Below are 56,188 nucleotides of genomic sequence, written 5' to 3'. Positions count from 1 at the left end.
CGACATCAACGTCACGCCGCTCGTCGACGTGATGCTGGTGCTCCTCATCATCTTCATGGTGACGGCGCCGACCCTCTCCTATCCGATCGACATCGACCTGCCGCAGAAGTCGCTCAACCCGCCGCCGCAGACCAAGGAACCGCCGGAGCCGATCAAGCTCCGCATCGACGCCTCGGGCCAGGTCTACTGGAACGAGTCGCCGCAGCCGGTCACGGCGCTCAAGAGCCTGATGGAAGTCGAGGTCCAGCGCGATCCGACCAACCAGCCCCAGCTCGAAATCGACACCAGCCCGGACGCCGATTACGGCGTGCTGGCCAAGGTCCTCGCCAGCGCGAAGAACGCCGGCATGATCAAGATCGGTTTCGTGCAGCCGCAGGGCTGACGCAACACACGAATATCCAGCACGACGCTTCTGTCGACGCCGCCTCCGGGCGGCGTCTTTTTTTGTGCGGTGCCGGTGATGCGATCAGCCGCCGTGCGCGATCGCTTCGAGATACCGCTTCACCGTCGCATCGAGCCCGCGATACAACGCATCTCCGATGAGCGCGTGTCCGATCGACACCTCCAGCACATCGGGCACGCCGCGCAGGAACGTCGGCAAGTTCGCTTCGCTCAAGTCATGCCCCGCGTTGACGCCCAGGCCGGCCGCTTGCGCACGACGCGCAGTCTCCGCGCAGGCAGCCACGGCATCGGCGCAATCGCCGCGCGCGAACGCTTCGGCATACGGCCCCGTGTACAACTCGATGCGTTGGGCACCAACGTCGGCGGCGCGCTCGATCACCGGGCACCCTGCATCGACGAACAAACTCACGCGGCAACCCAGTTCGCGCAACTCCGCGATGCGCTCGCGCAACGAGCCGAGATCGCCCATGAAATCGAATCCGTGGTCCGACGTGATCTGCGCATCCGAATCCGGCACCAGCGTCGCCTGCGCGGGGCGCGTTTCCGCGCACAGCGCCGCGAACCCCGGATAGCCGGCGCGCGGCGGGGCGAAAGGATTGCCTTCGAGATTGAACTCGACGCCGCGCGAACGCGTCAGCACGGACAGCGCATACACGTCTTCGGCGCGCACGTGGCGCGCATCGGGACGCGGATGCACGGTGATGCCGTGCGCGCCGGCATCGAGGCAGGCGCTCGCGGCCTGCACGACATCCGGTTCGGTGCCACCGCGCGAGTTGCGCAGCACCGCGATCTTGTTGACGTTGACGCTGAGGACGGTGGCCATGCGCGCAGCTTACCGCGCGTGATGCGGGCTCACGCCACCGGCGGCTCGCCGGATTGCTGCTGCTGCGCGGCGAGCTTGCGGGCTTCTGCCTGCTCGCGCAGGCGGCGCAACTCGACCGGATCGATCATCGCGGTCTCGTCGCGCGAACGCGCGCCGGCCCGCGCCGAATACAGGCCCAGGATCCAGCCCAGCAGGAACAGCAGGGCGAAGATCAGGCATAGCGCCATCAGCCACGTGGCCGTGGTGTTGAACGCCACCGCGAACGCGGCGACCGCCAGTCCCAACAACAACCAATGCATCGTCGACTCCCGCGGGTCCGCTCCGGCTGCGCTCGAGTGTACGACGATCCCCGCCGCCGACAATCCCGCCGGGCGGGACGGCGCGCACGTTCGCGCGAATCAGAGCAGGGGAGAGAGCAATCGCGCGACGGCTTCGGGCAGCCGCACCGTCCACAGCGGACGCGGCCGGTCCTCGCGCACGCGTGGCGAATGCGCCAGGTCGCCCTCGATCACCCGCTCCAGCTCGCTGGCCAGGCGTGCGTCGTGGAACACCAGCGCGACCTCGAAATTGAGCCGGAAGCTGCGGTAGTCGAAGTTCGCGCTGCCGATGCTCACGACATGGTCGTCGACCAGCAATGCCTTGCTGTGCAACATGCGCGGCCCGTATTCGTAGACGCGCACGCCGGCGGCGAGCAGCTGGTCGAAGTACGACCGTGCGGCAAGCGTCACGATCATCGAGTCGCTGACCTTCGGCACCAGCAGACGCACGTCGAGCCCGCCCAGCGCCGCCGAGGTCAGCGCCATCAGCGCCGCTTCCCCGGGCACGAAGTAGGGCGTGGTCAACCACACGCGCCGCTGCGCCGAGTGGATGGCCGCCACGAACATGCGGTGGATCGCCTCCCAATCCGAATCCGGGCCCGACGCGACCGCCTGCACCGCGTAAGACCCCGGCTCGGTCTCCTCCGGCGCGGGCGGCAACACCGGCGCGTGCCCGGTGGCGTACGCCCAATCCTCGACGAACAGCACCTGCAGCGAGCGCGCGATGCGGCCTTCCAGGCGCAGGTGCAGGTCGCGATACGCATCGGGCCGCAGGGACTCGTCCTCTTCGTCCGTGACGTTGATGCCGCCGGTGTAGGCGATGTGCCCGTCGATGACCGCGATCTTCCGGTGCGTGCGCAGGTTCAGCCACGGCCGACGCCACACGCGGCCGAAGCGCATGGGGTGGAACCACGCCACCGCGCCACCGGCAGCCACCAGGGGCGCGAAGAATTTGCGCGGCGTCTTCGACGAGCCGACCGCATCCACCAGCAGACGGATGCGCACGCCGGCGCGCGCCCGCTCGATGAGCGCGTCGCGCACTGCGGTGCCGGTCGTGTCCGCGAGGAAGATGTAGTACTCGATGTCGATCGAATCGCGGGCCTGCGCGATGTCGGCCAGCAACGCGGTGTATTTCGCGTGCCCGTCGACGAGCATCCGCACGTCGCGCGCGGTGCTCGGAGGCAGGCTCGTCGTCGCAAGCCCCAGGCGCGAGAGCTCGCGCGCGATCGGATCGTCGGCGGCCGACGGCGGCAGGCTCGGCGCCTTGCTGCGCGCGCGCCGGATGCGATGCCGCGTGATGCGCTGCGGCCCGAGGTAGTGATAGACGATGAAGCCGACGTAGGGCAGCAGCGCCAGCCCGAGCAGCCAGCTCACCGTGGCCACCGGCTCGCGCTTCTGCAACACGATCCAGCCGCCCAGGCCCAGGACGTAGGCCACGTAGAGCAGCGTCATCCAGAACCTGACGTCATGGATGTCCGCCACGCGGTGCCACGCATCCTGGAAGGCTTCGACCATCGGAGTTCAGGTTCCGTAGCACGCCGTGCGACGGCGGAGCGTAACCTAGGCGCGTGGAAGACGCGCGCAAGGCAACCGCACCGATCAAGGGCCGTGGCGCCGCCTCGAAAATCACGGGGCGGTACGAGAAGACCGTGCGCCACGGCGAAGACGACGGTTGGGGTTCGGTTTACGACACGAGCGCGGACGGCAGCGACGACACGCCCGCACCGCTGCAGACGCATGTCACCGAGGAGCGCGCGCGCAGCATCCTGACGCGCAACCAATCGCCCGACGTCGGCTTCAACCTCTCGCTCAATCCGTATCGCGGCTGCGAGCACGGTTGCGTCTACTGCTTCGCGCGTCCCTCGCACGCCTACCTCGACCTCTCGCCGGGCCTGGATTTCGAAACGCGCCTGTACGCGAAGACCAACGCGGTCGAACGCTTGCGGGAAGAACTCGCCAAGCCCGGCTATGTCCCCGAACCGTTGATGCTCGGCATCAACACCGATGCCTACCAGCCGATCGAGAAGCGCTACCGCATCACGCGCGAGATCCTCGAGGTGCTGGCGGAAACCAGGCACCCGGTGAGCTTCGTCACCAAGGGCGGCGGCATCGAACGCGACGTCGATCTGCTGTCGCGCATGGCGCAGGACAACCTCGTCAGCGTGCACTTCTCGATCACCACGCTCGACAACCGCCTGGCCACGCGCATGGAACCGCGCGCGACCGCGCCGCACGGAAAATTGCGCGCAATGCGCACGCTCGCCGAGGCCGGCGTGCCGGTCGGCGTGATGGTCGCGCCCGTGATCCCGATGATCACCGACCACGAGCTCGAACACATCCTGGAAGCGGCGAAGGACCATGGCGCGCGCTCGGCCGGCTACACGCTGCTGCGCTTGCCGCATGAGCTGAAGGACATCTGGCGCGAGTGGCTGGAGCTGCACTATCCGGATCGCGCGAAACACGTGATGAGCCTGATCAACCAGATGCGCGGCGGGAAGGATTACGACAGCCGATTCGGGACGCGCATGCGTGGCGAAGGGCCATTCGCGCAATTGCTGAAGATGCGCTTCGACAAGGCGCATGCGCGCCTGGGCTTCGGGCGCTTGCCGCCCCAGGACGCGAGCCGTTTCGTGGCCCCGCGCAAACCTTCCCCGCAGGCGGAGCTGTTCTGACCGAACCGCGCTGAAACTCCCCGCGCGGTGAAAGCGCACGCCCCGGCGCGGTTGCGTACACTCGGGCCAACGTCGCCGCTGGTCCCCCACCGTGCACGACATCGACGCCCTGCTCGCCGAATGCACCGCGCTGCGCCACGATCACGCCGTGCTCGCGCTCGGCCTGTCGCACGACATGCGCGCGCCGCTGCGCGCCATCGACAGCTTCGCCTACCTTCTCGAACAACGCTGCGCGCAGGACCTCGACGACACCGGCCGCGACCATCTCCAACGCATCCGCGACGCGAGCGCGCGCATGGGCCGCCTGGTCACGCGCCTGCAGGCGTATCTCCAGGTCGGCGGCGCACCGCTGCACGCGGACGACATCGACCTCACGCTGCTTGCCGACTGGTGCATCGCCGAACTGCGCGATGCGCATCCGCAACGCGAGGCGCACGTGGAGATCGCGCCGAACCTGCGCGCGCATGCCGACGAGCGCCTGGTCAAAACCGCCGTCGCCGAACTCGTGCACAACGCGTGGCTCTACACGCCCGAGGATCGCCCGGTCCGCATCGGCATTGACGCGGACACCGACGCGCTTGGCACGACGTTGCACGTGCGCGATGCAGGCGCCGGTTTCGATCCGGCCCGTGCAGCGCGACTGGGCGAACCGTTCCAGCGGTTGCACGCCGACACGCATCCCGACGGCAGCGGCCTGGGCCTGGCCATCGCGCGCCGCATCGCACAACGGCACGGCGGCACGCTGCGGATCACGGGCCGGGAAGGGCAGGGCGCGGTCGCGAGCCTCCACCTCCCGCACGCACCGGAGGCGCGATGAGCCTGGCGCCGGTGCTGCTGATCGAAGACAACGCCGACGACATCGAGCTCACGCGCCTGGCGTTCGCGCAGGCCGGCATCGACCATCCCCTGGTTGTCGCCCGCGACGGCGCGATCGCGCTGGACTGGCTGCAGGCGCATCGCGACGGCCTGCCCGCGCTCGTATTACTCGACCTCAACCTGCCGAAGCTCGACGGCCGCGAAGTCGTGCAGGCGATCCGCGCCGATCCGGCGATGCGCCACCTGCCGGTCGTTGCGTTGAGCAGCAGCGGCGAGCCGAACGACATCGATGCCACCTACGCGTGCGGCGCCGACAGCTACCTGCAGAAACCCGTCGACTTCGTGCGCTTCATCGACGACGTCCGCCAGCTGCGCGCGCGCTGGCTCGCGGACTAACGCCGGAACAGCGTTTCGGCGCGCTGGAAGAGGATCCAGCCGGTCGCGATGAACTTGTCGCCGCCACGCGGGCGATTGCCGCGATGCGTATGCGTGAACGCCGTCGGCGCGATCAGCAGGTCGCCCGTGCGCGGCGCGATGCTGCGGCGCTGGAAGAGGAACTCGGTCTGCCCGGCCTCGAATCCGTCGTTGAGATACAGCGTCCACAACAGATGGCGATGCAGCGTCTCGCATTGCGGATCGCGCGGATACAACTCGCAGTGCCAATACGGATAACCGCCGCTGTCGGCGGTGTACCACTGCAGGTTCGTCAGCCCCGGGCGTAGCGAGGCGGCCGCGAGCGCGCCGAGCGCTGCGTCGTCCATCGCGGCGATATCCTCCGCGGTGAGCCTGCGGGGCGAACCATCGTCCGCGGCGACCTGCATCATCAACGGCGCCACGATGGCCTGCGGATACTTGCGCAGGTAAGCGAGCAGCCCGGCGAACACCACCGAATGCAGGCGCTGGTCGATGTCCTCCCATCCCGCACGCCCGCCGATGCCCAGGTCGCGGCTGTCCTTCAGTTCCGGAAACACGCCACCGCCGACGCGGCCGGGCTGCAATGCATCGCTGCCTTGCATGCGCGCGACGATCGAAGCGCACGTCCGCGCATCCAGCGCGCCTGGAACGACTTCGATGAAGTCGGGCGGCGCGTCGTTCGCGTCTGCGTCGGTCACGCCGCGGTCTGCGCCTGTGCGTCGTGCGCGAGATGGTATTCCGTCGCCTTCGCCACTTCGTCGCGCGAGCCGAGGAACACCGGCACGCGCTGGTGCAATTGCGTGGGGGCCAAGTCGAGGATGCGCGTGCGGCCGTTCGTCGCCGCGCCGCCGGCCTGCTCGACGAGATAGCTCATCGGATTGGCTTCGTACATCAGGCGCAGCTTGCCGGCCTTCGACGGGTCCTTCTTGTCCCACGGATAGATGAAGACGCCGCCGCGAGTGAGGATGCGATGCACGTCAGCCACCATGCTGGCGATCCAGCGCATGTTGAAATTCTTGCCGCGCGGGCCGGTTTCGCCGGCGAGCAGGTCGCGCACGTAGTCCTGCATCGGCGTTTCCCAGTGGCGCTGGTTCGACATGTTGATCGCGAATTCCTTCGTCGACGCCGGCACGGTCATGCCGCGCGTGGTCAGCACGAACGACCCCATCTCGCGATCGAGCGTGAAGGCATGCGTGCCCTGGCCGATCGACAGCACGAGCATCGTGCTCGGCCCGTAGATGCAGTAACCGGCGGCGACCTGCGTCGTGCCCGGTTGCAGGAAGTGCGAATCGTCCGGATGCGTGACGCCCTCGGGGCAGCGCAACACGGAGAAGATGGTGCCGACCGACACGTTGACGTCGATGTTGCTGCTGCCGTCGAGGGGATCGAACAGCAACAGGTAGTTGCCGCGCGGATACACATCGGGGATCGGCTGGCAGTGGTCCATTTCCTCCGACGCGCACGCGGCGAGATGCCCGCCCCAGGCGTTGGCTTCGAGCAGTACGTCGTTGGCGATGACGTCGAGCTTCTTCTGCGCCTCGCCCTGGATGTTGCCGCTGCCCGCCTCGCCGAGCACGCCACCGAGCGCGCCCTTGCCGACGGACACGGAGATCGACTTGCACGCGCGTGCGACGACTTCGATCAGCAATCGCAGGTCCGCGCCGATGTGGCCGGCGCGCTCTTCTTCGATCAGGTGGCGGGTCAGGGAGATGGAGCCGGACTTGTCGAACTCGGACATGGCGGGGCGGGGATCGGCGGCGGGAAGACGCGTATTGTCGCCCACCCGGCGTCAGCGGCGGGACACGCGGAAGAACGTCCGCCCCTGCCACGGCGCCCCCAGCGGGGAAGCCTCATGACCCGCGGCGCGGACCCGGGCGAGCACCTGCGGGAACGTCCCGGCCTTGCAGATCCAGATCGCCCCGGCCTCATGTTCGTCGAGCTCCTGTTCCAGCAGCTCGTCGTAGACACGGTCGAACTTCGACTGCGGCACCGGATACAGCGCGATCTTCTCGATGTGCGTCGACAGGCCGAGCTCCAGGTGCAGCCCGTAACGCGTCATGTCCTCGACGAACACCACTTCGTGCACGGGCTGCCCGCCGGCGCGCCGACGGATCTCGTCCGCCCACACCGACGCGTCCTTGTGCGTGCGCCAGAACCCGAGCCCAAGCTGCAACGCGAGCACGATCGCCACCCACGCCGCGATCCATGCCCATCGGACCGACGCGCGGCCTTCGCGCAGGCGCTGCAACCCGACGAGCAACGCGAGCGGCGCGAACAGGGGCAACAGGTACAGCGGCATGCGCGAGCGCGCCAGGCAGAACACCAGCAGCGGCAGCGCGATCCACAGGGCGAGCAACAACCCCGGCGCATCGGCCGCGCGTTGCGTCGGCGTGCGCCAACCGCGCACCGTCGCGGGCAACGTCCTGCACCAGCGCAACAGCGCCGGCGTCCAGGGCAGCGTGCCGAGCAACAACGTCGGCACGTACACGACGAGGAAGCCGTACCACTCGCCGTGGCGCGCGAAATCGTCGCTCGCCACGCGCGCGATGACTTCGCTGCCGAGGAAGTGCTCGAGCAGGCCCGGATTTTCGCGCACGACCGCGAGGTACCAAGGCAACGCGACGACCGGGAACAACAGCGCGGACCAACCGAACACGCGCGGCCGCTGCGCGCCCGGCGACAACAGATCGAAGGCCACGACGCCGAGCAGCGGCAGCAACGTCGGCGGCCCCTTCGTCAGGAACGCCAGGCCGAAACCGATCCACAGCGTCGCGATCCACCAACGCCGATGCGTGTCGCCGAATCGCGCCTGCACGAACCCGTGCATCGCGAACGTCGAGAAGGCGGTGAGCAGGAAGTCGGTCGTGATGTATTGCGCCGCGCCGATGGGCACCAGCATCGTCGCGAAGGCAAGCGCGGCCGTCGCTTCGCTGCCCGGTGCGAGCCGCCGGGCCATGCGCCACACGAGCCACACGCACAACAGGTACGACAGCGCCGAGGGCAAGCGCGCGGCCCATGGATTGGTGCCGAACATCGCGACGCTGGCGCCGATGGCCCAGTACGTCATCGGCGGTTTGGTCCAGTGTCCGATCTCTTCGTTGCGCTTCGGATTCAGCCAGTCGCCGCTGTCGAGCATGTTGAGCCCGACGTTCGTGTAACGGCCTTCGTCGGGGTCCCAGGTGCCGCGATGCCCCAGCATCAGCAGCGACAGGCAGACCGCGATGAGTGCGACGTAGAACGCCGGCTTGCGCAGGATGTCCATCAGCCCCGTGCGATCTGCGAGAACCATTCCTGCAGATTGTAGTGGTCGCTCACCCGGCAGATGCGACCCTCCCGGAGGCCGAAGAACGCGGCGCCCGGCATTCGGTATTTCTGGTTCTGCGCGGGCGGCATGCCGATGTCGTCGGCGACGTACTCGCCGTCGACGACATATTCGGCGGCGCCGTGCACGCCATCGGCAGAACACAGCAGCCGGATTTCCGACAGGCGTTCGCGGTAGCAGAACTCCATGCGCTGGAGGAACTCGCGGAACGCCGCCTTGCCGACTTCGCGCGGGCCCTGGTTGAGATCGTGCACGACGTCATCGGTGAGCAGCGCGACCGCGGCGTCCGGATCGTGGCGATCGAGCGCGTCGTAATACGCGCGCAGCGTGGCGAGCGCGCGCGCATGCGGCGTCGCGTCGGCGGCGGTCATGCGCGGCCTTTCGCGAACAGCGCTGCGATATCGTCGAGGTCCACGTTGCCGCCCGAGAGGATGGCGCCGACGCGCAGGCCCGCGAAGCGGTCGCGATGGCGCAACAGGGCGGCGAGCACCGTGGCCGACGAGGGCTCGATCACCTGCTTCATGCGCGACCACGCCAGGCGCATCGCCTCGACGGTGTCGGCGTCGTCGACGACCAGCGTCTCCACGTCGTGCGCGCGCAACAACGCGAAGTTCGGCTCGCCGAGCGTGCCGCGCAGGCCGTCGCAGATCGTGTCGGGCACGAATTGCGTGACCCGCTCGCCCTGCGCCAGCGATGCGGCGGTCTCCGCCGCGCCCGCCGGTTCGGCGAGGAACACGCGCGCGCCCGGCAGCATCGCCGCGACCGCGAGTGCGGTGCCCGACGCCAGGCCGCCACCGCCGACCGGCACGATCACCGCATCGAGCGCGCCGTCGCACTGGTTCATCAGCTCGAGCGCGGCCGTGCCCTGGCCGGCGATCACGCGCGCGTCGGTGTACGGATGCACGAGCATCGCGCCCGTATCGCGCTGCACGTCGGCGCATGCGGCTTCGCGCGCTGCGATGTTGGCGGCGCAGTGGTGCAGCGTCGCGCCGTAGGCTTCGATGGCGGCGAGCTTGGATTTCACCGCGCCGTCGGGCACGACCACGTGGCAGGCGATGCCGCGCGTGCGCGATGCGAGCGCGAGCGCCGCGCCGTGGTTGCCGGAGGAATGCGTGACCACGCCGCGCGCGGCCTGTTCGTCGGTCATCGACCACACCGCGTTGCACGCGCCGCGGAACTTGAACGCGCCGGCACGCTGCAGATGCTCGGCCTTGAAGGAGACGGACGCGCCGACCAGCGCATCGATGGCGCGCGAACGCAGGACGGGGGTTGCGTGGGCGTGGGGCGCGATGCGCGCGGCGGCGGCGAGCACGTCGCCGAACGTCGGCAGGACCTGGGCGGGCGGATTCATGCCGGCATGCTAAACGCTGCGCGAACGGTTCAGCGAGTACAACGGACGTCCAGGAGAATTAAGCGGCAATTCAATGCGGCGGGTGGAATCTCGCCGTATCCACAGGGGATGACCATGGCCATGCAGCGCTTGATCCTGCTCGCCGCCGCCGCACTGCTCGGCGGCTGCGTGACGGGCTACACCTACCACCAGCAAGGCGGTGGCGATTACTACACCGGCGATCCCTACGTCGACTATCACTACGTGCCGTCGGCCAGCTTCTGGTACGGGTATCCGGGCGCCTATTACGGGCCGTACGGCGGCTGGGGCGGCGGATACGGTTACTGGGGCGGCTACCCTGGCTACTACGGTGGTTATTACGGCCATGGATACGGCGGTGGCTATCGCGGCCCGTACAAGCCGCGACACCCGCACAATCCGCCGCCGCCGCCGACCGACCCGGGTGGCGGCAACAACAACCCGCCGCAACTGCGCGACCATCGCGAAGTCGAACGCTTCGGCCCGCGCGGCGGCAACCCGCCGGTGATGCCGCACGTGCGCCGCCCCGCGACCGTCAACGGTGGCATCGCACCGCCGCCGACCTCGCGCCCGCAAGTCCGCACGCCGTCGAACGCCGTGCGGCCACCACCGCCGTCGCGGCCCGTGACGCCCGCGCCGCGGCCGACGGTGACGCCGTCGGTCCGACAGGAACGCGCGACGGATCGTGCGGGAACCAAAAGTGGGGCGCGCGGCACACCCTGAGGTGTTGCGCTCCCGGTAGCGGGGGCGCACAGTAGGCCACGAGTGACGAGTTGCGTCGCTTTGCGACACGACTCGCGGCAGGCACCGACCATGTCGACGCCCCCGGGGAACCCACGGATCCCCCCTGTTCCGCACCTCGCGGGGCGTCGGCCACCCAATCGGGCATAAAAAAAGGGGCCGAACGTCCCCCGACATTCGGCCCCTGCGCTTCCCCGGCGTGTACTCGCCAGCCCCTGTTCCAATCCGGCGGCGCCTTGAAGCGCCTGCCACCCCGGGTGCAATGGAGATGTCGCAGGAAGCGTGCCAACTTCGGCGCGCGCTCGTTCATGTGCCCGAACAACTAAAATGACCAGCGCTATGTCGACCTTCTTCCGCCACGACGTCATCGTCATCGGCGGCGGCCACGCGGGCACCGAAGCCGCGCTCGCCGCCGCGCGCACCGGTGCACGCACGTTGTTGCTCACGCACAACGTCGAGACCGTCGGCGCGATGAGCTGCAACCCGGCGATCGGTGGCATCGGCAAGGGCCACCTGGTCAAGGAAATCGACGCACTCGGCGGCGCGATGGCGCGCGCGGCCGATGCCGCGGGCATCCAGTGGCGCACGCTGAATGCGTCGAAAGGCCCCGCGGTGCGCGCCACGCGCTGCCAGGCCGACCGCGCGCTGTACCGCGCCGCGATCCGCCGCATGGTCGAAGCGCAGCCCCACCTCACCGTGTTCCAGTCTGCGGTCGACGACCTCATCATCGACGGCGACACCGTGCGCGGCGCGATCACGCAGACCGGCCTGCGGTTCGAAGCGCCCGCGGTCGTGCTGACGGCCGGGACCTTCCTCGCCGGCAAGATCCACGTCGGCGAAACGCAATACGCCGCGGGCCGCGCCGGCGATCCGCCGGCGACGACGTTGGCGGCGCGGTTGCGCGAACGACCCTTCATCGTCGATCGCCTGAAAACCGGCACGCCGCCGCGCATCGACGGCCGCACGCTCGATTACAGCGTGATGGAAGAACAACCCGGCGACGATCCGCGCCCGGTGATGTCCTTCATCGGTTCGCGCGACGACCATCCGCGCCAGGTCTCGTGCTGGATCACCCACACCAGCGAGCGCACGCACGCCATCATCCGCGGCGCGCTCGATCGATCCCCGCTCTACACCGGCCAGATCGAAGGCATCGGCCCGCGCTACTGCCCGTCGATCGAAGACAAGGTGGTGCGCTTCGCCGAGAAGGCGTCGCACCAGATCTTCGTCGAACCCGAAGGGCTCGAGGTCGCGGAGATCTATCCGAACGGCATCTCGACGTCGTTGCCCTTCGACGTGCAGCTCGACCTGGTGCGTTCGATCCGCGGTTTCGAGCACGCGCACATCACCCGCGCCGGGTACGCGATCGAATACGACTTCTTCGATCCGCGCGGCCTGAAGGCCTCGCTGGAAACCAAGGCCGTCGCCGGCCTGTTCTTCGCCGGCCAGATCAACGGCACCACCGGTTACGAGGAAGCCGCGGCGCAGGGCCTGCTCGCGGGCCTCAATGCCGCGCGCTTCGTGCAGGAGCGCGATGCGTGGTCGCCGCGCCGCGACGAGGCGTATCTCGGCGTGCTCGTCGATGACCTCATCACGCACGGCACCAACGAGCCGTACCGCATGTTCACCTCGCGCGCCGAATACCGTCTGCAACTGCGCGAGGACAATGCGGACCTGCGCCTGACACCGGTCGGACGCGAACTCGGGCTCGTCGACGACGCGCGCTTCTCGCGCTTCGAAGCCAAGCGCGAGGCGATCGCGCGCGAAGAAGACCGCCTGCGCGCCGCGTGGGCTTCGCCCGGCAACGCGCTCGGGCGCGAACTCGAAGCCACGCTGGGCGTCGCGCTCACGCGCGAGGCCAACGCGCTCGACCTGATGAAGCGTCCCGAACTCGATTACGGGAAGCTCATGCAGTTGCCGTCGCTCGCCCCGGGCGTCGAGGATGCGAAGGTCGCCGAGCAAGTCGAGATCGGCGTGAAGTACGCCGGTTACCTCGGCCGCCAGCGCGACGAGATCGCACGCCAGCAACGCCACGAACACACGTCGATTCCGGCCGCGTTCGACTACGCCGCCGTGCGCGGTCTGTCGGCGGAAGTGCAGCAGAAGCTCGCGCGCGTGCGGCCGGAAACCATCGGCCAGGCCCAGCGCATCCCGGGCATGACGCCGGCCGCGATCTCGCTGCTGCTGGTGCACCTGGCGCGCGTGCGCGACACCCGCGTCGCCTGACGATCGGTACACGCGCCCTCGTGCGCGGCGGGAGTACGCTCCGCGCATGAACACGACCCTCCGCCTGCTGTCCCTCGCGCTGCTCGGCGCACTCGCCGCCTGTTCGCGTTCGCCCGGGCCCGACGCCGCGCAACCGCGCACGGCCATCGCCGCCGACGCCGCCTCCGGCCTCATCGTCAACGAATGGGCGCTGCCCGTGCCCGACGGCGCCGCGCAGCCGGACCTGTCCGTCGGCCCCGAAGGTCAATTGCTCGTGAGCTGGGTGCGCAAGCAGGGCGACCGCAACGCATTCCAGTACGCCGCGTACCTCGGCGACGACAGTTGGGAATCGGCGCCGAAGACGATCGCCGTCGGTCGCACGCTCACCGCGAACTGGGCGAACACGCCGCACATCCTGATGACCGACGACCGCGCGCTGTGGGCGCACTGGTTGCAGACGCCCGCCGACGGGAAGTCGCCGCACGCCTCGGACATCATGTTGACGCGCTCGCCCGACAACGGCGTGCACTGGGCTCCGCCCGTCGCGGTGAACGACGACGCGACCGGCACCGAGCACGGATTCGTGTCGATGTGGCCCGCGGGGCAGGACGCGATCGGCATGGCGTGGCTCGACGGCCGGAAGACCGCCGGCGCGATGCACATGCACGATGCGACGAAGCACGATGCAGGCGCCGCCGGCGAAATGACGGTGCGCGGCGCGCGCTTCGACGGCGCGCTCCAGCGCAGCGGCGAAGCGGAAATCGACGCCTCGACGTGCGACTGCTGCGGCACCGACGCCGCGCTGACCGATACCGGCCCGCTGCTGGTCTATCGCGACCGCAGCGACCAGGAGATCCGAGACATCTCCGCCACGCACCTGCGCGTGGGCAAGTGGGATGCGCCCAAGCCCGTGCACGCCGATGGCTGGAAGATGACAGGCTGTCCGCTCAATGGTCCGTCGGTGGGTGCATGGGGCCCTGCGGTCGCGGTGGCCTGGTACACCGCGCCGAACGATAAGCCCGTGCTGCGACTGGCGCGCAGCAAGGACAGCGGCAACACCTTCGATGCCCCCGTCGATGTCGATTCCGGCGCCGCCCTGCAGGGGCGGGTCGATGTCGCGAAGGACGGGGACGCGACTTGGCTGGTGTGGCTGCGCGAAGACGGGAAGGGGCAGACGGTGCAACTGGCGCGTTACGCGAACGCCGGCGGCGCACCCCGGACGACGAAGCTTGCGACGCTCGCCGGTCGCGGCCGCGGCACGGGCTTCCCGAAGATCGCGGTCCGCAACGGCGTGGCCTTCGTCGTGTGGACCGACATCGTGGAAGGGCGCCCGCGCCTGGTCGGCGCGAAGGTCGCACCGCGTGGTTGAGGCCTCTGCGACGGCGCGCAAGAAAAGTGTGACTTGCACCCCACAGTGACACTTTTTGCGCATTCGCCTGCTGCACCGCACAAACGGGCCCGTGGACGGCGCGTGAAGCCGCAACCCGCGCTGCTGCGCCGCAATGCACGAAAAACCCAATGAAAAGCGGCCCTTACCCGCGCCGTACTGCCGCGTTGCGGAAAGCTTCCGTTCAGGTAGCCGGAAAGCCGAAACCGTTTTCGCTTTGACGAACCCGCGAATGACCCCCTAGCGTCCGACGACCGCTCTGCGCACATGCGCTCGGCGGTGGTCCGAGCGACGCAGGTCCACGGCAGGAGTGGGACCGACGACAGGGGCCGGATTGCAACAACTGCACGGAACGCAGGCCGCGAAAACAAAAAGGACGCGGTCCATTTTTCAATCCATCTTTCGGGGGTACCACTTCGTGAATCGTCACCACCGCCTGGCAGCACTCGCGGCTGCCACCACCCTTGCGCTCACCGCGCAGGGTGCGCTCGCCGCACAACGCACCGATCTGCATCGCCTGAACGTCTCGCAGGTCAATGCGCAGTCCAGGGCTGTCGCCGCTCGCACGGGCCTCGCCCTGCAGGCCCGCGAACGCCATGCCGAAATGCTCAACATGGACGTCGATTCGAACCTGCGCGAGCTGCGCACGAACATCGACAAGGACGGCACCCGCCACATCCGCTACCAGCAGACCTTCCGCGGCCTGCCGGTGTTCGGCGAGCACGTCGTGGTCACCGAAGGCAAGGACGGCAACGTCCGCAACATGTTCGGCCGCCTGGTCAATGGCCTGGCCGGCGAACTCCCCGCGGTCAAGGCGTCGATCACGCCCGCCAATGCGCTGGCGCTCGGCAAGAGCGCGGGCCTCGGCAACCGCGTCGGCTTCATGCGCACCGAGAACGAGAAGTCGGAACTGTCGATCTTCGTCGACGACAATGACCGCGCCCACCTGGCGTATGTCGTGTCGTACTTCGCCGACACCGCCAATGGTGGTTCGCCGACGCGTCCGTTCGTGATCGTCGATGCGCGCAGCGGCCGCGTGCTGAAGCAGTGGGACGGCCTGACGCATGCGCTCGTGGGCACGGGCCCCGGCGGCAACGTCAAGACCGGCCAGTACGAATATGGCAGCGGTGGCCTGCATCCGTTCCTCGACGTCGCGCAGAGCGGCTCGACGTGCACGATGAACAACACCGCCGTGAAGACCGTGAACCTCAACGGCAGCACCGGCGCGAGCACCACCGCGTACGCCTACACCTGCCCGCGCAACACGGTGAAGACCATCAACGGCGCGTACTCGCCGCTCAACGACGCGCACTTCTTCGGCGGCGTGATCCAGAACATGTACAACGCCTACACCGGCACGAACGCGCTGACGTTCCAGCTGGTGATGCGCGTGCACTACGGCACCAGCTACGAGAACGCCTTCTGGAACGGCTCGTACATGTCCTTCGGCGACGGCGCCAGCACGTTCTATCCGCTGGTCAACGCCGACGTCTCGGGTCACGAGGTCTCGCACGGTTACACCGAGCAGCACTCGAACCTGACGTACTCCGGCCAGTCCGGCGGCATGAACGAAGCCTTCTCCGACATGGGCGGCGAAGCGACCGAGTACTACTGGAAGGGCACGAACGACTTCGACGTCGGCCGTGAAATCTTCAAGTCGGCGAACGGCGCACTGCGTTACATGTGCACCCCGTCGGCCGACGGCGGCTCGATCGACAACGCATCGCAGTACACCTCGGGCCTGGACGTGCACTACAGCTCCGGCGTCTACAACAAGGCGTTCTGCACCCTGGCCAAGACGGCGGGCTGGGACACGGTGAAGGCGTTCAAGACCTTCGCGCGCGCCAACGCCAACTACTGGACCCCGAGCAGCACGTTCAACTCGGGCGCGTGCGGCGTCGAAACCGCGGCGCAGGATCTCGGCTACAACAAGGCCGACGTCACCGCGGCGTTCACCGTCGTGGGCGTGTCGTGTTCGGGCGGTGGCGGCGGCGGCACGCCGGTCGCGCTGACCAAGGGCGTGGCGGTCACCGGCATCGGCGCGAGCACGGGCAGCGAAAAGCTGTACACGCTCGTCGTCCCGGCCGGCGCGTCGAACCTGACGTTCACGACCTCCGGTGGCACGGGCGACCTCGACATGTACGTGCGCCGCGGCTCCGCGCCGACGGACACCACGTACGACTGCCGTCCGTACAAGTCGGGCAACGCCGAAAGCTGCACGTTCGCCGCGCCCACCGCGGGCACGTACTACGTGCGCCTGAAGGCCTACTCGACGTTCTCGGGCGCGACGCTGCTCGGTGACTACTCGACGGGTGGCGGTGGCGGGTCGACGCAGACCTACGCCAACGAGACGGACTTCAACATCCTCGACAACGCGACGATCAACAGCCCGGTCTCGGTGTCCGGCCGCAGCGGCAACGCTCCGACCAACGCCCAGGTCGCCGTCAACATCACGCACACCTACAAGGGCGACCTGAAGGTGGACCTGGTGGCGCCGGATGGCTCGGTCTACGTGCTGAGCAACCGTGCCGGCGGCAGCGCCGACAACATCATCCAGACCTTCACCGTGAACCTGTCGTCCGAAGCGCTGAACGGCACGTGGAACCTCCGCGTGAACGACAACGCCGCCGGCGACACGGGCAAGCTGAACTCCTGGAGCGTGACGTTCTGATCGAACGCGCGTGATGTCTCCCGCGGTCTTCCCCAAGGGGACCGCTTGAACCCCGGCCGGCAACGGCCGGGGTTTTTCTTTTTCGCAGTACGATTCCGCGTTGACCGCGCCTATTTCTCCTTGCGCCAGTTCAACGATCCGCGGTTCTCGATGGTGCTCGACTCGATCTCGACATCGAAGCCCTTGCGCAGCAGGTACTTCAGCGTGAGGACCTGCCCGGTGCCGAGCAGCGAAACGCCGTAACCGACGTACAGCTTCGGCGAAAGATATTTGCCGACGCCGAACACGTTGCCGCCGAGTGCGCGCGAATCCATCACGCCCGCATCGTCGAACCCAAGTCGCGTCGCGAGTTGCGAAGCCAGCAATCCGCCGCCCGCCGACAACGCGGCAGAGGCCGCGTCGAGTTGCCGGCCTTCTTCGCTGCTCGCGCTGCTGAGTGGACGGCCGAGTGCGAGATAGGCGAGCGCCTCGGACTCGTCCATCGCAGGGTCCGCCCACACTTCGGCCTGCGGCGACGTCGCATGGCCGCGCACCTGGATACCGGCGGTGACATCGCCGACTTCGCGCTCGGCGCGCACGTCGAGCAGCGGATCGACGATCGGCGAATTGCTCCAGATCAGCTCACCGCGGGAGACGGACAACTTCTGCCCGTAGGCCTTGTACGTGCCCGCGACCTCGAGCGTGCCGTTGCCGATCATTTCGCGACCGGGACGCTGGCGCACGCGCAACTGGCCGCCGAGCGTGCCGTCGAGTCCGAAGCCCGCCAGCGCGACCGAACCCTCGGGCAGGACGAGCGTGAGGTCGAGCGCGAGCGGCGAGCTCGCGGTGCGCTTGGGGTCGACCGGATCGAGCACGACGACATCCGGCGACGTCGTCGCGCCGCCTTCGAGCCCTTCGAGCGCAATGCGCGCTTCCTGCACCGTCACCGTGCCGGTCACTTCGATGGGCTGCGTGGCCGCGTATCGCACGACGACGTTCGGCGCGATCACCGCGTGCAGATCGCGCGTATCGGCGGCGAGCACCTTGTCGCCTGTGACGTTGAGCACCAGCGGCGTGTCGGCGCCGCGCCAGCCCAGCGAACCGTCCACGCGGAGCGTGCCTTCGCCCGAGCGGATCGCACCGGCGATGCGGGCCGTGCCGTCGGGCAACGCGTCCAGCCGTACGTCGCCGTCGTGCAGCTCGAGCGCGAGCGATGGCACTTCCGTGCGGAAGTTCGAAAGGTGCGCCTGGCCGCCGAGCGTCGGCTGCGCGCGCGTGCCGCCGAGCGCGACATTGCCTTCGATCAGGCCCGTGGGCTCGACGATGTCCGGCGACAGCAACTCCATCCACGTCAGGGAATCGGTGCGCAAGGTCACCTGGCCGGCAAGCGGCGCGTAGTCGTCCCAACCGGTGGCGATGCGCGCATCGACGCGGCCGTCGTCGTTGAACGTCGTGCCCAGCGTGCCGGAGATCGTCCGTGGATCGAATTGCGCTTCCAATTGCAGTCCGTTGTAGGAAATCAGATCGCGGCGCGACCGCTCGCTGTTCTTCAATCCCCCCTCGGCCGAGGTCACGCGCACGTTGCCGCGCCATGCGTCGCCGACGGGACGCAATTGCCCGGTCAGTTGCAGATCGCCGTGCAGCAGCCACGGCCGCCCGTCGTCGCGCGGCGGGAGCCAGGGCGTGGCGAGCGTGAGCGGCAGGCGGTCGGCACGCACGTCGAGCCCGTGGCGCGGCCAGTCGGCGCTCGCGCACAACGCGCCGCCATCGGACGTGGAGAGACACGCGTTCGACAACGCGCCGTTGCGGCCGTCCCAGCGCCACGTGGTCGCGCGATCGAGCGCCCATGGCGCGCCTTTCATCGGGGCGAGGCGCAACGTCGACACCGTGCCGCCCCACTGCGCACCGCGCTTCACCGCATCGCCCGACAACGCCGCGCCACCGTACGCGGTGTCGGCTGTCGCATCGAGCGACAGGCGTTCCATGGCACCGCGCGCATCGACGACGATGCGCGAGATCGCGAGCCCGGCTTCGACATCGCGCGCTTCCACATGCAATGCGCCGCTGCCGGTGCGCCAGGGTAGCTTGCCGCTCGCGCGCAGGGACGCCGCGCGGTAATCGCCCCAATGCAGGCCCTCTCCCGTGAGGTCGGCCATGATGTCCGGCGTTTCGCGCGGACCCCGCAACGATGCGGTGCCGCGCAGCACGCCGCCCGCGCCGGGCATCAGATCGTCCAGTCGCAGCGGTTCGAATGTCGCGTCGACCGCGAGCGTCGCGCCGACGCGGCCCTTCGCCGACGCGCGACTGCCGCCGAGCGCCATCGCCACGTCGCCTTCGACATCACTGCCGTGCAACGCGACCTTGGCACGCGCATCGAGCGCGCGCCCGCGCAGCGTGCCGCGCAGCGATGGTGCATCCAGCGTCGCATCGAATCCCTGCCCGTCGCTGCGCGCGCTGCCGCGCGTGGCGAGCTTGCCTTCGACGCGACCCGGGAACGCCGGCACGAAGTACCCGGGATCGAATCCCGCGAGCGTCGCATCGAGCTGCCACGCCAGGGCGGGCGACCAGCGCACGTCGCCCTTCGCATCGAGCGTCCCGCTCGGCATGCGCGCCTGCAGCGAGCGCAGGTCCGCATGCACCGTGTCGCCGCGCGCGTCGAACCGCAACGTCGCGCGCCGGCCCTCGCGCAGGAAGCGACCTTCGCCCTTCGCAGCCCACGCATCGGGCTTGCCCGCGACGCCGAAGTCGGCGTCGGCGACGACCGCCGGTGCATCCGGCGTGCCGCCCCAGCGCAACCCGCGCGCGTTGATCGCGAAGCGCAGCCGTTGCCGATCCGGGTCGCGCAAATCCGCGTAACCCTGCAGTCGCGTGCGGCCGTCGAGCGCGTCGACGATCAGCGGTTCGACGGTGAGCACCTTGTCGTCGAGCCGGATCTTCGAGGGTTGGATCACGGCGCGCAGGTCGCCCTGCCGCACCGTGGCCTGGATCGTCGCTGCGCCGCCGAGCCCGTCCGCGCGCAGTTCGACCGCGAGCGGCGTGTCGCTCGGTTCGCCGCCGCCGAGCAACGACAGATCGAGCACCGGCGCCTTCGCGCGCAGGTGCCAGCGCGGATCGGGTTCGCCGCGCAGCGAGAGCGTTGCCTGCGCGGGCGCGGGCAGGCGGCCGGCGACCGCGATGTCGAGTTTCGCCACGTCACCGCGCGCGACGATGCCGAAGCGCGGCGCCGTGCGTCCGCCCCTGGAGGGAAGCACCGCGGTCGCGACGAAATCGGTGCGGTAGCGTTCGCGCGGCACGTAGTCGCCGTGCATCGCGAAGCGGCCGAGGTCGCTGTCGACCGCCACGTGTTCCACATGCAGCAGGCCGTGCGATGCGCGCAGCCCGCCACCGGCGGTGCGGATCGCGATCACCGGCGCGCCTTCGCGCGTGACGCGCAGGCCCTCGATGCGGATCGTGTCGGCCTGCAACGCGAGCGGGGGCTCGATGGCCGGCAGGGATTCGGGCCAGCGCGGGAACTCGAACGGTTCGTCGCTTTCGGGCAGATCGAGCGTCGCTCCGCGCACGTCGAGCGCATCGAGCCGCAGCGTGCGCCCGAGCAACGGACGGATCGCCGGGTCGACATGCACCGTCTTCGCGGTGAAGGTGATGCGTTTTTTCGGTTGCGCCGGATCGGAGGCGTAATCGAAGCGCACGCCATGCATCGTCAGCGGCCCGGACACCGGGCCTTCGGCGCGGTCCCACGTCAGCGTCGCGCCCGGCGGCAAACGCGAGACGACCTGCGCGAGCAACACGTCGCGCCCGCCGACCGTCGTCAGCAACCAATACAGCAACGCGAACGCGAGCACGCCGAACGCGATCGCGCCCAGCGCCGAGCGGATCGCGACCTTGCGCGCCAACGCACGCCGCGCCGCCGCGCGTTCGGCGCGCTGTTCGGGCGTGAGCGGCACGCCCCTCACAGGTCCGCCCCGATGTTGAGCGACACGGTCCAGCCCGCTTCATCGCCCGTCAAACCCCGCGCCACGTCGATGCGCACCGGGCCGACCGGCGAACGCCATCGCGCACCGACACCCACGCCGTAATGCAGGTTCGGCGTACTGCCGTCGTAGGCATCGCCGAAGTCGACGAACACCGCGCCGCCGTAGTCGCGCGTGAAATACCGTTCGAACTCGACGCTGCCGGTGACGACGTTCTTGGCGCCTTCCGCGTAATCCCCGTTGCGCGGGCCGATCTCGCGCCAGCCGTAACCGCGCACGCTGCGGTCGCCGCCGGCGAAATAGCGCAGGCTCAAGGGAATCTGGAACAGTTCGTCGGTGAACGTGTGGCCGTACTCGCCGCGCAGCAACAGGCGATTGTCGGGCCCGAGGCCGCGGATCCACCGCGCGCTGGTGTGCAACTGCAGGAACGTCGCATCCGAACCGACGCCCTCGATGCCACCGCGGATCGTCGCCGCGCCGGCGATCGCGCGACGCGGATACAGGCGATCGTCGGCATCCACGTATTCGGCGGTGAGCGCCGGATACAGGAGCGATGCGTATTGGTACGGCACTTCGGGATCGAGCGGATTGTCCGATGGAAAACGCCAGCGCTCGCGCAGGGCATGCAGCGACACGGTGGCGGTGAGGAAGCGGTTGATCTCACCGCTGCGGCTACCCACCAGCTCGAGCCGGCGCGTGTCGGCGAACTCGGACTGCTCGTCGGCGAGCTGGAGGCTGCCCGTGTACCACCCATCGAGCCACAGGAATGCGGGCACTCGGTACTGCAATGTCGCGGTCTTCTTGCGCTGCGCGTAATCCAGCTGCGCGAGCGCTTTGTGTCCGCGGTCATTGACGTAGCGCCGCTCGAGCCCGAACCGCACGCCCGCACCGCTGTCGGTGCCGTAACTCACGCCGGCGGTGTACACGTCGCGCTTTGCGGGGGTGAGCGTCACGACGACGGGCACCTGGCCGTCGACCGCCTTCTCCGGCTGCGGTTCGATGTCGATGCGCGAGAAGTAATCGAGCGCGGTGAGCGACTTGCGCAGCCGGTCCAGGCGGCCCTGGTGGTAGTACTCGCCTTCGTTCCAGTACACGAGCTTGCCGAGCAGCGCGTCGCGGACGATGCGCCTGGGCGCCTGCACGAAGGTGATCGTGCCCATGTCGTAGCGGATGCCGCTGTCCCAGCGCAGCGAGACGTCGGCGGCGCGGTCGGCGCGCGTGACTTCGACCTTCCGCGTGCTGAAGTCGGCGTCGAAATACCCGCGCTCGGCCAGGCGGCGCGTGACCCGCGCCTTCGACGCTTCGTAGATCGCATGGTCGAACACTTCGCCCTGCGTCGGTTTGAAGGCGACGATCTCCTCCTTCAGGTACCGGTCGCTCGCGCCTTCTCCATCGATGCCGACATCGAAGTTGCGCACACGGACCGGATCGCCCAGTGCCACGGTGATGGTCACGGTGACGGGCGCATCGGGCACGCGCGTGCGGTCGACGGTGATCGTCGGCGAGTAGTAGCCGAACGGTTCGAGCGCCTCGCGCGTCTGCGCTTCGGCTTCGCGCACGAGATACGCCATGCGCCGCCCGGAGACATCGCGGCCGATGGAATCCACCAGCGACAGCGAGCGCTTCACGTTCTCGGTCATCACCGGATCGAGCCCGCGCACCTGCACGTCGACGACCTGCGCGGCGAACGCCGGCGCCGCGCTCGCGAGGAGCGCGGTGAGGCAAAGACATTGGAAGACCGGGCGGGGGGAGACCGGAACCATGCGGCCGAGCATACCCGGCCGGGGGATGGGTTATGTAGACAGATGCTCGATGGCCGCGACACTGCCGAGGCGATCGGCGAGGCGCTTGAGCAAGGCCAGGCGGTTGTTCCTGATGGCGGCGTCGTCGACGTTCACCATCACCTGGTCGAAGAACGCATCCACCTGCGGACGCAAGCGGGCGAGCCGGCCAAGGACTGCGACGTAATCGCGCGCCTTGAGCGAAGCGTCCGTTTCGCCGACCGCGGCATCGACCGCTTCGCCGAGATCGCGTTCGGCGCCGTCGGTGAAGCGCGCGGCGTCCACCGTAGTCGCCACGTCGCCTTCGGCCTTTTTCAGGATGTTGCGGATGCGCTTGTTGGCGGCGGCCAGTGCTTCGGCTTCCGGCAGCACCGCGAATGCCCCGATGGCCTGCAGGCGGCGATCGAAATCGAGCAGCGACACCGGGCGCAGCGCGGCGACCGCTTCGAACTGTTGCGGCGGCACGCCCTTGTCGGCGTAGTACGCGCGCAGGCGATCGATGATGAAGTCGTACAACTCGTCGCCCGACGCCTGCGCGCCGATGGGGCCGAGTTGCTGGCGCGCGGTGTCGATCAGGCGGGGCAGGTCGAGGTCGATGCCGCTTTCGATGATCGTGCGTGCAAGGCCCAGCGCGTTGCGGCGCAATGCGAAAGCGTCCTTGTTGCCGGTCGGCTTCAACCCCGCGGCGAAACCGCCGGCAAGCGTGTCGAGGCGCTCGGCAATGGCGAGGACGCGGCCGATCGGCGAAGGCGCGACGGCGTCGCCCGCGAAACGCGGCATGTACGCCTCGTCGATCGCATCGGCCACTTCGTTGGGTTCGTTTTCCACCGCGGCGTAGTAGCGGCCGGCGATGCCCTGCAATTCCGGGAATTCGTTGACCAGGCGCGATTGCAGGTCGGCCTTCGACAGTTCCGCCGCGCGCTGCGCGAGCGAAGGATCGAGGAACAACTCGCGGGCGATGGCTTCTGCCAGGCGCGCCACGCGACCAGCCTTGTCGGCGAGCGTGCCGAGCTTGGCCTGGTAGGTCACGTTCGCAAGGCCTGCGCGCATCGACGCCAGGCCTTGCTTCATGTCTTCGACGAAGAAGAACTTCGCATCGGCGAAACGCGGGCGGATGACGCGCTCGTAGCCCTTGCGGACTTCGGCGACATCCTTGGACACGATGTTGGCGATCCCCACGAACGCCGGCGTCAGCCGGCCCTGCGCATCGAGCACGGGGAAGAATTTCTGGTTGTCTTCCATCGTCGCGATGAGCGCTTCCTGCGGCACTGCGAGGAATTGCGCTTCGAACCCACCCAGCACCGCGCTCGGCCATTCGACCAGGCACGCCACCTGCGCGAGGTTGTCGTCGGCGATGCGCGCGACGCCGCCGGCCTGCGTGGCCGCGGCTTCGACTTCGCGCACGATCGTGCTCCGGCGCTCGTCGGGATCGACCAGCACCTTCGCACCGCGCAGCGCGTCCACGTAATCGCCCGGTGCGTTGATCCACACCGGCTTGTCGTGCAGGAACCGATGGCCGCGCGAATTGCGCCCGGCGCGCACGCCGAGGACGTCGCCTTCGACCACCTCGCTGCCCAGCAGGAGCACGAGCCAATGCACGGGCCGCGCGAAGGCGTGTTCGTGCGCGCCCCAGCGCATCGGCTTGGGGATCGGCATCGCGGCGATGGCGTCGCGCACGATCTCCGGCAGCAGCGAGGACGTCTTCGCGCCCGGTTTGACCGCGCGATGCACGAAGCGCTCGCCCTTGGCGTCGCTCGTGCGTTCCAGCGCCGTCCATTCCACGCCGGCCTTCTGCGCGAAGCCTTGCAGGGCGCGCGTGGCCTGGCCGTCGGCATCGAGCGCGACGTTGAGATACGGGCCCAGAACTTCGCTGCGTTGTTCGTCCTGTTCGACCGACACGCCCGGCAGCACGACGCCCAGGCGACGCGGCGAATAAAGGGGTTTGGCATCGCCGCGGTCGAACGCGATGCCGCGGCGCGCAAGCCCGTCGATGACGTTGTCGAAGAAGGCCTGCGCCAGCCCCGGCAAGGCCTTGACCGGCAATTCCTCGGTGCCCAGCTCGATCAGCAGCGGTTCCATCGCGCTCATGCCAAGGCCTCCGACTGCTTGAGGCCCGGGAAGCCGAGCTTCTCGCGCTGCGCGAAGTACGCTTCGGCCACGGCCTGCGCGAGTTTGCGCACGCGCAGGATGTACCGCTGGCGTTCGGTCACGCCGATCGCGCGGCGCGCATCGAGCAAGTTGAACGAATGCGAGGCCTTGCAGACCTGGTCGTACGCGGGGAGCGGCAGGCCGAGTTCGACGAGCTTCATCGCTTCGCTTTCGCACGCATCGAAGCGGTGGAACAACTCGGCGACGTCCGCGTGCTCGAAGTTGTAGGCCGATTGTTCGACTTCGTTCTGGTGGTAGACGTCGCGGTAATAGACCGTGCCTTGCGGGCCGGTGGTCCACACCAGGTCGAAGACGTTGTCGACGTTCTGCAGGTACATCGCCAGGCGCTCGAGCCCGTACGTGATCTCGCCGAGCACCGGGCGGCATTCGATGCCGCCGGCTTGCTGGAAGTACGTGAACTGCGTGACTTCCATGCCGTTGAGCCAGACTTCCCAGCCCAGGCCCCAGGCGCCGAGCGTGGGGGATTCCCAGTTGTCCTCGACGAAGCGCAGGTCGTGCACCAGCGGGTCAAGGCCGAGCGCGACCAGCGAGCCCAGGTACAGCTCCTGGATGTTGTCGGGGTTGGGCTTCATCACCACCTGGTACTGGTAGTAACGCTGCAGCCGGTTGGGGTTCTCCCCGTAGCGGCCGTCGGCGGGACGGCGGCAGGGCTGCACGTAGGCGGCATTCCACGGCTCGGGGCCCAGCGCACGCAGGAAGGTGGCCGGATGGAAGGTCCCGGCGCCGACCTCGAGGTCGAGCGGCTGGATCAGGACGCAGCCCTGCGCCGCCCAATAAGCGTTGAGGCGCAGGATCAATTCCTGGAAGGTGATTCGAGCCGGCTGGCCGTTCTGCTGCATGGTGCGCGGATTGGGTGGCGTAAAAGCGGGCTAGTATAGAAGCGCGCGTCGATACCCCGGCGCAATGCCTGCGTTTTCCCGGGTTTTGAATTGAACAGCCCCTTCCTGATCGTCGAAACCGGCCAGCCCGTCGCCTCCATGCGCCGGCACGGCACCTTTCCCCACTGGATCCGCGTCGCCGCCGGCCTGACGCGCGACGAGGCGGTGGTCGCCAACGTCGAGGCGGGCGATGCGCTGCCCTCGACCGAAGGCTTCGCGGGCGTGATCGTCACCGGGTCGGGCGCGATGGTCACCGACAAGCATCCGTGGAGCGAGCGCAGCGCCGCCTGGTTGCGCGAGGCCGCCCACGAGGGCGTCCCGTTGTTCGGCATCTGCTACGGCCACCAGCTGATCGCGCATGCGCTCGGCGGGCAGGTCGATTACAACCCCGCCGGACGCGAGATGGGGACGATCGGGCTCGAACTGCATCCGCATGCCGAGCAGGATCCGTTGTTCCGCGGCCTCCCCGCGCAATTCCCGGCGCAGGCCACGCATTTGCAGAGCGTGCTGAAGACGCCCGCCGATGCGCTCGTGCTCGCGCGTTCCTCGCTCGACGATTGCCATGCCTTCCGTTGGCGCGATCACGTGTGGGGCGTCCAGTTCCATCCCGAATTCAGCAACACGCACATGCGCGGCTACGTGCGCGCGCGGCACGACGCGCTCGCGCGCGAAGGCCAGTGCGCCAAACAGGTCAGCCGCGACATCACGGCCGCGCCGCATGCGCGACGCGTGTTGCGGCGCTTCGTGCGGCACGCACGCCACCTGCGCCGTACGCCCTGACCCATTTCCCCATCGGCCGCGGCCCCCACCGCGACGGAGTCTCGATGCAAGTCCGCAAGATCCCCGTATCGCAGGGTTTGGCGTGGTTTCGCGCCGCCATCGAACTCGGCGCGCGCAATCCGAAGGCAGTGTTCGGCGCGTCGCTGCTGTTCATGGCGACGTTGTACGTCTTCGCGCTGGTCATGGTCGGCGTGGTGCTGGCGGTGCGTGGGGAGGCCGGCGGCGCGCCGAACCTGATGCTGATGGCGCTCGTGTTCGTGCCCTTGTTCCTCGGCCTGATGGTGCTGATGCCGATCCTCCTGGGCGGGATGATGCACGTGATCCGCGAGGCCGAAGCCGGGCGGCCGGTGCGTGCGCGGGACCTGTTCGCGCCCTTCCGCTCGCCGCGCGTGCGCACGCTGGTGGTGCTCGGCCTGTTGCAGGTCGTGCTGTCCATCGTCGGCGGCATGGTGATGATCGCGGTGGCCGGCCCGACCTACTGGCAGGAGTACCTGGGCGCCATTCGCGGCGCGATGGGCGGCGCCACGCCGGTGATGCCGCAACCGGCGCATCCGGGCCTGCTCATGGTCGTGCAACTGGCCTTCAACTATTTCACCTATGCGGTGATGTTGTTCGCCGTGCCGCTGGTGTTGTTCTCGGGGCTGGGGATCGTCGATGCCGTGCGCGATGCGTTGCGCGCGTCGGTGCGCAACATCGGCGCGAACCTCGTCGCCGCCGGCCTGTTCGTCGGCGGCACGATCGTCGCGGCGGTCGTCATCGTGATGCTGTCCACGCTGCTCGCGTCGGTCGGGGCACTCGTGCATCCGGCCGTGGGCGCGATGCTCTCGTTGCTGCCGCTGCTCGCCTTCGCCGCGGCGATGCTGGTCGTGCTGGCGGGCGGTGCGTACATCGCGTGGCGCGATACGTTCGACGGCCCGCAGGCCACGCCGCCCCCGTTCGGCGGCATCGAAGCCTGACGTGCGTCAGGCTTCCGGCGTGGCCTCGACCTTCTTGGGCGCGACGAAGCGCGAGGCGATGATGCCCGCTTCGTACAGGGCCATCATCGGGATCGCGAGCATCAACTGCGACACGACGTCCGGCGGCGTGATCACCGCCGCGACCACGAAGATGCCGACCACCGCGTAGCCGCGCCATTCCGTGAGCTGCTTGGGCGTGACCCAGCCGAGCAGCACGAGGATGACGAGCGCGACAGGCAACTCGAAACTCGCGCCGAAGGCGAGGAACAACACCAGAACGAAGTCGATGTACTTGCCCAGGTCGGGCGCCATCTGCACGGACTCGGGCGTGAACTTGGTCAGGAAGTGGAAGACCGCGGGCAGCACCAGGAAATACGCGAACGCGCACCCGGCGTAGAACAGCAGCACCGAGGAGGCCAGCAGCGGTGCGGCGAGCTTCTTCTCGCGCTTGTACAACCCCGGCGCAACGAAGGCCCATGCCTGGTAAAGCAACCACGGCGCGGCGATGAACAACGCGGTGAAGAATGCGAGTTTCACCGGCACGAAGAAACCGCCGGCCGGATCGATCGCGATCATGCGCTGGCCCGACGGCAACTGGCTGATCAGCGGAAAGGCGATGCGGTCGTAGAGTTCGGATGCGAACGGCATCAGGCAACCGAACACCAGCAGCAGCCCCGCCAGCGCCCACATCAGGCGCGAACGCAATTCGATCAGGTGATCGATGAGGCGGGCCGGAACTTCGGAATCAGCGTCCAGCATGGGCGTCGTCGGGCTGCTTCGGGGGGTGCGGTGCGGCTTCGGCGTCTTCCACGGGAACGCCATCGTCGTCGTCGCTCGGCAGCGGCGGTTCCCAGTCCATCGCGCTCGCCGACTCCAGCGAACGCTCTTCCTCGTCTTCGTGCCGGTTCGGTTGCGCGTCCGATTCCTGCGACGCGTCTTCCGGCGCGGTGCCCGCGCCGGGTTCGACGCCCGCCGTCGCGGCCGCCGACACATCGTCGAATTCCTTCTGCATGCGGTCGCGGATCGAACCGACGCCCGAGCGGAGCTGTTCTTCGGCCTGGCGCAGCGACTCGCGCGTTTCCGTCAGGCTGCGCTTGAGCTCGTCGGCGGCGAGGTCCTGTTCGAACTCCGACTTCACCGCGTACCACTGCGCGCGCGCCTTGCGCACCCACAGCCCGGCGAACCGCGCGGCGCGCGGCAGTTTCTCGGGGCCGAGCACGATGAGCGCGACCACCGCGATCAGGAAGATCTCGCTGAAGCCGATGTCGAACATCGCGCGCCTCAGCGCGGAGGATCGTTACGCTGCTCTTGCTCGCGGCGTTCGCGATCGCGCAGTTCCTGTTCCTCGCGCGTCGCGTCGGACAGGCGGGCGGCGGGCTTGTCTTCTTCGTTCATGCCCTTCTTGAAGCCCTTGACCGCTTCGCCGAGATCCTTGCCGACGTTGCCGAGACGCTTGGTGCCGAACACCAGCACCACGATCACCAGCACGATCAGCCAATGCCAAATGCTGAAACCACCCATGGGCGCATCTCTCGGGGGGAAAGAGGCGACAGGATAGCGCAGCGGATGTGAGAACCGCCCGAAGATGAACGGGCGGTCCGTGGGGTCCGATGCGTGGCGCGGGGCTCAGGGACTCGGCGGCAGCGATTCGGTGCGCGCGGGCGCGTCTTCGTCGGGCAAGACAGCGCCGCTCGCCCCGGTGACCGTCGTTGTCTCCACCACCGTCGGTGCCGGCGTCGTGGCCGTGGCGCCCACGGGCGCTGCGCTCGCGACCGGTGCACCGGTCCCGCGATTGCTGCGCGCGAGCGCGGTGGCTTCCTCGAGCTGGTCGCGGATGGCGACCAGGTCCGCCGACGGCAGTTGCGTCGCACGGCCTTCGAAGATCATGCGCGGCGTGCTGCCGCTGCCGTAGGCCGCCTGGTTGGCGTTGTCGTCGATGGACAGCACCGCGCCGTCCAGCGCCACGCCCGCGAACAACCCGCGCGCCCGCGACCAGGACCAGATCTCCGCCTTGAACTGCCCGTCGGTCGCCGTCGCCGCGTTGCGTCCGACCGGACCGGCCGCGACCGCCGCATCGGCGCCGAGGGTGAACTTGCCGTTGACGATCGAATCCACGCCGCGATCGCTGCGGAAGACAAGCACGACGTCGGAGGACTGCACGCCGGCCTGGAAACCGATGCTGCCGCCGGTGAGCGTGATGAAGCTGGGGTTCGACCACGTGCCGTCGGGCAGCTTCACCGCCATGAGTCCGTGGCCGCGGCGGCCACCGATGACCAGGCCGGCCTTGATGGTGTCGGGCACGATGACGATGGCCTTGGCCTCGTCGAGCAACTTGTCGGGGATCGCGTTCTCGGGGATGGCCTGGATGTCGGTGAGCACGCGCACCACGTTGCGTGCGCGTTCGTCCTCGCGAACGCCGGCGACGGCGGATTGGAGGCTGGCTGCGAGCACGAGCGTCGACAGGGCGACGGTCAGGGCGCGACGGGTCTGGCGGGGCATGGCGGACTCCACGATCGGGGCGGGGGCTGCGCAACGGGAAACGAAAAAGAAGGACCAGCAAATCCAGCGACGGTTCAGTCTCCGCGCGCGGCGATGAATCGCGAGCGAACCGGCACGCGTGCGTGACATCCTATGCGCATGCCCGGCATCGAACATCCCCGCGCGGCCGACGCCGCCGTCGTCCTGATCAATCTCGGCACGCCCGACGCGCCGACGCCCGGCGCCGTGCGCCGCTACCTGTCGCAATTCCTGATGGACCCGCGCGTCGTGCAGATCCCGCGCTGGCTGTGGTGGCCGTTGCTGCATTGGGTGATCCTGCCGCTGCGCAGCAAGCGCGTCGCGCACAAGTACGCCGAGATCTGGATGGACGCCGGCTCGCCGCTCGCGGTGCACACGCGGCGGCTCGCGGCGGCGGTGGCGCAGCGCATGCCCGGCACGCGCGTCGTGCACGCCATGCGCTACGGACAGCCGGCGGTGCACGAGGTCCTCGACGGCCTGCGGCGCGAGGGCATCGCGCGCGTCGTCGTGCTCCCGTTGTATCCGCAGTACTCGACGACCACCACCGCGTCGGTCGACGACGCTGTGCGCGCGTCCGGCGCATTGCCCGCACGCGTGATCGGCGACTACCACCTCGACGCCGCATGGGTGCAGGCCGTCGCCGATTCCATCCGCGCGCACTGGGACGTCAATGGCCGCGGCGAGCGCCTGGTGTTCTCGTTCCACGGATTGCCGCAGCGCGTGGTCGACAACGGCGATCCCTACGCCGACCAATGCAAGGCGAGCGTCGCGGGGATCGTCGGCGACCTCGGCCTGCACGACGAGGACTACGTGCTGACGTTCCAGTCGCGCTTCGGCAAGGAGCGCTGGCTGGAACCGGCGACGATCACCACGCTCGAAGCCATGGCGCGCGCGGGGACGCGCCGCGTCGACGTCGTGTGCCCGGGGTTCGCGGTCGATTGTCTGGAAACGCTCGAGGAAATCGCGCAGCAGAACGCCGATGCGTTCCGCGCGGCCGGCGGCCAGGCGATGCAGTACATCCCGTGCCTCAACGACACCCCGGCGCACGCCGATGCGCTCGCCGCGCTCTGCGACAAGGCGCTGCGCGCATGAGTCCGGTGGCGCCGTTGCGCGAGATCCTCCTCGATACACCGTATGGCCGACTGACCGCCTTGCGCGGCGGCACCGGGACGCCGGTGCTCGCGCTGCACGGCTGGCTCGACAACGCGGCCAGCTTCGTGCCGCTCGCTTCGCACCTGCACGGCATCGACCTGGTCGCGCTCGACCTGCCCGGCCACGGCACCAGTCCGCATTTGCCACTCGGCGCCGAGTATTCGCTGGCGGGCACCGTGCAGACGGTGCTCGATGCAGCCGACGCACTCGGATGGGACCGCTTCGCGGTGCTCGGGCACTCGATGGGCGGCGCGATCGGCACGATCCTGTCGGCTGCCGCACCCGAACGGTTGACGCGCTTTCTCGCAATCGAAGCACTCGGTGCATTGGCCGATCGCGAGGACCGCACCGCGCAGCGGCTGCGCGAATCGATTGCCGCCGGGCGCGCGCTGCGCGGCAAATCCTTGCGCGTGTTCCCGGACCGAGAGGCCGCGATCCGCGCGCGCATGCAGGCCAACGATCTCTCCGAACCGGTTGCGCGCCTGCTGGTCGAACGCGGCACGCGCGCGGTGGACGGCGGGTTCACCTGGAGCAGCGACCCGCGCCTGACGGTCGCCACCGCCGTGCGCATGACCGAAGGCCAGGTGCGAGACCTCATCACGCACATCGAATGCCCGGTGCGCGTGCTCTACGCCGATCCGGCGCCGCCCTATTTCCCCGATGCGATGCGCCGCGAACGCGCCACTGCGTTACGTGCGGGGGAGGTGGTGGTGCTGTCGGGCACGCACCACCTGCACATGGAAGATCCGCGCGGCGTGGCCGATGCGATCGGCGGATTCTTCGGCGACGACCCGGTTACTGCTGCTTCGCCAGCTGCAGGTTGATCTTCACGCCGGGGGCTTCGTCATCGACGAGGGACACGGTGGCCGAGCGCTTGTCCTTCTCGTACATCGTGACCTGCTGGTCGGCGGCCTGTTGCATCGAAAGCGTCTGCTTCCAGCCTTCGGTGGCCATTTTCTTGCCGCTCGCCTCGGCCAGTGCGGCCAGCGTGCCCGGCGAATCCAGCTGGACGACCATCGCGTCGGGCATTTCCATGACGCTCAGGACCTTGTAGTCCGACGGCAGGTAGACATCCTTCGGGAATGCGGCCGGCAATTTCGCCGAATCGCCGCCGGCGATGCGCATCGACTGGCCGTCCTTGCCTTCGATGGTGACCTCGCCGGTGTCCGCATCGACATTGGCCTTCTGGCCCGTCGCGCGTTCGATGGCGGCCTCGGCCGCGCGTTCACCGGGCGACTTGCCGCAGGCGACGAGCGCCAGGCACGCCAGGCTCGCGGAAAGGATCAGTCGTGTGTTGCGCATCGCGGAATTCCCGTTGTTCGTCAGACTCCGGAAAACGTGCGCGACGACGTCAACCGGACAACAACGCGCGCAGCGTCGCCTTCAAGCGGCGCCCATCGGCGTGGAAATAGTCGCGCTCGGCGCGCCATGACGGGAAGCGACGTTCGACCTCCAGCCAGAACGCGCGCGAGTGATCGGCGCGCAGGATGTGGCACAGCTCGTGCACGAGCACGTACTCGAACGCCGACGGACGCGCGAGCACGAGCGCCAGGTCCAGTGCGACGACGCCATTGGGCGCGAGCGACCCCCACTGCGACGACATCACCTTGAACTGCACGCGCCGCGGCGGCCGCGGCAGCGTCGGCAGGTACTTCGGCAACCAGCGGCCGATGTCGGTGCGTGCCTGTCCCTCGTAGAAATCGCGTACCGCGCGACGCAGCGCCGCATCGGACGCGCGTTGCGTGGTGCGGAAGACCGCGTGGCCCGCCTGCGCGTCGAATTCGAGCGACGTGAAGCGCCCGTCTTCCCAGCGCAGCGGGATGTCCGCGCCGCGCAACGGCAGTGCGGCGGTGACCCGGCGCTGCAATTCCGGCAGGCCCTGCAACGTGTAGCGATCGAGTTGTTCGGCGAGCCACGCGCGATGCTCGACGAGGAAACGCTCGCCCGAGACGAGGCTCGCGCGCTGCGGCAGCGTCAGGCGTGCGCCGCGTTCGTCGACGGAAAGGCGGAGGCGGCGTGCGCGCGGATTGCGCACGCGCTGGATTTCGATGCTGCGACCGTCGTCGAGCTCGACCGACGTGACGTCGCGTTCGATGACGGGAAGGCGCGGCGCCAGCAGGCGACGGAGATGGGGCATTCGTTCGTGCGATTCGGGCGTCGGGGGGACGCGGGGATTGTAGGCCGCGCGCGCGGCGCGTGTGTCGATGCGCCGCGACGGATTTCGTGCGGCGCCACGTTCCACGCGGGATTCAGCCCTCGACGCGCGAGAGTTTCAGTGCAGGCTCGAGCACGTTGAACAGCCGCTTGGCTTCCGCGGCCATGAGGGCGAAGCGTGCATCGAGTTCGGCGCGCACGTCGTCGCGCTCGGTCGATTCCAGCGAATCGACCGCGCCGTCCAGCAGCTTGAACTTGCGCACGATCAGGTCCTCGCCGAGGACGAACGAAACGCGGTCGTCGAGCGTCAGCGCCAGGCGCGTGACCTGCTTGCCCGATTCCAGGTGCTTGGCGATCTCGTCGCCCTGCAGTTCCTGGCGCTGGCACTTTACCACCGCGCCCTTGTCGGCGGCGTCCTTGAGTTCGCACTCGTCGCCGAGCGTGAGGCCTTCGGGCAAGGGGTCGCCCGCGATCCAGCCCGTGAGGATGCTGCGCGGCGCGACTTCCGCGTTCACCGGCAGGGCCGGGAAGCTGCCGAGCGCGGAGCGGATTTCGCTCACGACGTTCTCGGCGGACTTGCGCGAGGAAGAATCGACGATGCACAAGCCGTGCCCGAGGTCGAGCAGCGCATCCGTGCGGCCGGGGCGCACGAACGCGCGCGGCAACAATTCATGCACCAAGTCTTCCTTCAGCCGCTTGCGCGCGCGCCCGCCGGGCTTGCGCCCTTCCTTGCGCTCGATTTCCTCGAGCTTGCGCGAGAGCAGGTCGTTCACCACCGCGCCCGGCAGCAGCTTGTCCTCGGAGCCCACGCTCAGCCAGATCGCGTCGGAAATGCGATGCGACAGGGCTTCACCGTCGCGGCCGAACGGCGAGACGAATCCGCGCGATGACAACTCCAGCGCACCGACGGGCTTGAGGGCGCATTCGGCCAGGCGGGCGTCGAGTTCGGAAAAGTCGAGGGACGTGGGGAAGCGGAACAGCGTCAGGTTGCGGAAGAACATCGAAATCCTAGGAAGTGCCGTCATTCCCGCGAAGGCGGGAATCCAGAATGAGGAGAGTCAGTGAGTTTACGCGTCGTCGGCGTCGTCGCGCGCGTCGCCCGACAACCAGGCATGCGCATCGGGCAACGGCATCGTGCCGCGCGCACCGAGGTTCAGGAAATCGAACAGCGTCGCGTCGCTCAACTGCGAGGGACGCACATCGCCGAGCGCGCGCGCGATGTTCTCGATGCGCCCCGGCGTCTGCGCTTCCCACTCCGCCATCATCTTCTGCACCTGCTTGCGCTGCAGGTTCTCCTGCGACCCGCAGAGATTGCACGGGATGATCGGGAAACCGCGTACCTCGGCGTAAGACGCGATGTCGGATTCGCGCACGTACGCCAGCGGCCGGATCACGACATGCTTGCCATCGTCCGAGCGCAGCTTGGGCGGCATGCCGGCGAGCTTGGCGTGGAAGAACAGGTTCAGGAAGAACGTGGCGACCAGGTCGTCGCGATGGTGGCCGAGCGCGATCTTGGTGAAGCCTTCCGCTTCGGCATGCGCATACAACGCGCCGCGACGCAGGCGGGAACACAGCGAGCACAGCGTCTTGCCCTCGGGCACCACGCGCTTGACGACCGAGTAAGTGTCCTGCTCGAGGATGGTGTACGGCACGCCGAGCGATTCGAGATACGCCGGCAACACGTGCGCCGGGAAATCGGGCTGCTTCTGGTCGAGGTTGACCGCGTGCAACTCGAACCGCACCGGCGCCTTCTCCCGCAACTGCAGGAGGATGTCGAGCATCGTGTAGCTGTCCTTGCCGCCCGACAGGCACACCATCACCTTGTCGCCGTCCTCGATCATCCCGAAGTCCGCGATCGCCCGCCCCACCTGGTGCCGCAAGCGCTTGGCCAGCCGCACCCGCTCGTGCGCGACGCGACGCGCACGGGGCTGGGGTTCGAGCAGGGGCAGGGGGGTGGTGGACATGGAAAAGGCGACGGGAACGGCCACGCATTCTATCCCGACGCTCGCAGCGTTAAAGTTCGCTCCGTGACCCAGCCGAACGACCCCGGCGAACTCGCCCGCATCGCCCAGCGCGTGATCGAGCTCAAGCTCGAGCACCGCGATCTCGATGCCGCCATCGCGCGCCTGCAGGCGGACATCGACACCGACGAACTCACGATCAAGCGCCTGAAGAAGCGCAAGCTCCAGCTGAAGGACAGCATCTCCCGGCTGGAGTCCGCGTTGATCCCGGACGAACCCGCCTGATCAGGCGGGCTTCGATGCCTCGGGGCTGATCTTTTCGATCGTGTGCCGCAGTTCGCGGCCGAGGATGATGCGCGCGTCCTTCGCCCAGGCGTCCAGGCGCTCGTCGAACATCAGCTTGCCCGCTTCGTTCGGCCACACCACGCGCAACTCGCGCAGCTTCTGGATGAAGCCGCGGAACAACGTCCTGTCGAAGAACTCCGGCGCCGCCGGTGCATAGAGCAGCGAGAGGCGTTGCGCGGCGAGGTGGCACAGGCTTTCCAGTTCGCCCGACGAGAGCGTGCCCGCGCCGTTCTTCACCAGCACCGAAATGGCGATGTAGTAACGCTCGAAGGCCTGTTGCAGCGAATGTCCGATGGCGCGGATGCGGAAGACCTCGTCGGTCTGGCCCGCGCTGCGCGACAGGATGCCGCCTTCATCGTCGCTCACGTGCTTGAGCAAACCTTCGCGCACGAAGACGTCGATGGTGCGGTCGATGCGCTCGGCGAATTCGTCCTCGTCCCACGGCAGGAACAATTCGGCCTTGAGGAACGGGTACACCGTGCGGCCCAGGCGCTGCAGCATCACGCGCGAGAGACGGCGGTTGCTGAGGAAGCAGACCGCGATCCACGCCGAGGCGGTGAACAGGTGCAGCACGTTGTTGCGGTAGTAGCTCAGCAAGCCCGCGGTGTCGTCGTCCACGCTCAAGACGTCGCCCAACGGGTGCGCGGTGCGCGAGAGCATGTTGATTTCTTCGCCGTGCGCGATGATCTGCTCGGGCGTGTGCGGCGTGACCGTCACCAGCGCCGAATATGGCACGTCGCTGAGCAAGGTCTTGGACAATGCGATCTGCGCGAGCAGGTCGGTCTCGCCCATCGCGTGCTTCGGCGTGGACAGCAACGCCATCGCGAGCAGGTTGATCGGGTTCACGTCCGCGGCGCGGTTGATGTTCACCTGGATGCGCTGCGCGGTGGCGTCGACGGTGTCGGACAACCAGTCGGGGCGGTCGTCCTCGTCGAGCGGCGTGCCGTCCCACGCCGGCGCGAGTTCGGCCAGCATGTCGTTGAGCCGGATCGGCTCGCCGAAATTCACCACCACCTGGCCGTAGTTGCTGCGCAGCACCCGCGGGATGCTCATGAGCAACTGCCAGATCGATTCCTTCTGCTTCGGCTTGCCGATCAGCTCGTCGAGGTAGCTGTCGCCCTCGAGCATCTTTTCGTAGCCGATGTACACCGGCTGGAACATGACGGGGCGCGTGGGCTGGCGCAGGAACGCGCGCACCGTCATCGCGACCATGCCGCCCTTCGGCTGCAGCAGGCGGCCCGTGCGCGAGCGTCCGCCTTCGATGAAGTATTCGATCGAATACCCGCCGGCGACGAGCTGCGAGACGTACTCGGTGAACACCGCCGAATACAGCGCGTTGCCGCGGAAGCTGCGACGCAGGAAGAACGCGCCGCCGCGCCGCAGCAACGGGCCGATGACCGGCAGGTTGAGGTTGATGCCCGCGGCGATGTGCGGCGGCACGATGCCCTTGGTGTAGAGCAGGTAGCTCAACAACAGGTAATCCATGTGGCTGCGGTGGCAGGGCACGTAGACGACTTCGTGGCCGGGCGCGTTCTGCTTCAACGCTTCGAGGTGGTGCACGAGCACGCCGCGGAAGATGCGGTTCCACACGGTGGTCAGCAGGAAACTCGCCGAGCGCACCACCGGATGCGAGTAGTCGGCCGCGATTTCGTAGATGTACGAATGCGCCTTCTTCCAGGCTTCGGCCTTGCCCTTCGCCGGGTTCGACGCGTTCTCGCGGCGCGCCTGGTCGGCGATGGCGTCCTTCACCGATTCGGCGGACAACACCTGGTCGGCGAGCAGGCGGCGCGTGGACAGATCCGGCCCGATGATCGCCGAGCGGATGCGGCGGAAGTGCGCGCGCAGCACGCGCGAAAGCTTGCGCACGGTGCGTTCGGGATCGAGGCCTTCGGCGACGGTGGCGTGCACGGACACCGGCGGCGCGAACTGCACGGTCGTCGAGCGCCCGTTGAGCAGGATCGCGAGCAAACGGCGGAAGCGGCCGACGATCGTCCAGTTTTCGGAGAACAGCACCGAGAACCAGCCGCTGTGCTTGTCCGGCGCGCGGCCCACGAAGATCGAGACCGGCACGAGTTGCACGTCGAGCGACGGGTCGTCGCGATGCGCCTGCAACAGACGCGCGAGCGAACCGGAGTGCGTCTTGTGTTCCGGCCCCGGCGAGAGGCCGAGCACCTTCAACGCATTCGTGTTGCGACGCGAGAGCGCGACATACGCGCGCTTGCGGCCGAGCGGATCGCCGGGCATCGGCTGCAGCGGCGAGGGCAGGCCCGCTTCGCGGCACGCGCGTTCGAGGATCAACGCATTCGACAGGCCGTAGTCTTCGAGCACGTAGCAGATCGCACGGCCGTCGGCCCAGTCGGCGGGCACGCGTGGTTCGAGCTCCAGGCCGATCCACGGTTCGAGCAGCTTGCCCATCAGGCGCGCCCACATCGGCGGACGGGCGCCGACGGGATTGGACGAGCCGTTGCGCGAGGCGACCGGGGGCGGCGCGGCCGTCGTCTCGTGCTCAGGCGATGGGGCGTCCAGTGGCAGCTCCGGCGCGTCGTGCGCGGCCGTGGCGTCCTCGGGGACGGGGTTCGACGGCAGGTCCCGTGCGGGCGCTTCCGCTTCCTGCGACGGCGTGGCGGCCGGCGGCGGGGTGGTCGGATCGTCGAAGAGCGGGAGGTTCGGCTGGTTCGGCATCGCCGCCATTATGGCGAAGCCGCCGTCGCGGGGGTCGAAGCCGCGCCCGGGAGGGCTGGCGCAGCGGCCGCGGGGCCGTCGAGCGAGGCTTCCGCGTTGCGCAGGTAGTCCTCCAGGTACCAGCGGCCGTCGATGCGCCGCACGTCGAGCAGCGTGTCGATCTGCTCCCCGCCGAGCAGGTAGCGCACGCGGACGCGGGCGGTGTCGCCGGTCTGCTGCACCAGCGTCGCGTCCACGCTGTCGAAGGCCGCGTCCAGGTCCAGCCCGTAACTGCCGAACACCTGCTTGGTCGCCGCGAGGAACGGGCCGAGGCGTTCGAGCGAGGCGTCCATGCCGTGGTTCGCGAAATCCGCGGGCGTGGCGATGCCGGTCTCGGCCGCCGCCGTCGACAACAGCGCGATCGCGCGCCGTGCGCGCGTGGCGTCCGACAACGGCGCACGCGCCGCCCAGCGGCTCAACGCCGCGACGGCCTGGCCGTAGTGATCGCGTTCGGCCGGGCTGTAATCGCCTTCGTTGTGGATGTACTGCACGGCGAACACGCCCAGCGAGGTCGCCGTCGATCGCAACTCATCGCCCGAATTCGCGAACTGGCGATCGAAGTCGCGTTGCAGGGTCGTGCGTGCATCCGGCTTCGACAAGGTGGCGAGCATCGCGGGCAGGCGGTCGTCGAGCGGGAGTTCGTCGAGCGGCCAACGGCTGCGTCCCGTGCGCCACGCGGTCTCCAGCCGCGCGTGCAGCGCGGGCGGAATCGCAACGATGGCGAAGCCGGCGGGATCGTTCGCGCGCAGGCGTTCGACGAGCGCCTGCACGGCCTGCACGGGACGCGCCGCACCGGGCTGCGGCGGCGGCGTCTTCGCGCAGGCGGCGAGCAGTGCGATCGCGAGGAGGGGGACCAAGCGCATCGAGCGGATCGGCATGGCGCGGATCATCGCCGATCCGGCCAAAGAAAAAGGAGGCCGAAGCCTCCTGTAAAAATCCGGTCGAACCGGAAGACATCGGTTGTGGCATGGCGCCGGAAGAACCGGCTGCGCGCAGGCTAGCCCAGCGGCCATAGCTGATGCAATACCTGAAATATGGTGTCGCAAGACATTGATTCTATTGTGCTGGTCAGTCAGCGCCGTCCAGCACGGCTTCCTTCTTTGCCCGACGCTGCGCGGCCGGCTGGCGCCAATCGTTGTTGAACAGCGCCGGTTCCCACGACCCGTACATCGGGTTGGGCAGGACGAACCAGCGCTCGCCGATCCAGTCCGCGTACGGCGCGACGGCATCGCGCCGTCCCTCCGGCGTGTTGGCCACGATCTGCACCAGATCTCCGACCTGGTCGCCGAACTGCATCAGCACGCGATGCGTGCGGCCGACCAGTTGGCGGCGGCACGACTTCTCCGAGCCTTCCTGCTCGCAGCCGTCCACGACGGTGCCCAGACCGAGGAATTGATCGTCGTTCGCGATGGGGAACCCGGTGCTGCGCAGGTTGGCGATCGTGGCTTGCGCCAGGCTCGCGTCGCGGTTGCTGATGTAGAAGACGGTGACGCCCTGCTTCGCGGCCGCGGAGAGGAATTCCGCCGCGCCGGGCAACGCCTTCGCCTTGCGCTCCTCGACCCACTTGCCCCACTGCGCTTCGTCGAAGCCGCGGCGTTCGCGGATCTGGCGCACGGACGCCGGCGCGTTGTCGAGCACGGTTTCGTCGACGTCCACGATGATCGCGGGCCTCAGCCCCTTCAGCGGCGTCGTGCGGTCTTCCTTCGGAAGCGCATCCCACGTCTTGTCGGCGAGCGCCGCCTGCAGGCGCTGCGACGCGGCGCGATACACGGTGCGGTACACGAGGTCGCGCTCGGCCGAGGTCTGGTACCACGCGACCGCGTTGAGCGCGTCGTCGGCCGGCGGATCGTCCTGCACGGCGAGTGGCGTGGCTGCCGGCATCGTCGTCGGCACGGTGGTCGCGCAGCCGGCGAGCGCGACGGTCAGGGCGGTGGCGAGGACGGCGAAACGCATGCGTTGGACCCGGCGACGAGGAGGGCGGCGAGTGTAGCCGAGCGTCCGCGACGGGCGAGTGTCAGGCCGGGGCGCGCTGCATCGACACGCGCTTGCCGCCCGGCAAATCCTGGGTGCCGACCTCGGTGAAGCCGTAGCGGGAATGGAAGCGGCGCGAGGCCTCGTTCGGCGGATCGATGTCGAACTCGCACGTCACGTTCGGCACACCGGCTGCGCGTGCGAACGCGAACAGACCGCCGTACAGGCGTGCACCGAGCCCGCGGCCCTGGTGCGACGCGGCGACGACCACGCGATCGACGTAGAGGAATGCGTCATAGCGTCCATCGAACCAGCGATAGTTGACGCTGTCGTAGTCGGCGCCTTCGCGGAACGCGAGCAGGAACGCCACCACGATGCCCCCTTCCTCCAGCACGCGCCCGTACGCCGATTGCGCCAGCAGGTGCGCGTAACGCGCCGCGTCCATGGGGCTGAGCACGGCTTCCGATTCGAGATTCAGCGCCAGGATCGCGCCCGTATCCCCCGGCGCGATGTCGCGCACGCGCAGGCTCATGCGTCGAGCAACGCGCGGATCGCGGCGAACCCCGCGGTGGCGCGTTCCTTCTTCTGCGAGGCGTCGGCTTCCGGATCCGCGCCGTCGCGCTGCACTTCGGCCGCGGGCAACTCGTCGATGAAGCGGCTCGGCAGCAGGCGCTGCTTCTCGCCCCAGCGCTGCGCCTCGCGCGAATGGGACAGCCACAACTGCTCCTTCGCACGCGTGATGCCGACGTACATCAGCCGGCGCTCTTCGTCGATGCGGCCCTCCTCGATCGACGCCTCGTGCGGCAGGTTGCCGTCCTCGACGCCGACGATGAAGACGTATCGGAACTCCAGCCCCTTCGCCGCGTGCAGCGACATCAGGCGCACCTGGTTGCCCGCATCGCCCTTGTCGGCGTGCGAGAGCAGCGCGAGCGCGGCCGCGAGCTCGCCGGGGCCCGAAGTCTTCGGCCCGTCGAACCAATCGGCCAGCTCGTCGAGGTTTTGCCGGCGGCGCTGGAACGTCGCCTCGTCCTTGCATTGCGCGCGCACCATCGCGAGCAGGCCGGAACGCTCATTGAGCTTGCGCACGAGCTCTGCCGGCGGCATGCGCGCGGCATCGCCGCGCAATCCCTTCAGCAGATCGGCGAAGGCCTGCAATGCGTTCGCCGCGCGCGGCTGCAACTGCTTGAGCAGGCCGATCGATTCGGCCGCGCGCGACATCGGAAGGTGCGCCTGGTGGGCGAGCTCGGCGAGCTTCGCCAGCGTCGTCGCGCCGACTTCGCGCTTGGGCGATTGCACCGCGCGCAGGAAGGCCGCGTCGTCTTCGGGATTGGCGATGCAGCGCAGCCACGCCATCGCGTCCTTCACCTCGCCGCGGTCGAGGAACGCGGTGCCGCCGGTGAGGTGGTACGGCACGCGCAGCAACTGCATCGCCTTTTCCAGCGCGCGCGACTGATGGTTGCCGCGGAACAACACGCAGAAATCGCTCCACGGCGCGCCACGCGACTGGTTGAGGAAGTGGATCTGGTCGGCGGCCTTCTCCGCCTCGTGCGTGCTGTCGCGGCATTCCCACACGCGGATGCGCTCGCCGTCGGCCTGGTCGCTCCACAACGTCTTGGGATGTTCGTGCGGGTTGTTGGCGATCAACGTGTTCGCCGCACGCAGCACGCGATTGCTGCAGCGGTAGTTCTGTTCGAGCTTGACGATCTTCAGCGCCGGATAGTCGCGACCGAGTTCCAGCAGGTTGTCCGGGTTGGCGCCGCGCCAGGCGTAGATCGACTGGTCGTCGTCGCCCACGCAGGTGAAATCGCCGCGCGGGCCGGCGATCGCCTTCAGCAGGCGGTACTGCGCGTCGTTGGTGTCCTGGCATTCGTCGACGAGCAGGTAGCCGATGCGCTCGCGCCAGGCCATCACCGCCTCTTCGTCCGATTCGAGCAACTGCACGGGCAGGCGGATCAGGTCGTCGAAGTCCACCGCGTTGAAGGCGGTCAGCCGCTGCTGGTAGCGCGCATACAACGCGGCCGCTTCCATCTCGCGCACGGTCTGGGCCGCCTCGGAGGCCTGCTCCGGCGACAGGCCCGCGTTCTTCGCGCGCGAAATCAGGTTCTTCGCCGCGTCGATCACGTCCGGCTTGCTGCCCGGCGGCAGCAGGTCCTTCAACTGCGCGGCGCTGTCGTCGGCGTCGAAGATCGAGAAGCCGCGGCGCAGGCCGAGCTTGGCGTGTTCGATCTGCAGCAGCTTGAGCCCCAGCGCATGGAAGGTGCAGATCGTGAGGCCTTCGGCCGCGTCGCCCTTGATGCGCTTGGCCACGCGCTCCTTCATCTCGCGCGCGGACTTGTTGGTGAAGGTGATGGCCGCGATGCGGCGCGCCGGCATGCGCCCGGAGGTGATCAGGTGCGCGATCTTCTCGACGATCACGCGCGTCTTGCCGCTGCCCGCGCCCGCCAGCACCAGGAGCGGGCCGTCGACGTGCACGACGGCCTGGCGTTGGGGAGGATTGAGGCCGTGCAAGGGACGCTCCGTGGACAAGGCGCGGGGCGGTGCAGTTTAGCGGTTGCGCTCACGCATAATTGCGCCCATGGCCAAGCTTTACTTCTACTACTCCGCGATGAATGCGGGGAAGACCACCACCCTGCTCCAGTCGGCGCACAACTACCGCGAACGCGGCATGCGCGTGCTCGTCTTCACGCCGGCGCTGGACGACCGCGCGGGCAAGGCGGGCGTCGTGGCATCGCGCATCGGGTTGCGCTCGGAGGGGGACGCGTTCGGGCGCACGGACGACCTGCTGGCGCGGGTGGAGGCCGATATCTCGGCCAAAGGCAAACTCGATTGCGTCCTGGTGGACGAAGCGCAGTTCCTCTCCAAGCCGCAGGTGTGGCAACTGAGCGAGGTCGTCGATCAGTTGCGCATTCCGGTCCTGTGCTACGGCCTGCGCACCGACTTCCGCGGCGAGCTGTTCGAAGGCAGCCAGTACCTGCTCGCGTGGGCCGACGAACTCACCGAGATCAAGACGATCTGCCACACCGGCAAGAAGGCGACGATGACCGTGCGCGTCGATGAGCGTGGCCACGCGGTGCAGGCCGGCCCGCAGGTGGAGATCGGCGGCAACGACCGCTACGTGTCGGTCTCGCGCGCGGAGTTCAAGAAGGTGATGCGCGGCGAGGGCACGATCGACCCGATGCAGCCCTCGCTGCTCGACTGACGCCTCACTGCATCGGCAGCGGCACGCAGGCTCGACGGATCGTTTCGACTTCACGCGGCAAACGGCCGCCCTGCGGCAGGCCGGTGCGCATCTCGGCGGCCAGCGCATCGAGATCGGCGTTCGCCTTCGATGCGTCCGCGCCGCGGCAATTGGCTTCGCCGAGGTAGGCGCGCGCGCGCCAGCGCAAGTTGCGCGGTTCGCTCGCGTTGGTCGAGGCCGCGCCCGCCATGCGCGCGAGCGTGGCCAGGGCATTCTTGTCGCCGTCGCGCGCCAGCTCGCGCGCCAGCGAGAGTTCCATCGCCTGCGTGTCGATCGCCGGCTGGCCTTCGGCGTTGCGCGAGAGCTTGACCGCGCTCGCCAGGCGCGCCTTCGCGCCGGCGTGGTCGCCCTCGTTGGCGAGGATCAGCCCGTGCGCGTATTCGACATCCGCGACGAACGGATGCTTCAACCCGAGCTGCGCGACGGCCAGTTGTTTCGCCTGCGCCACTTCGCCGCGCGCCTGGTCGACGCGGCCCAGCGCCTGCAGCACCTGCGCGTGCTCGGCCATCGCGCGCACCATGCGCGTGCGTGCCGACGAGGTGCGCCAGATCGCGACGGCCTGCGCGAGGTCGCGCTCGGCTTCCTCCAGCCGGCCTTGTTCCCAGGCCAGCATGCCGAGCGTGTAGAAACTCGCGCCGACATCGACGTGGCGTTCGCCGACGCGTTCGATCAGCAACGGCGTGGTGTCGCGCAGGTCGCGCTCGGCGACGTCGAGCCAGCCTTGCTCCATGTACACCGACGCGCGCTGGCGATGCAGTGCGAGCGTGGTGGGGTGGCGTTCGCCGAGCAATTCGGCCGACAGCGCGAGCGCGGCGTCGACGGACTTCGCCGCTTCCGCCGGCCGGCCCTTCTCGCGCAACAGGATCGCGATGCGGCGGTGGATCTGGATCGCGAGCGGATGGCGCTCGCCGACGCGCTGGTGCAGGAACGCAAGCGCATTGCGCAGGCTCGCCAGCGCGATGTCGGGCTTGCCGTCGTCGGCATCGACGTTGGCCAGGTCGTAGAGGTTCTCGGCGACGCCCGCTTCGTCATCGAGCGTCTCGCGGCGGATCGTCATCGAATACTCGAGCAACTGGCGCGCGCTGTTGAACTCCCCCACCGCGCTGCGGCAGCGCGCGAGTTGCGAATAGAACTCGGCGACCTGCGCCGGCAGTTGCGACTGCTCGCGCCGCGCGCGTTCCATCCACGGCTGCATCGCATCGACGCACGTGCGCGGATCGTCGAGTTGGCGGTGGGCGAGACCCTGTTGCGTCGCCGCTTCGAGCTGCAGGCTCGCAGGTGCGTCGTCGCCGACGGCCTTCAGGATTTCCGCCTGGCGTTGCAGCAGCGACATCGCTTCCGGGTAATCGCCCAATCCGATGCGCAGCCGCGCGATGATGCCGAACACTTCGGCGCGCGCGAGCGGTTGCCGCGCGAGTTCACGATTGGCGCGCACGATGCCGTTGTCGAGCAGCGAACGCATGTCGATCGCATCGTCGCGCGGCGCGGCGCCCGCGCCTTCGAACAAACCGATGACGAAATCCTGCAAGGCCTGCGCGCGCGCGGTTTCCTGCACCGCCTGCTGCCCCTGCCACGAGACGATCGTCAGCGCGGCGCCGAGCACGCCGGTCACGACGATGCCGGTGGCGAGGGCCCAGCGATGCCGCACGACATATTTGCGCAGCCGATAACCGACACTCTGCGGACGTGCGAGCACCGGCTTGCCGGCGAGGTAACGCTCGAGATCGAGCGACATCGCCTCGACGGACGGATAGCGCTGCTCGGGCTTCTTCGCCAGCGCCTTGAGCACGATGTTGTCGAGATCGCCGGTGACGTTGCGCGCACGGCGGCGCAGCATCGCCGTATCGCCTTCGCCCGCATCGGCCTGGCGTTGCAGCGCGGACGAAGGCTTGGTCGGGTCGCCCTGCAGGATCGCCTCTTCCCACTCCGCGTCGGTCTGGCGCTTGAGGCGATACGGCTTGGCGTCGGCGAGCAGTTCGTACAGCACGACGCCGAGCGAATACACGTCGGTCATCGTCGACACCGGCTCGCCACGCACCTGCTCGGGCGCGGCGTAGTGCAGCGTGAACGCGCGCACGCCGGTGCGCGTCTGTTCCGGCGCGGCGACGTCGGCGTCGATCAGTTTCGCGATGCCGAAGTCGAGCAGGCGCACGTCGCCGGCGGGCGTGACGAGGATGTTCGACGGCTTGAGATCGCGGTGGACGATGAGGTTGGCGTGCGCGTGCGAGACCGCGTCGCAGACCTGGTGGAACAGATCCAGGCGCGATTCCAGCGACAGGCGATGCACGCGGCAGTAGTCGGTGATCGGCTCGCCTTCGATGTACTCGAGCGCGAGGTACGGTTGGTGGTCGTGGCTGACGCCTGCATCGAGCAGGCGCGCGATGTGCGGATGCGCCAGGCGCGCGAGGATCTGGCGTTCACGCGTGAAGCGCACGCGCAGGTTCGGATCGACCAGCCCGGGGCGCAGCAGTTTCAGCGCGACGCGGCGTTGATACAGGCCATCGGCGCGCGCGGCGAGCCACACCTGGCCCATGCCGCCCTCGCCGAGCAGGCGTTCGAGCCGATACGGCCCGACTTCCACCCCCGGGCGCGGGCCGGGCAGCGGCGCGACGAGCGGCTCGGAGAGGAAGTCCTCGCGATCGGTCTCGAGCTTGAGCAGCGCCTCGAGGTCTTCCGCGGTCTGCGGATCCTCCTCGCGCATCAGGCGCAGGCTGCGTTCGCGTTCGTCCTGGTCCAGCTCGAACAGCGCATCGAGCAGCGGGGACAACCGTTGCCAGCGCTCGGGGTCCATCACGGTCCCCGTCAACTGTCCTTGAGCGAGGCGAGCAGGAACAGGCGCGCCTTCTGCCAGTCGCGCCGGATGCTGCGTTCGGAGCGTTTCAGCAGGGCGGCGATTTCCAGTTCCGACAGGCCCGCGAAGTAACGCAGCTCGACGACCTGCGCCAGGCGCGCGTCGACGGCAGCCAGGCGCGTCAGCGCGGTGTCGAGGCCCAGCGTCTCTTCATCCAGGCGCAGCCCGCCTTCGACTTCCTCGGGCAGTTCGGTCACGCGGTGCAGGTCGCCGCCGCGTTTCTGCGCCAGGCGCTGGCGCGCGTAGTCGACGACGACGCTGCGCATCGCGGAGGCGGCATAGGCGAAGAAGTGCGCGCGATCGTCGAACTGCGCGGAATTGCGGCCGACCAGCTTGAGGTAGGCCTCGTGCACCAGCGCGGTGGCATCGAGCGTGTGCCCATGCTGCCCGGCGAGCTGGCGGCGGGCCATCGCGTGGAGTTCCTGGTACAGAGTGGCCAGGACACGGTCCAGCGCGCCACGGTCTCCGTCGCGTGCAGCGTCCAGCAACTCCGTGATGTCGGCCGTTTCGGACATATGCCCCCTCAGGCGCCGGAATATACCCGCGTTGGAGGGTATTTACCTCGGTAAGAGGTTGGCAGGTGAAGGATTCAGCGTTGGCAGCGGGGGCACCAGACCGTGGTCCGCTGCCCGATCGCCCCTTCTTTCATGGGCTTTCCGCACCGCGGGCAGGGTTGCCCGCCGCGCCCGTAGGCGGACAGTTCGAGCTCGAAATACCCGGGGACGCCATCGGGGCTGATGAAGTCGCGCAACGTGGTGCCGCCCCGCTCGATGGCGTAGGCCAGGATGCGCTTCACCGCCTCGGCCAGCGCGCCGTAGCGCTCGCGGGAGACCTTGCCGGCCTCGCGCAGGGGCGAGATCCCGGCGTCGAAGAGGGCTTCGGCCGCGTAGATGTTGCCCACGCCCACGACGATCCCCTGATCCATCAGGAAGGTCTTCACCGGCGCCTTCCGGCCCCGGCTGCGGGCGAAGAGGTAATCGCCGTCGAAGGCGTCGGACAGCGGCTCGGGGCCGAGCCCTCGCAGGAGTTCGTGGACCTGCCCCGGCGGCTGCCAGAGCAGGCAGCCGAACCGGCGCGGATCGTTGAAGCGCAGGACGCGGCCTTTCGAGCGCCCGCGGTCGGCGAGGTTCAGATCGACATGGTCATGTGCTTCGACCGGCGTATCGGCGGGCAACACGCGCAGGCTGCCGGACATGCCCAGGTGCAGGAGCGCGCTCCCGGACTCGGTATCGAGCAGCAGGTATTTCGCGCGCCGACGAACGGAATCGATCCGCTGACCGGGCAGCAATGCCCGGATTTCAGGTGGAATCGGCCAGCGCAGGTCCGGACGGCGCAACACGACATCGGAGACGATGCGCCCCTCGAGGTGCGGCGCAAGGCCGCGGCGCGTGGTTTCGACTTCGGGCAGCTCAGGCATGGGCGGTCAGTGTGCGCGAAACGTGATGTCGGGACATGGGGTGTGAAAGCGGCCGCTGCAACGTGAAGCTTGTCAGGAGGTCTGAACACCTGCATCACGGAACGACGCCGTACCCGGGCGCATGGGGGATCGGGGGTGGCATGATGTTCTGGGGCGAAAACCCCGTTATCCCCCACGGAGTCACGATGCACGCTTTACTCGATTTCCTCGGCGGCGGTCTGCTGCAGTTCGGCTGGGTCGGCCTGGTGGTCTACCTGCTGGTCGCGACGCAGCTGACGATTTTCTCGGTCACCCTGTACCTGCATCGCAGCCAGGCGCACCGCGGCGTCGACTTCCATCCCGTGCTCGCGCATTTCTTCCGGTTCTGGACGTGGCTCACCACGTCGATGATCACGAAGGAATGGGCCGCGATCCATCGCAAGCACCATGCGAAGTGCGAGACCGAGGAAGATCCGCACAGCCCGATGCACAAGGGCATCAAGACCGTCTTCTGGCGCGGCGTCGAGCTGTATCGCGAAGCGCGCACCGATCGCGAGTCGATCGAGAAGTACGGCAAGGGCTGCCCGGACGATTTCATCGAGCGCAAGGTGTACACGCCGCACGCGACGATGGGCCCGACGCTGTTGCTGTTCATCAGCTTTGCGCTGTTCGGCCTGCCGGGCGTCGCCGTGTGGGCGATCCAGATGCTGTGGATCCCGTTCTGGGCCGCGGGCGTCGTCAATGGCCTCGGCCACTGGTGGGGCTACCGCAACTTCGAGACCACCGACACCGCGACCAACCTCACCCCGTGGGGCGTGTGGATCGGCGGCGAAGAACTCCACAACAACCACCATGCCTTCCCGAGCTCGGCGAAGTTCGCGCTGCGCAGGTTCGAAGTCGACATCGGCTGGGGCGTGATCAAGATGTTCGAAGCCGTCGGCATGGCCAAGGTGCTGCGTGTCGCGCCGACGCTCGACGTGCGCCCGAACATCAACGTGCCGGATACCGAGACCATCAAGGCGCTGCTGGCGCATCGCTTCCAGGCGATGACCGACTTCCAGCGCAACGTGCTCAAGCCGGCGCTCGCCGAAGAAGCGCAGGCCACCGGCGCCAAGCTGCGCGCCATGCTCCCGCGCGCGCTGCGCAAGGGCCTCAACGACGACGGCCGCTGGCTGAAGCCCGATGCCCGCCAGCAGTTGCAGGACTGGGTCGCCTCGCGTCCGCGCATCCGTGCGCTGGTCGAACATCGCGCCCGCCTTGCGGCCGTGCTCGAAGCGCGCGGCAACGATGCCTCGGCCACGCTGCAGAACCTGCAGCAGTGGTGCAAGGACGCCGAAGCCAGCGGCATCCGCGCGCTGCAGGACTTCTCGGCGCGCCTGAAGGGCTACCAGCTGCAGGCCTGATGCACGCACGCATGCTCGTTCGACGAAACCCCGCACGGCTCCGTGCGGGGTTTTTCTTTGCCTGCCTGATGGCGCCGGCCGCGTTCGCGCAGGTCGTGGCGACCAGCGAATACCTCGCGCGCATGGACGCCGATGGCGACGGCCGCGTCTCCCTGGTCGAATACCAGGACTGGCTGAGCTACGCCTTCGATGCGATGGACGCCGACCACGACGGCACGCTCGCGCCCGCGGAACAACCCGGCGGCCGTGGCAAGCCGCTGACGCGCGAGGCGCACCGGGCGCGGCTGGCCGACGCCTTCCGCCGCCAGGACAAGAACCATGACGGCACGCTGAGCGCGGCCGAACTCGCCGCACCGCCGCGTTGAAGGCACACTGATCGCTCCACGTCGCCGGGTTTGCCCGCATGACCGACACGACCGACTACGCACGCGAATACGCCGACGCGTTGCGTGATCCGGAAGGCTATTGGCAGCGCATCGCGCAGCGCATCGACTGGATGCAGCCGCCGACGCAGATCCGCGATGTCAGCTTCCACGCCGACGACTTCCGCATCCGCTGGTACGCCGACGGCGTGCTCAACGCGAGCGTGAACTGCCTGGATCGGCACCTGCCGGCGCGCGGCGATCGCACCGCATTGATCTTCGAGCCCGACGATCCGAACGGCGAAGCGCGACACGTCACCTATCGCGAATTGCACGCGCGCACGTGCCGCCTGGCCAATGCGCTGCGCAACCTCGGCGTGCGCAAGGGCGACCGCATCACGATCTACCTGCCGATGATCGTGGACGCGGTCGTCGCGATGCTCGCCTGCGCGCGCATCGGCGCGATCCACTCGGTGGTGTTCGGCGGCTTTGCGCCGCAGTCGATCGCCGACCGCATCGCCGACTGCCGCAGCAAGCTGATCATCACCGCCGACGAAGGCATGCGCGGCGGCAAGCGCATCGGGCTGAAGGCGAACGTCGATGCCGCGCTCGCGCTCCCCGGCACCAACTCGGTCGAGACGGTCCTCGTCGTGCGCCACACCGGCGCGGCGGTGGCGATGCAGATGCCGCGCGACCGCTGGGTCGATGCGGTCGTGGCCGGGCAACCGGACACGTGCGACCCCGAACCGATGAACGCGGAAGACCCGCTCTTCATCCTCTACACCTCCGGCTCGACCGGCAAACCGAAGGGCGTGCTGCACACCACCGGCGGCTACATGGTGTTCGCGAGCTTCACGCACGAACGCGTGTTCGACCTGCGCGAGGACGACATCTACTGGTGCACGGCCGACGTCGGCTGGATCACCGGGCACAGTTACATCGTCTACGGGCCGTTGGCGAACGGCGCGACGGCCGTGGTGTTCGAGGGCGTGCCGAACCATCCGGACCATTCGCGCTTCTGGCGCGTCATCGACAAACACCAGGTCACGATCTTCTACACCGCCCCGACCGCGATCCGCGCGTTGATGCGCGAAGGCGATGCACCGGTGCGCGCGGCCTCGCGCAAGTCATTGCGCCTGCTCGGCACCGTCGGTGAGCCGATCAATCCGGAAGCGTGGCGCTGGTACCACGACGTCGTCGGCGATGCGCGTTGCCCGGTCGTCGATACGTGGTGGCAGACGGAGACCGGCGGCATCCTGATCGCGCCCCCCATCGGCATGGAAGCGAAGCCCGGCAGCGCGATGAAGCCCTTCTTTGGCGTGCGCCCCGCGTTGGTGGATGCGGACGGCAAGGAACTGCAGGGCGAAGCCGCGGGCAATCTCGTGCTGAAGGATTCCTGGCCCGGGCAGATGCGCACGGTCTACGGCGACCACGCGCGTTTCATCGACACCTACTTCCGCGCGTACCCCGGCCTGTACTTCACCGGCGACGGCTGCCGCCGCGACGCCGACGGCGACTACTGGATCACGGGCCGCGTCGACGATGTCATCAACGTCAGCGGCCACCGCATCGGCACGGCGGAAGTCGAAAGCGCGCTGGTCTCGCACGCGAAGGTCGCCGAAGCCGCAGTCGTCGGATTCCCGCACGACATCAAGGGGCAGGGCATCTACGCCTACGTGACACTCGTCGCCGGGCAAGCCGAGTCCGATGCGCTGCGCGCCGAATTGATCGCGCACGTGCGGCACGAGATCGGGCCGATCGCGACGCCCGATCATCTCCAGTGGGCGCCGGGCCTGCCGAAAACGCGCTCGGGGAAGATCATGCGGCGCATCCTGCGGAAGATCGCGGAAGACGCCCCCGACCAACTGGGCGATACCTCGACGCTGGCCGATCCGTCGGTGGTGGATTCGCTCGTGCGCAACCGCCGCGGCGCGTGAGGCGCGGGCAAAAAGAAACCCGCCTTTCGGCGGGTCCTTTGATTCGCTACGGAACAGCGAAGGCTTACTTGATCTTGCCTTCCTTGTAGATCACGTGCTTCCGGACGACGGGGTCGTACTTCTTGACCTCCATCTTGTTCGGCGTGTTCTTCTTGTTCTTGTCGGTCGTGTAGAAGTGGCCGGTGTTGGCCGAGGAGATCAGGCGGATCTTGTCGCGCTTGCTTGCCATGGTCGTTTACTCCTCAGACCTTCTCGCCACGGGCGCGAAGCTGCGCCAGGACCGAGTCGATACCGTTCTTGTCGATGGTGCGCAGCGCGTGCGCGGAAACCTTCAGCTTGACCCAGCGGTTCTCGCTGGCGACCCAGAAGCGACGCTCGTGCAGGTTGGGCAGGAAGCGACGGCGGGTCTTGTTGTTTGCATGCGAGACGTTGTTACCCGTCTGCACGCTCTTGCCGGAAACTTGGCAAACGCGGGACATTGCGCACCTCGATTGGTGTCTGTGGTGCACCCCATGGCCTGGGATGCGACGGCCACGCTGCCGATGGCCCTTTGGGCCGGGACTGCCGCAGCGAGCCGCGCATTATGCCCGGATGGGCCCCGCCGGGCTAGTGGCTGGCCTTGTCCCGGTGCCAGCCGCGGTGCCGGATGTCCAGGTACAGGCTGTAGCCGGCCGTGAAGGCGGGGAACAGGTTCTGGATCACCCCCACCGAGTCCTGCTTGGCCGAGAAGACGAAGTAGGCCAGGGTCATCACCGACCCCACCAGGCTCATGTACCAGAACAGGCGCGGGATCACGGGCTTGCCGTGGCGCCGGGAGGCGACGAACTGGACCAGCCAGCGGCCGCCGAACATCAGCGCCCCGGTCAGACCGATCAGCTTCCACGGGGACATGTGCAGGCCGGTCCACGTGAGCCAGGGGATCGGCGCGTTCATCACGTCCTGGACCACCGGGGCCGCCTCCAGCATCCTCAGGACTCCTCGACGCCCGTGCGCTTGCTGCGCACGATCAGCCAGGACACGCCCATCAGGTCGCGGATGCCGACCAGCGCGCGGTTGAGGTTGTTGTACTTCGACACGCCGGTCGAACGCGCGCGATGGTTCACCGGCACGCTCACCGTCTCCCAGCCCGCGCGCTGCATCAGCGCCGGCAGGTAGCGATGCATGTGGTCGAAGTAGGGCAGGTCGAGGAAGGCCTCGCGTTCGAACAACTTGATGCCGCACCCGGTGTCGGGCGTGTCGTCGCGCAGCATGCGCGCGCGGATCGCGTTGGCCCACTTCGAGGCCCAGCGCTTGCTGCCCGAATCCTGGCGGTTGACGCGCCAGCCGGCGAACAGGCGGATCTTCGGCTGCGCGGCATCGCGCGCATCGAGCAGCTTGGGAATGTCGGCCGGATCGTTCTGGCCGTCGCCGTCGAGCGTGGCCACCCAAGGCGCGCGGGCGTGGCGCACGCCCGTGCGGATGGCGGTGCTCTGCCCGCTCTGTTTGAGGTGGTGCAGCACGCGCAGCTCGGGCACTTCCGCCTTCAGCGCGCGCAAGGCCGCGAGCGTGCCGTCCTTCGAATCGTCATCGATGAAGACCGCTTCGAACGCCACGCGGCCGCGCAACGCGGCCACGATTTCCCGCAGCAAGGGACCGACATTGTCCTGCTCGTTGAACACCGGCACGACGACGGACAGCTGCGGGGTCGGGCTCAAGCATCGTCTCCGAAATAATCGCGGCACCACGCCACCACCGGCGGCAGGCCCGTCTCGATGGGGGTCGCGGGCTCGAAACCGAAGTCCGCGTGGGCGCGCGCAGTATCGGCCATGGTTTCGACCATGTCGCCTGGCTGCATGGGGAGATACGTCTTTTCCGCCGGGCGGCCGGCGGCGCCCTCGATCACCGAGATGAAATGCTCGAGCTCGACGGGCGTGTGGTTGCCGAGGTTGTACACGCGATGCGGCCCGCCTTCGGCCGCATCCTCGCCCGCCGGACGGGGCGCGGCATCCATCGCGCCGAGCACGCCCGCGACGATGTCGCCGATGTAAGTGAAGTCGCGGCGCATGCGCCCGTGGTTGAACACGTTGATCGGCCGGCCGGCGAGCACCGCGCGCGAGAACAGCAGCGGCGCCATGTCGGGTCGGCCCCACGGTCCGTAGACGGTGAAGAAGCGCAGCCCGGTCGCGCGCAATCCGTACAGATGCGCGTAGGTGTGCGCCATCAGTTCGTTCGCGGCCTTGGTGGCGGCGTACAGCGAGCGCGGGCGGTCGATGCGCTGGCTTTCGGAAAACGGTGGCGTCGCCGAATCGCCGTACACCGACGACGAGCTCGCATACACCAGGTGCTGCACCCCGCGGTGCCGGCACAGCTCCAGCATGTTGACGAAGCCGATCAGGTTGCTGTCGACGTATGCGTGCGGATTCTCGAGCGAGTAGCGCACGCCCGCCTGCGCGGCGAGATGGATCACGCGGCCGAACCGGTGCTGGTCGAACAGCGCTTCGAGCGCCGCGCGATCCGTGAGGTCGCACTGCGCGATCTCGACATCCGGGATCAGCGCGGCGACGCGATCGCGCTTGAGGCGCGGATCGTAGTAGTCGTTGAAGTTGTCGAGGCCGACGACCTTCGCGCCCCGCGCGCGCAGTTCCCGGCACACGTAGGCGCCGATGAAACCGGCGGCGCCGGTGACGAGGATCGTGTCCGTGCTCTGGTCCGACATGGGGCGCGCAGCTCCGTTGAAAAATCGCCGCAGCCTAGCGGTGCGGCCGTGCAGGCCGCCTCACGCCGATGCGGGGGCGAGATCAGCCCGCCTTGCCGCGCAGGCGTTCGAGCACGCCGTCGAGCGAGTCCAGGTCCGAATAATGGATGACCAGGCGCCCCTTGCCGGCGCGCCCGTGCAGCACGTTGACGCGCGTGCCGAGGGACTCGGACAGCTCGCGCTCGAGCGTGGCGATGTCGGCCTGCGGCTTGGCCTTCGCCGGCCTGGCCTTGCGTGCGCCGCTGCCGTCGGCGACCTGGCCGGCCATCAACTGCTGCACGCGGTGTTCGACTTCGCGCACCGACCATTCGTGTTCGGCGGCCTGGCGCGCGAGCGCGACCGCGGCCTGCGGTGCAAGGGTGAGCAACGCGCGCGCATGGCCCATCTCGATCGCGCGCGTTTCCACGAGCACGCGGATTTCCGGCGGCAACTCGAGCAGGCGCAGCAAGTTGGACACCGCCGCGCGCGAACGGCCCACCGCGTCGGCGGCCTGCGCGTGCGTGAGGTCGAACTCGTCGATCAGGCGCTGGAGCGCCAGGGCTTCTTCGAGCGGGTTGAGGTCTTCGCGCTGGATGTTCTCGATCAGCGCCATCGCGATGACGGCGTGGTCGTCGACGATGCGCACGACCGCCGGGATTTCCGCCAGGCCCGCGAGCTGCGAGGCGCGCCAGCGGCGTTCGCCCGCGATGATTTCGTAGCGCGCGCCCTTGCCCGAGGCGTCGATCTCGCGCACGACGATCGGCTGGATCACGCCCTGCGCGCGGATGGATTCGGCCAGCTCGGCGAGCTTGCCCTGGTCCATGCCCGAGCGCGGCTGGTAACGGCCCGGCTGCAACTGCCCGACGGGCAGGTTCTTCAGGGCCTCGCCCGGCTGGGCTTCCAGCGGCGCGGTTTCGGCGGCGGCCTTCGGCCCGAGCAGCGCCTCGAGGCCACGCCCGAGCCCGCGCTTCTTCGCGACGGTCATGCTTGCACTTCCTTCTTCGATTCGGGCGTCGCGTTCTTCGCCGTTTGTTCGCGTTCGCGCTGGCGGCGCATCACTTCACCGGCGAGGCCGAGGTACGCGACGCTGCCGCGCGAGGCCTTGTCGTAGGCGACGATGCTCTGCCCGTGGCTCGGCGCCTCGGCCAGGCGCACGTTGCGCGGCACGATGGTGCGGAACACGCGGTCGCCGAAATGCTGCGTCAGTTCCGCCGACACGGCGTTGGCGAGGTTGTTGCGCACGTCGAACATGGTGCGCAGCACGCCTTCGATCTCGAGCGTCGGATTGAGCCGGTGCTTCAGCGCCTCGATCGTGTCGATCAGCGCCGACAGGCCTTCGAGCGCGTAGTACTCGCACTGCATCGGCACCAGGATCGAATCGGCCGCCGTCAGCGCATTGAGCGTGAGCAGCGACAACGCCGGCGGGCAGTCGATGATGATGAAGTCGTACTGATCGCGGATCGGCTCGAGTGCGCGCTTGAGGCGCTGCTCGCGGCCTTCTTCGTCCATCAGTTCGATTTCGGCCGCGGTGAGATCGATGTTGCCCGGCAGGATGTCGAAGCCTTCGGGGGTTTTCACGATCGCCGAGGTCGCGTGCATTTCCTCGAGCAGGACGTCGGTGGTGGATGCGCGCAATTCGCGCTTGTCCACGCCGCTGCCCATGGTGGCGTTGCCCTGCGGATCGAGATCCACGAGCAACACGCGTTTTGGCGTGCGGGCAAGGGCCGCCGCGAGGTTCACGGAGGTGGTGGTCTTGCCGACGCCGCCTTTCTGGTTGGCAACAGCGATGATGCGGGCCGTCACGGCGCGATGTC

52 protein-coding genes (1 of these 52 running past the window's edge) are annotated in these 56,188 nt (G+C 68.5%); 17 read left to right on the top strand and 35 right to left on the bottom strand.

Features of this window, described 5'->3' with window-relative positions; genetic code table 11:
- Positions 1–382, top strand: the 3' portion of a protein-coding gene (locus LF41_RS09005) for an ExbD/TolR family protein (RefSeq protein ID WP_036168723.1). Its footprint begins 38 nt before the window's first position; the window shows 382 of its 420 coding nt (coding positions 39–420); its start codon lies off the left edge, out of view; the stop codon is at positions 380–382.
- Between the two features lie 84 nt (positions 383–466).
- On the opposite strand, the gene LF41_RS09000 is transcribed toward LF41_RS09005, so the two are convergent.
- The 3 genes from LF41_RS09000 to cls form a co-directional block, all read right to left on the bottom strand.
- Positions 467–1,225, bottom strand: coding sequence for a pyridoxine 5'-phosphate synthase (locus LF41_RS09000; RefSeq protein ID WP_036168721.1), 759 nt, complete (start codon positions 1,223–1,225; stop codon positions 467–469).
- A 29-nt stretch (positions 1,226–1,254) separates the two neighbouring features.
- Entirely contained in the window at positions 1,255–1,524 is a 270-nt protein-coding gene (locus LF41_RS08995) for a hypothetical protein (protein ID WP_036168719.1), read from the bottom strand.
- A 99-nt stretch (positions 1,525–1,623) separates the two neighbouring features.
- Complete coding sequence (gene cls, locus LF41_RS08990; RefSeq protein ID WP_036168717.1) at positions 1,624–3,057, bottom strand: cardiolipin synthase; 1,434 nt, start codon at positions 3,055–3,057, stop codon at positions 1,624–1,626.
- Between the two features lie 53 nt (positions 3,058–3,110).
- On the opposite strand from cls, the gene LF41_RS08985 reads away from it, so the two are divergent.
- From LF41_RS08985 to LF41_RS08975, 3 genes are all read left to right on the top strand, one after another.
- Positions 3,111–4,214 carry a PA0069 family radical SAM protein gene (locus LF41_RS08985; protein ID WP_084073500.1) on the top strand — a complete coding sequence of 368 codons (1,104 nt, stop codon included), beginning with the start codon at positions 3,111–3,113 and terminating at the stop codon, positions 4,212–4,214.
- 91 nt (positions 4,215–4,305) lie between these two features.
- Positions 4,306–5,031, top strand: a complete 726-nt coding sequence (locus LF41_RS08980) for a sensor histidine kinase (protein WP_052116282.1) — start codon at positions 4,306–4,308, stop codon at positions 5,029–5,031.
- Positions 5,028–5,426, top strand: a complete 399-nt coding sequence (locus LF41_RS08975) for a response regulator (RefSeq protein WP_036168715.1) — start codon at positions 5,028–5,030, stop codon at positions 5,424–5,426. The genes LF41_RS08980 and LF41_RS08975 overlap by 4 nt, the downstream gene beginning before the upstream one ends.
- On the opposite strand, the gene LF41_RS08970 is transcribed toward LF41_RS08975, so the two are convergent.
- From LF41_RS08970 to LF41_RS08950, 5 genes are read right to left on the bottom strand one after another with little or no spacing between them, the layout of a single operon-like run.
- Complete coding sequence (locus tag LF41_RS08970; protein WP_036168713.1) at positions 5,423–6,142, bottom strand: 2OG-Fe(II) oxygenase; 720 nt, start codon at positions 6,140–6,142, stop codon at positions 5,423–5,425. The genes LF41_RS08975 and LF41_RS08970 overlap by 4 nt on opposite strands.
- Positions 6,139–7,182, bottom strand: coding sequence for a class 1 fructose-bisphosphatase (locus tag LF41_RS08965; protein WP_036168711.1), 1,044 nt, complete (start codon positions 7,180–7,182; stop codon positions 6,139–6,141). The genes LF41_RS08970 and LF41_RS08965 overlap by 4 nt, the downstream gene beginning before the upstream one ends.
- 51 nt (positions 7,183–7,233) lie before the next feature.
- On the bottom strand, positions 7,234–8,733 hold the full coding sequence (locus tag LF41_RS08960; protein WP_237577697.1) for a glycosyltransferase family 39 protein: 1,500 nt from the start codon (positions 8,731–8,733) through the stop codon (positions 7,234–7,236).
- Positions 8,706–9,137 (bottom strand): ketosteroid isomerase-related protein, encoded by a 432-nt coding sequence (locus LF41_RS08955; RefSeq protein WP_052116281.1) that lies wholly within the window; start codon positions 9,135–9,137, stop codon positions 8,706–8,708. Before LF41_RS08955 ends, LF41_RS08960 begins: the two co-directional genes overlap by 28 nt.
- On the bottom strand, positions 9,134–10,117 hold the full coding sequence (locus tag LF41_RS08950; RefSeq protein ID WP_052116280.1) for a pyridoxal-phosphate dependent enzyme: 984 nt from the start codon (positions 10,115–10,117) through the stop codon (positions 9,134–9,136). The genes LF41_RS08955 and LF41_RS08950 overlap by 4 nt, the downstream gene beginning before the upstream one ends.
- Before the next feature lie 114 nt (positions 10,118–10,231).
- Here LF41_RS08950 and LF41_RS08945 point away from each other — a divergent pair, with 114 nt between their 5' ends.
- From LF41_RS08945 to LF41_RS08930, 4 genes are all read left to right on the top strand, one after another.
- Entirely contained in the window at positions 10,232–10,858 is a 627-nt protein-coding gene (locus LF41_RS08945) for a hypothetical protein (protein ID WP_152599962.1), read from the top strand.
- A 357-nt stretch (positions 10,859–11,215) separates the two neighbouring features.
- On the top strand, positions 11,216–13,102 hold the full coding sequence (mnmG, locus tag LF41_RS08940; protein ID WP_036168707.1) for a tRNA uridine-5-carboxymethylaminomethyl(34) synthesis enzyme MnmG: 1,887 nt from the start codon (positions 11,216–11,218) through the stop codon (positions 13,100–13,102).
- 46 nt (positions 13,103–13,148) lie between these two features.
- Positions 13,149–14,450, top strand: coding sequence for a hypothetical protein (locus LF41_RS08935; RefSeq protein ID WP_036168705.1), 1,302 nt, complete (start codon positions 13,149–13,151; stop codon positions 14,448–14,450).
- Between the two features lie 436 nt (positions 14,451–14,886).
- On the top strand, positions 14,887–17,139 hold the full coding sequence (locus LF41_RS08930) for a M4 family metallopeptidase (protein ID WP_036168703.1): 2,253 nt from the start codon (positions 14,887–14,889) through the stop codon (positions 17,137–17,139).
- A gap of 110 nt (positions 17,140–17,249) precedes the next feature.
- Here LF41_RS08930 and LF41_RS08925 read toward each other — a convergent pair whose 3' ends face one another.
- From LF41_RS08925 to glyQ, 4 genes are read right to left on the bottom strand one after another with little or no spacing between them, the layout of a single operon-like run.
- The gene (locus LF41_RS08925; protein WP_052116278.1) at positions 17,250–21,062 is read right to left on the bottom strand and encodes a translocation/assembly module TamB domain-containing protein; all 3,813 of its coding nucleotides are present in this window, start codon (positions 21,060–21,062) and stop codon (positions 17,250–17,252) included.
- A gap of 5 nt (positions 21,063–21,067) precedes the next feature.
- Entirely contained in the window at positions 21,068–22,852 is a 1,785-nt protein-coding gene (locus LF41_RS08920; protein ID WP_036168795.1) for an autotransporter assembly complex protein TamA, read from the bottom strand.
- Positions 22,853–22,882: 30 nt separating this feature from the next.
- Entirely contained in the window at positions 22,883–24,958 is a 2,076-nt protein-coding gene (glyS, locus tag LF41_RS08915) for a glycine--tRNA ligase subunit beta (RefSeq protein ID WP_036168701.1), read from the bottom strand.
- Entirely contained in the window at positions 24,955–25,878 is a 924-nt protein-coding gene (glyQ, locus tag LF41_RS08910; RefSeq protein WP_036168699.1) for a glycine--tRNA ligase subunit alpha, read from the bottom strand. The genes glyS and glyQ overlap by 4 nt, the downstream gene beginning before the upstream one ends.
- 90 nt (positions 25,879–25,968) lie before the next feature.
- Between glyQ and LF41_RS08905 the strand changes: the two genes are divergently transcribed.
- Together LF41_RS08905 and LF41_RS08900 are read left to right on the top strand one after the other, a co-directional pair.
- Positions 25,969–26,697 (top strand): glutamine amidotransferase, encoded by a 729-nt coding sequence (locus tag LF41_RS08905; RefSeq protein ID WP_036168697.1) that lies wholly within the window; start codon positions 25,969–25,971, stop codon positions 26,695–26,697.
- Between the two features lie 44 nt (positions 26,698–26,741).
- Positions 26,742–27,653 carry a BPSS1780 family membrane protein gene (locus LF41_RS08900; protein ID WP_036168695.1) on the top strand — a complete coding sequence of 304 codons (912 nt, stop codon included), beginning with the start codon at positions 26,742–26,744 and terminating at the stop codon, positions 27,651–27,653.
- Between the two features lie 6 nt (positions 27,654–27,659).
- Here LF41_RS08900 and tatC read toward each other — a convergent pair whose 3' ends face one another.
- The 4 genes from tatC to LF41_RS08880 all read right to left on the bottom strand — a co-directional run bounded on the left by tatC (position 27,660) and on the right by LF41_RS08880 (position 30,152).
- Entirely contained in the window at positions 27,660–28,412 is a 753-nt protein-coding gene (gene tatC, locus LF41_RS08895; protein WP_036168693.1) for a twin-arginine translocase subunit TatC, read from the bottom strand.
- Positions 28,399–28,926 carry a Sec-independent protein translocase protein TatB gene (gene tatB, locus LF41_RS08890; RefSeq protein ID WP_036168691.1) on the bottom strand — a complete coding sequence of 176 codons (528 nt, stop codon included), beginning with the start codon at positions 28,924–28,926 and terminating at the stop codon, positions 28,399–28,401. The genes tatC and tatB overlap by 14 nt, the downstream gene beginning before the upstream one ends.
- 8 nt (positions 28,927–28,934) lie before the next feature.
- Positions 28,935–29,174 carry a Sec-independent protein translocase subunit TatA gene (tatA, locus tag LF41_RS08885; protein WP_036168689.1) on the bottom strand — a complete coding sequence of 80 codons (240 nt, stop codon included), beginning with the start codon at positions 29,172–29,174 and terminating at the stop codon, positions 28,935–28,937.
- A 105-nt stretch (positions 29,175–29,279) separates the two neighbouring features.
- On the bottom strand, positions 29,280–30,152 hold the full coding sequence (locus tag LF41_RS08880) for a lipid-binding SYLF domain-containing protein (RefSeq protein ID WP_084073499.1): 873 nt from the start codon (positions 30,150–30,152) through the stop codon (positions 29,280–29,282).
- A gap of 138 nt (positions 30,153–30,290) precedes the next feature.
- Here LF41_RS08880 and hemH point away from each other — a divergent pair, with 138 nt between their 5' ends.
- Both hemH and LF41_RS08870 read left to right on the top strand, forming a co-directional pair.
- Positions 30,291–31,262 (top strand): ferrochelatase, encoded by a 972-nt coding sequence (gene hemH, locus LF41_RS08875; RefSeq protein ID WP_036168791.1) that lies wholly within the window; start codon positions 30,291–30,293, stop codon positions 31,260–31,262.
- Positions 31,259–32,146: an alpha/beta fold hydrolase gene (locus LF41_RS08870; protein WP_052116277.1), complete on the top strand. Its 888-nt coding sequence runs from the start codon at positions 31,259–31,261 to the stop codon at positions 32,144–32,146. Before hemH ends, LF41_RS08870 begins: the two co-directional genes overlap by 4 nt.
- Here LF41_RS08870 and LF41_RS08865 read toward each other — a convergent pair.
- From LF41_RS08865 to ttcA, 4 genes are all read right to left on the bottom strand, one after another.
- Positions 32,118–32,624 carry a hypothetical protein gene (locus LF41_RS08865; protein WP_036168687.1) on the bottom strand — a complete coding sequence of 169 codons (507 nt, stop codon included), beginning with the start codon at positions 32,622–32,624 and terminating at the stop codon, positions 32,118–32,120. The genes LF41_RS08870 and LF41_RS08865 overlap by 29 nt on opposite strands.
- Before the next feature lie 49 nt (positions 32,625–32,673).
- Complete coding sequence (locus LF41_RS08860) at positions 32,674–33,459, bottom strand: M48 family metallopeptidase (protein WP_036168787.1); 786 nt, start codon at positions 33,457–33,459, stop codon at positions 32,674–32,676.
- Between the two features lie 112 nt (positions 33,460–33,571).
- Positions 33,572–34,477, bottom strand: a complete 906-nt coding sequence (locus tag LF41_RS08855) for a recombination-associated protein RdgC (RefSeq protein WP_036168685.1) — start codon at positions 34,475–34,477, stop codon at positions 33,572–33,574.
- 66 nt (positions 34,478–34,543) lie between these two features.
- Positions 34,544–35,440: a tRNA 2-thiocytidine(32) synthetase TtcA gene (ttcA, locus tag LF41_RS08850; protein WP_036168683.1), complete on the bottom strand. Its 897-nt coding sequence runs from the start codon at positions 35,438–35,440 to the stop codon at positions 34,544–34,546.
- Between the two features lie 63 nt (positions 35,441–35,503).
- On the opposite strand from ttcA, the gene LF41_RS08845 reads away from it, so the two are divergent.
- Positions 35,504–35,722: a YdcH family protein gene (locus tag LF41_RS08845; RefSeq protein WP_052116276.1), complete on the top strand. Its 219-nt coding sequence runs from the start codon at positions 35,504–35,506 to the stop codon at positions 35,720–35,722.
- On the opposite strand, the gene plsB is transcribed toward LF41_RS08845, so the two are convergent.
- The 5 genes from plsB to LF41_RS08820 all read right to left on the bottom strand — a co-directional run bounded on the left by plsB (position 35,723) and on the right by LF41_RS08820 (position 42,982).
- A complete protein-coding gene (gene plsB / locus LF41_RS08840) occupies positions 35,723–38,473 on the bottom strand; it encodes a glycerol-3-phosphate 1-O-acyltransferase PlsB (RefSeq protein ID WP_036168681.1) in 2,751 nt (916 codons plus the stop codon). It abuts the gene before it with no gap.
- A complete protein-coding gene (locus LF41_RS08835; RefSeq protein ID WP_237577695.1) occupies positions 38,473–39,366 on the bottom strand; it encodes a hypothetical protein in 894 nt (297 codons plus the stop codon). Before LF41_RS08835 ends, plsB begins: the two co-directional genes overlap by 1 nt.
- Before the next feature lie 205 nt (positions 39,367–39,571).
- Positions 39,572–40,456 (bottom strand): 5'-nucleotidase, lipoprotein e(P4) family, encoded by an 885-nt coding sequence (locus LF41_RS08830; RefSeq protein WP_036168678.1) that lies wholly within the window; start codon positions 40,454–40,456, stop codon positions 39,572–39,574.
- Between the two features lie 61 nt (positions 40,457–40,517).
- Positions 40,518–41,006: a GNAT family N-acetyltransferase gene (locus LF41_RS08825; protein WP_036168677.1), complete on the bottom strand. Its 489-nt coding sequence runs from the start codon at positions 41,004–41,006 to the stop codon at positions 40,518–40,520.
- On the bottom strand, positions 41,003–42,982 hold the full coding sequence (locus LF41_RS08820; protein ID WP_036168675.1) for a UvrD-helicase domain-containing protein: 1,980 nt from the start codon (positions 42,980–42,982) through the stop codon (positions 41,003–41,005). Before LF41_RS08820 ends, LF41_RS08825 begins: the two co-directional genes overlap by 4 nt.
- Positions 42,983–43,049: 67 nt before the next feature.
- Between LF41_RS08820 and LF41_RS08815 the strand changes: the two genes are divergently transcribed.
- On the top strand, positions 43,050–43,673 hold the full coding sequence (locus LF41_RS08815; protein WP_036168673.1) for a thymidine kinase: 624 nt from the start codon (positions 43,050–43,052) through the stop codon (positions 43,671–43,673).
- Between the two features lie 4 nt (positions 43,674–43,677).
- Here the strand turns inward: LF41_RS08815 and LF41_RS16145 are convergent, their stop codons facing one another.
- From LF41_RS16145 to mutM, 3 genes are all read right to left on the bottom strand, one after another.
- Positions 43,678–46,503, bottom strand: a complete 2,826-nt coding sequence (locus tag LF41_RS16145) for a serine/threonine-protein kinase (protein ID WP_052116274.1) — start codon at positions 46,501–46,503, stop codon at positions 43,678–43,680.
- A gap of 11 nt (positions 46,504–46,514) precedes the next feature.
- On the bottom strand, positions 46,515–47,078 hold the full coding sequence (locus LF41_RS08805; protein WP_036168671.1) for an ECF-type sigma factor: 564 nt from the start codon (positions 47,076–47,078) through the stop codon (positions 46,515–46,517).
- A gap of 74 nt (positions 47,079–47,152) precedes the next feature.
- Complete coding sequence (gene mutM, locus LF41_RS08800; protein ID WP_036168669.1) at positions 47,153–47,980, bottom strand: bifunctional DNA-formamidopyrimidine glycosylase/DNA-(apurinic or apyrimidinic site) lyase; 828 nt, start codon at positions 47,978–47,980, stop codon at positions 47,153–47,155.
- 185 nt (positions 47,981–48,165) lie between these two features.
- On the opposite strand from mutM, the gene LF41_RS08795 reads away from it, so the two are divergent.
- The 3 genes from LF41_RS08795 to acs all read left to right on the top strand — a co-directional run bounded on the left by LF41_RS08795 (position 48,166) and on the right by acs (position 51,661).
- The gene (locus LF41_RS08795; RefSeq protein ID WP_036168667.1) at positions 48,166–49,362 is read left to right on the top strand and encodes a DesA family fatty acid desaturase; all 1,197 of its coding nucleotides are present in this window, start codon (positions 48,166–48,168) and stop codon (positions 49,360–49,362) included.
- Between the two features lie 68 nt (positions 49,363–49,430).
- Positions 49,431–49,727 (top strand): EF-hand domain-containing protein, encoded by a 297-nt coding sequence (locus tag LF41_RS08790; protein ID WP_036168666.1) that lies wholly within the window; start codon positions 49,431–49,433, stop codon positions 49,725–49,727.
- A gap of 38 nt (positions 49,728–49,765) precedes the next feature.
- Positions 49,766–51,661 carry an acetate--CoA ligase gene (gene acs / locus LF41_RS08785; RefSeq protein ID WP_052116273.1) on the top strand — a complete coding sequence of 632 codons (1,896 nt, stop codon included), beginning with the start codon at positions 49,766–49,768 and terminating at the stop codon, positions 51,659–51,661.
- A gap of 64 nt (positions 51,662–51,725) precedes the next feature.
- Here the strand turns inward: acs and rpmG are convergent, their stop codons facing one another.
- From rpmG to LF41_RS08750, 7 genes are all read right to left on the bottom strand, one after another.
- Positions 51,726–51,890, bottom strand: coding sequence for a 50S ribosomal protein L33 (gene rpmG, locus LF41_RS08780; RefSeq protein ID WP_036168663.1), 165 nt, complete (start codon positions 51,888–51,890; stop codon positions 51,726–51,728).
- 13 nt (positions 51,891–51,903) lie between these two features.
- Positions 51,904–52,140, bottom strand: coding sequence for a 50S ribosomal protein L28 (gene rpmB / locus LF41_RS08775; protein ID WP_036168661.1), 237 nt, complete (start codon positions 52,138–52,140; stop codon positions 51,904–51,906).
- A 127-nt stretch (positions 52,141–52,267) separates the two neighbouring features.
- Positions 52,268–52,627, bottom strand: a complete 360-nt coding sequence (locus LF41_RS08770) for a lipid-A-disaccharide synthase N-terminal domain-containing protein (protein WP_237577693.1) — start codon at positions 52,625–52,627, stop codon at positions 52,268–52,270.
- Positions 52,628–52,629: 2 nt separating this feature from the next.
- Complete coding sequence (locus LF41_RS08765; RefSeq protein ID WP_052116272.1) at positions 52,630–53,355, bottom strand: glycosyltransferase family 2 protein; 726 nt, start codon at positions 53,353–53,355, stop codon at positions 52,630–52,632.
- Positions 53,352–54,356: an SDR family NAD(P)-dependent oxidoreductase gene (locus tag LF41_RS08760; RefSeq protein WP_036168659.1), complete on the bottom strand. Its 1,005-nt coding sequence runs from the start codon at positions 54,354–54,356 to the stop codon at positions 53,352–53,354. The genes LF41_RS08765 and LF41_RS08760 overlap by 4 nt, the downstream gene beginning before the upstream one ends.
- A gap of 82 nt (positions 54,357–54,438) precedes the next feature.
- The gene (locus LF41_RS08755) at positions 54,439–55,359 is read right to left on the bottom strand and encodes a ParB/RepB/Spo0J family partition protein (protein WP_036168657.1); all 921 of its coding nucleotides are present in this window, start codon (positions 55,357–55,359) and stop codon (positions 54,439–54,441) included.
- Complete coding sequence (locus tag LF41_RS08750; protein ID WP_052116271.1) at positions 55,356–56,177, bottom strand: ParA family protein; 822 nt, start codon at positions 56,175–56,177, stop codon at positions 55,356–55,358. The genes LF41_RS08755 and LF41_RS08750 overlap by 4 nt, the downstream gene beginning before the upstream one ends.
- Between the last annotated feature and the right edge of the window lie 11 nt (positions 56,178–56,188).

It is taken from the genome of Lysobacter dokdonensis DS-58 (genome assembly GCF_000770795.1).
Taxonomy (GTDB): Bacteria; Pseudomonadota; Gammaproteobacteria; order Xanthomonadales; family Xanthomonadaceae; genus Noviluteimonas; species Noviluteimonas dokdonensis.
Note: the sequence above shows the minus strand (reverse complement) of the source record. Positions and strands in the feature narration are given on the sequence as shown.

Bases quoted from the DNA above. Each gene is read 5' to 3' on its own strand.
- LF41_RS09000 (WP_036168721.1), bottom strand. From the start codon at position 1,225: ATGGCCACCGTCCTCAGCGTCAACGTCAACAAGATCGCGGTGCTGCGC.
- LF41_RS08995 (WP_036168719.1), bottom strand. From the start codon at position 1,524: ATGCATTGGTTGTTGTTGGGACTGGCGGTCGCCGCGTTCGCGGTGGCG.
- cls (WP_036168717.1), bottom strand. From the start codon at position 3,057: ATGGTCGAAGCCTTCCAGGATGCGTGGCACCGCGTGGCGGACATCCAT.
- LF41_RS08975 (WP_036168715.1), top strand. From the start codon at position 5,028: ATGAGCCTGGCGCCGGTGCTGCTGATCGAAGACAACGCCGACGACATC.
- LF41_RS08965 (WP_036168711.1), bottom strand. From the start codon at position 7,182: ATGTCCGAGTTCGACAAGTCCGGCTCCATCTCCCTGACCCGCCACCTG.
- LF41_RS08960 (WP_237577697.1), bottom strand. From the start codon at position 8,733: ATGGTTCTCGCAGATCGCACGGGGCTGATGGACATCCTGCGCAAGCCG.
- LF41_RS08955 (WP_052116281.1), bottom strand. From the start codon at position 9,137: ATGACCGCCGCCGACGCGACGCCGCATGCGCGCGCGCTCGCCACGCTG.
- LF41_RS08950 (WP_052116280.1), bottom strand. From the start codon at position 10,117: ATGAATCCGCCCGCCCAGGTCCTGCCGACGTTCGGCGACGTGCTCGCC.
- LF41_RS08945 (WP_152599962.1), top strand. From the start codon at position 10,232: ATGGCCATGCAGCGCTTGATCCTGCTCGCCGCCGCCGCACTGCTCGGC.
- mnmG (WP_036168707.1), top strand. From the start codon at position 11,216: ATGTCGACCTTCTTCCGCCACGACGTCATCGTCATCGGCGGCGGCCAC.
- LF41_RS08935 (WP_036168705.1), top strand. From the start codon at position 13,149: ATGAACACGACCCTCCGCCTGCTGTCCCTCGCGCTGCTCGGCGCACTC.
- LF41_RS08920 (WP_036168795.1), bottom strand. From the start codon at position 22,852: ATGGTTCCGGTCTCCCCCCGCCCGGTCTTCCAATGTCTTTGCCTCACC.
- glyS (WP_036168701.1), bottom strand. From the start codon at position 24,958: ATGAGCGCGATGGAACCGCTGCTGATCGAGCTGGGCACCGAGGAATTG.
- glyQ (WP_036168699.1), bottom strand. From the start codon at position 25,878: ATGCAGCAGAACGGCCAGCCGGCTCGAATCACCTTCCAGGAATTGATC.
- LF41_RS08900 (WP_036168695.1), top strand. From the start codon at position 26,742: ATGCAAGTCCGCAAGATCCCCGTATCGCAGGGTTTGGCGTGGTTTCGC.
- tatC (WP_036168693.1), bottom strand. From the start codon at position 28,412: ATGCTGGACGCTGATTCCGAAGTTCCGGCCCGCCTCATCGATCACCTG.
- tatB (WP_036168691.1), bottom strand. From the start codon at position 28,926: ATGTTCGACATCGGCTTCAGCGAGATCTTCCTGATCGCGGTGGTCGCG.
- tatA (WP_036168689.1), bottom strand. From the start codon at position 29,174: ATGGGTGGTTTCAGCATTTGGCATTGGCTGATCGTGCTGGTGATCGTG.
- LF41_RS08880 (WP_084073499.1), bottom strand. From the start codon at position 30,152: ATGCCCCGCCAGACCCGTCGCGCCCTGACCGTCGCCCTGTCGACGCTC.
- hemH (WP_036168791.1), top strand. From the start codon at position 30,291: ATGCCCGGCATCGAACATCCCCGCGCGGCCGACGCCGCCGTCGTCCTG.
- LF41_RS08870 (WP_052116277.1), top strand. From the start codon at position 31,259: ATGAGTCCGGTGGCGCCGTTGCGCGAGATCCTCCTCGATACACCGTAT.
- LF41_RS08865 (WP_036168687.1), bottom strand. From the start codon at position 32,624: ATGCGCAACACACGACTGATCCTTTCCGCGAGCCTGGCGTGCCTGGCG.
- LF41_RS08860 (WP_036168787.1), bottom strand. From the start codon at position 33,459: ATGCCCCATCTCCGTCGCCTGCTGGCGCCGCGCCTTCCCGTCATCGAA.
- LF41_RS08855 (WP_036168685.1), bottom strand. From the start codon at position 34,477: ATGTTCTTCCGCAACCTGACGCTGTTCCGCTTCCCCACGTCCCTCGAC.
- ttcA (WP_036168683.1), bottom strand. From the start codon at position 35,440: ATGTCCACCACCCCCCTGCCCCTGCTCGAACCCCAGCCCCGTGCGCGT.
- plsB (WP_036168681.1), bottom strand. From the start codon at position 38,473: ATGGCGGCGATGCCGAACCAGCCGAACCTCCCGCTCTTCGACGATCCG.
- LF41_RS08835 (WP_237577695.1), bottom strand. From the start codon at position 39,366: ATGCGCTTGGTCCCCCTCCTCGCGATCGCACTGCTCGCCGCCTGCGCG.
- LF41_RS08830 (WP_036168678.1), bottom strand. From the start codon at position 40,456: ATGCGTTTCGCCGTCCTCGCCACCGCCCTGACCGTCGCGCTCGCCGGC.
- LF41_RS08825 (WP_036168677.1), bottom strand. From the start codon at position 41,006: ATGAGCCTGCGCGTGCGCGACATCGCGCCGGGGGATACGGGCGCGATC.
- LF41_RS08815 (WP_036168673.1), top strand. From the start codon at position 43,050: ATGGCCAAGCTTTACTTCTACTACTCCGCGATGAATGCGGGGAAGACC.
- LF41_RS16145 (WP_052116274.1), bottom strand. From the start codon at position 46,503: ATGGACCCCGAGCGCTGGCAACGGTTGTCCCCGCTGCTCGATGCGCTG.
- LF41_RS08805 (WP_036168671.1), bottom strand. From the start codon at position 47,078: ATGTCCGAAACGGCCGACATCACGGAGTTGCTGGACGCTGCACGCGAC.
- mutM (WP_036168669.1), bottom strand. From the start codon at position 47,980: ATGCCTGAGCTGCCCGAAGTCGAAACCACGCGCCGCGGCCTTGCGCCG.
- LF41_RS08795 (WP_036168667.1), top strand. From the start codon at position 48,166: ATGCACGCTTTACTCGATTTCCTCGGCGGCGGTCTGCTGCAGTTCGGC.
- LF41_RS08790 (WP_036168666.1), top strand. From the start codon at position 49,431: ATGGCGCCGGCCGCGTTCGCGCAGGTCGTGGCGACCAGCGAATACCTC.
- acs (WP_052116273.1), top strand. From the start codon at position 49,766: ATGACCGACACGACCGACTACGCACGCGAATACGCCGACGCGTTGCGT.
- rpmG (WP_036168663.1), bottom strand. From the start codon at position 51,890: ATGGCAAGCAAGCGCGACAAGATCCGCCTGATCTCCTCGGCCAACACC.
- rpmB (WP_036168661.1), bottom strand. From the start codon at position 52,140: ATGTCCCGCGTTTGCCAAGTTTCCGGCAAGAGCGTGCAGACGGGTAAC.
- LF41_RS08770 (WP_237577693.1), bottom strand. From the start codon at position 52,627: ATGCTGGAGGCGGCCCCGGTGGTCCAGGACGTGATGAACGCGCCGATC.
- LF41_RS08760 (WP_036168659.1), bottom strand. From the start codon at position 54,356: ATGTCGGACCAGAGCACGGACACGATCCTCGTCACCGGCGCCGCCGGT.
- LF41_RS08755 (WP_036168657.1), bottom strand. From the start codon at position 55,359: ATGACCGTCGCGAAGAAGCGCGGGCTCGGGCGTGGCCTCGAGGCGCTG.